Annotated in this window: 43 protein-coding genes; 17 read left to right on the top strand and 26 right to left on the bottom strand. The window is 70.7% G+C overall.

All coding sequences use genetic code 11. The features are described from left to right. Together BM314_RS04685 and groES are read right to left on the bottom strand one after the other, a co-directional pair. A partial coding sequence (locus BM314_RS04685; RefSeq protein WP_280142533.1) for a TCP-1/cpn60 chaperonin family protein occupies nt 1-573 on the bottom strand: 573 nt, incomplete at its 3' end. Nucleotides 574-644: 71 nt separating this feature from the next. Beyond that, nucleotides 645-935 (bottom strand): co-chaperone GroES, encoded by a 291-nt coding sequence (gene groES, locus BM314_RS04680; RefSeq protein ID WP_020093567.1) that lies wholly within the window; start codon nt 933-935, stop codon nt 645-647. 211 nt (nt 936-1,146) lie between these two features. Here groES and BM314_RS04675 point away from each other — a divergent pair, with 211 nt between their 5' ends. Next, nucleotides 1,147-2,133, top strand: a complete 987-nt coding sequence (locus tag BM314_RS04675) for a CorA family divalent cation transporter (RefSeq protein ID WP_091977134.1) — start codon at nt 1,147-1,149, stop codon at nt 2,131-2,133. A gap of 208 nt (nt 2,134-2,341) precedes the next feature. Next, a complete protein-coding gene (locus BM314_RS04670) occupies nt 2,342-3,802 on the top strand; it encodes a methyl-accepting chemotaxis protein (RefSeq protein ID WP_091977133.1) in 1,461 nt (486 codons plus the stop codon). A gap of 9 nt (nt 3,803-3,811) precedes the next feature. Here the strand turns inward: BM314_RS04670 and pdeM are convergent, their stop codons facing one another. The 3 genes from pdeM to BM314_RS04655 are packed head-to-tail and all read right to left on the bottom strand — an operon-like array spanning nt 3,812 to nt 8,117. Further along, nucleotides 3,812-4,525 carry a ligase-associated DNA damage response endonuclease PdeM gene (gene pdeM / locus BM314_RS04665; RefSeq protein WP_091680165.1) on the bottom strand — a complete coding sequence of 238 codons (714 nt, stop codon included), beginning with the start codon at nt 4,523-4,525 and terminating at the stop codon, nt 3,812-3,814. A 41-nt stretch (nt 4,526-4,566) separates the two neighbouring features. Beyond that, the gene (locus BM314_RS04660; protein WP_091977152.1) at nt 4,567-7,164 is read right to left on the bottom strand and encodes a ligase-associated DNA damage response DEXH box helicase; all 2,598 of its coding nucleotides are present in this window, start codon (nt 7,162-7,164) and stop codon (nt 4,567-4,569) included. Continuing rightward, on the bottom strand, nt 7,161-8,117 hold the full coding sequence (locus BM314_RS04655; RefSeq protein ID WP_091680189.1) for an alpha/beta hydrolase: 957 nt from the start codon (nt 8,115-8,117) through the stop codon (nt 7,161-7,163). Before BM314_RS04655 ends, BM314_RS04660 begins: the two co-directional genes overlap by 4 nt. Before the next feature lie 276 nt (nt 8,118-8,393). On the opposite strand from BM314_RS04655, the gene BM314_RS04650 reads away from it, so the two are divergent. Beyond that, nucleotides 8,394-8,747, top strand: a complete 354-nt coding sequence (locus tag BM314_RS04650) for a DUF6460 domain-containing protein (RefSeq protein ID WP_020093561.1) — start codon at nt 8,394-8,396, stop codon at nt 8,745-8,747. A gap of 142 nt (nt 8,748-8,889) precedes the next feature. Further along, a complete protein-coding gene (locus tag BM314_RS04645) occupies nt 8,890-10,254 on the top strand; it encodes an MATE family efflux transporter (RefSeq protein ID WP_091977131.1) in 1,365 nt (454 codons plus the stop codon). Nucleotides 10,255-10,283: 29 nt separating this feature from the next. Here the strand turns inward: BM314_RS04645 and BM314_RS04640 are convergent, their stop codons facing one another. Further along, nucleotides 10,284-10,625, bottom strand: a complete 342-nt coding sequence (locus tag BM314_RS04640) for a YMGG-like glycine zipper-containing protein (RefSeq protein WP_091680162.1) — start codon at nt 10,623-10,625, stop codon at nt 10,284-10,286. Nucleotides 10,626-10,840: 215 nt separating this feature from the next. Here BM314_RS04640 and BM314_RS04635 point away from each other — a divergent pair, with 215 nt between their 5' ends. Beyond that, the gene (locus tag BM314_RS04635) at nt 10,841-11,734 is read left to right on the top strand and encodes an HpcH/HpaI aldolase/citrate lyase family protein (RefSeq protein ID WP_091977129.1); all 894 of its coding nucleotides are present in this window, start codon (nt 10,841-10,843) and stop codon (nt 11,732-11,734) included. 78 nt (nt 11,735-11,812) lie between these two features. Here BM314_RS04635 and BM314_RS04630 read toward each other — a convergent pair whose 3' ends face one another. The 4 genes from BM314_RS04630 to BM314_RS04615 form a co-directional block, all read right to left on the bottom strand. Continuing rightward, a complete protein-coding gene (locus BM314_RS04630) occupies nt 11,813-12,109 on the bottom strand; it encodes a hypothetical protein (protein WP_056522370.1) in 297 nt (98 codons plus the stop codon). Continuing rightward, nucleotides 12,106-14,403: an FdhF/YdeP family oxidoreductase gene (locus tag BM314_RS04625; protein WP_091977128.1), complete on the bottom strand. Its 2,298-nt coding sequence runs from the start codon at nt 14,401-14,403 to the stop codon at nt 12,106-12,108. Before BM314_RS04625 ends, BM314_RS04630 begins: the two co-directional genes overlap by 4 nt. A gap of 199 nt (nt 14,404-14,602) precedes the next feature. Further along, the gene (locus tag BM314_RS04620) at nt 14,603-15,679 is read right to left on the bottom strand and encodes a quinone-dependent dihydroorotate dehydrogenase (protein ID WP_091977126.1); all 1,077 of its coding nucleotides are present in this window, start codon (nt 15,677-15,679) and stop codon (nt 14,603-14,605) included. Beyond that, complete coding sequence (locus tag BM314_RS04615) at nt 15,676-16,026, bottom strand: DUF952 domain-containing protein (protein ID WP_020093554.1); 351 nt, start codon at nt 16,024-16,026, stop codon at nt 15,676-15,678. The genes BM314_RS04620 and BM314_RS04615 overlap by 4 nt, the downstream gene beginning before the upstream one ends. 316 nt (nt 16,027-16,342) lie before the next feature. Here BM314_RS04615 and BM314_RS04610 point away from each other — a divergent pair, with 316 nt between their 5' ends. From BM314_RS04610 to BM314_RS04600, 3 genes are all read left to right on the top strand, one after another. Further along, a complete protein-coding gene (locus BM314_RS04610) occupies nt 16,343-16,975 on the top strand; it encodes a S24 family peptidase (protein ID WP_012317556.1) in 633 nt (210 codons plus the stop codon). Nucleotides 16,976-17,107: 132 nt separating this feature from the next. Then, the gene (locus BM314_RS04605) at nt 17,108-18,205 is read left to right on the top strand and encodes a two-component system sensor histidine kinase NtrB (RefSeq protein ID WP_091977124.1); all 1,098 of its coding nucleotides are present in this window, start codon (nt 17,108-17,110) and stop codon (nt 18,203-18,205) included. A gap of 172 nt (nt 18,206-18,377) precedes the next feature. Next, entirely contained in the window at nt 18,378-19,352 is a 975-nt protein-coding gene (locus BM314_RS04600; protein ID WP_091977123.1) for a TIM44-like domain-containing protein, read from the top strand. Nucleotides 19,353-19,395: 43 nt separating this feature from the next. On the opposite strand, the gene rsmA is transcribed toward BM314_RS04600, so the two are convergent. The 5 genes from rsmA to lptF form a co-directional block, all read right to left on the bottom strand. Continuing rightward, entirely contained in the window at nt 19,396-20,274 is an 879-nt protein-coding gene (gene rsmA, locus BM314_RS04595; protein ID WP_056522390.1) for a 16S rRNA (adenine(1518)-N(6)/adenine(1519)-N(6))-dimethyltransferase RsmA, read from the bottom strand. Nucleotides 20,275-20,284: 10 nt separating this feature from the next. Then, nucleotides 20,285-21,400, bottom strand: a complete 1,116-nt coding sequence (gene pdxA, locus BM314_RS04590; protein WP_091977121.1) for a 4-hydroxythreonine-4-phosphate dehydrogenase PdxA — start codon at nt 21,398-21,400, stop codon at nt 20,285-20,287. A gap of 110 nt (nt 21,401-21,510) precedes the next feature. Further along, nucleotides 21,511-24,090: an LPS-assembly protein LptD gene (locus BM314_RS04585; RefSeq protein WP_091680147.1), complete on the bottom strand. Its 2,580-nt coding sequence runs from the start codon at nt 24,088-24,090 to the stop codon at nt 21,511-21,513. A 77-nt stretch (nt 24,091-24,167) separates the two neighbouring features. Continuing rightward, nucleotides 24,168-25,256, bottom strand: coding sequence for an LPS export ABC transporter permease LptG (lptG, locus tag BM314_RS04580; protein ID WP_091977151.1), 1,089 nt, complete (start codon nt 25,254-25,256; stop codon nt 24,168-24,170). An 8-nt stretch (nt 25,257-25,264) separates the two neighbouring features. Continuing rightward, nucleotides 25,265-26,425 (bottom strand): LPS export ABC transporter permease LptF, encoded by a 1,161-nt coding sequence (gene lptF, locus BM314_RS04575; RefSeq protein ID WP_020093547.1) that lies wholly within the window; start codon nt 26,423-26,425, stop codon nt 25,265-25,267. Nucleotides 26,426-26,609: 184 nt separating this feature from the next. Here lptF and BM314_RS04570 point away from each other — a divergent pair, with 184 nt between their 5' ends. From BM314_RS04570 to msrP, 4 genes are all read left to right on the top strand, one after another. Next, nucleotides 26,610-28,121 carry a leucyl aminopeptidase gene (locus BM314_RS04570; protein WP_091977119.1) on the top strand — a complete coding sequence of 504 codons (1,512 nt, stop codon included), beginning with the start codon at nt 26,610-26,612 and terminating at the stop codon, nt 28,119-28,121. A 49-nt stretch (nt 28,122-28,170) separates the two neighbouring features. After that, nucleotides 28,171-28,905: a hypothetical protein gene (locus BM314_RS04565; RefSeq protein WP_091977118.1), complete on the top strand. Its 735-nt coding sequence runs from the start codon at nt 28,171-28,173 to the stop codon at nt 28,903-28,905. A gap of 99 nt (nt 28,906-29,004) precedes the next feature. Next, a complete protein-coding gene (locus tag BM314_RS04560) occupies nt 29,005-30,750 on the top strand; it encodes an AMP-binding protein (protein ID WP_244539840.1) in 1,746 nt (581 codons plus the stop codon). A gap of 161 nt (nt 30,751-30,911) precedes the next feature. After that, entirely contained in the window at nt 30,912-31,865 is a 954-nt protein-coding gene (gene msrP / locus BM314_RS04555; RefSeq protein ID WP_091977115.1) for a protein-methionine-sulfoxide reductase catalytic subunit MsrP, read from the top strand. Nucleotides 31,866-31,962: 97 nt separating this feature from the next. Here msrP and BM314_RS04550 read toward each other — a convergent pair whose 3' ends face one another. The 7 genes from BM314_RS04550 to carB all read right to left on the bottom strand — a co-directional run bounded on the left by BM314_RS04550 (nt 31,963) and on the right by carB (nt 40,066). Further along, a complete protein-coding gene (locus BM314_RS04550) occupies nt 31,963-32,223 on the bottom strand; it encodes a YARHG domain-containing protein (protein ID WP_056522408.1) in 261 nt (86 codons plus the stop codon). Between the two features lie 41 nt (nt 32,224-32,264). Next, nucleotides 32,265-33,155, bottom strand: a complete 891-nt coding sequence (locus BM314_RS04545) for a LysR family transcriptional regulator (RefSeq protein ID WP_012317569.1) — start codon at nt 33,153-33,155, stop codon at nt 32,265-32,267. A 269-nt stretch (nt 33,156-33,424) separates the two neighbouring features. Beyond that, nucleotides 33,425-34,405 carry a thioredoxin-disulfide reductase gene (trxB, locus tag BM314_RS04540; protein WP_091977113.1) on the bottom strand — a complete coding sequence of 327 codons (981 nt, stop codon included), beginning with the start codon at nt 34,403-34,405 and terminating at the stop codon, nt 33,425-33,427. A gap of 14 nt (nt 34,406-34,419) precedes the next feature. Then, entirely contained in the window at nt 34,420-35,469 is a 1,050-nt protein-coding gene (locus tag BM314_RS04535) for a mitochondrial fission ELM1 family protein (RefSeq protein ID WP_020093540.1), read from the bottom strand. A 51-nt stretch (nt 35,470-35,520) separates the two neighbouring features. Beyond that, on the bottom strand, nt 35,521-36,021 hold the full coding sequence (locus BM314_RS04530) for a hypothetical protein (RefSeq protein ID WP_091977111.1): 501 nt from the start codon (nt 36,019-36,021) through the stop codon (nt 35,521-35,523). Nucleotides 36,022-36,025: 4 nt separating this feature from the next. Then, entirely contained in the window at nt 36,026-36,502 is a 477-nt protein-coding gene (greA, locus tag BM314_RS04525; protein ID WP_170855149.1) for a transcription elongation factor GreA, read from the bottom strand. Between the two features lie 90 nt (nt 36,503-36,592). Beyond that, nucleotides 36,593-40,066 (bottom strand): carbamoyl-phosphate synthase large subunit, encoded by a 3,474-nt coding sequence (carB, locus tag BM314_RS04520; protein WP_091977110.1) that lies wholly within the window; start codon nt 40,064-40,066, stop codon nt 36,593-36,595. A gap of 353 nt (nt 40,067-40,419) precedes the next feature. Between carB and BM314_RS04515 the strand changes: the two genes are divergently transcribed. Then, nucleotides 40,420-40,809, top strand: a complete 390-nt coding sequence (locus BM314_RS04515) for a pseudoazurin (protein ID WP_091977108.1) — start codon at nt 40,420-40,422, stop codon at nt 40,807-40,809. Nucleotides 40,810-40,842: 33 nt separating this feature from the next. Here the strand turns inward: BM314_RS04515 and BM314_RS04510 are convergent, their stop codons facing one another. Both BM314_RS04510 and carA read right to left on the bottom strand, forming a co-directional pair. Continuing rightward, entirely contained in the window at nt 40,843-41,220 is a 378-nt protein-coding gene (locus tag BM314_RS04510) for a hypothetical protein (RefSeq protein ID WP_020093535.1), read from the bottom strand. 187 nt (nt 41,221-41,407) lie between these two features. Further along, the gene (carA, locus tag BM314_RS04505) at nt 41,408-42,631 is read right to left on the bottom strand and encodes a glutamine-hydrolyzing carbamoyl-phosphate synthase small subunit (protein WP_091977106.1); all 1,224 of its coding nucleotides are present in this window, start codon (nt 42,629-42,631) and stop codon (nt 41,408-41,410) included. A gap of 192 nt (nt 42,632-42,823) precedes the next feature. Here carA and BM314_RS04500 point away from each other — a divergent pair, with 192 nt between their 5' ends. The 4 genes from BM314_RS04500 to BM314_RS04485 all read left to right on the top strand — a co-directional run bounded on the left by BM314_RS04500 (nt 42,824) and on the right by BM314_RS04485 (nt 48,792). After that, on the top strand, nt 42,824-43,285 hold the full coding sequence (locus BM314_RS04500; protein WP_020093533.1) for a GatB/YqeY domain-containing protein: 462 nt from the start codon (nt 42,824-42,826) through the stop codon (nt 43,283-43,285). A gap of 100 nt (nt 43,286-43,385) precedes the next feature. Further along, nucleotides 43,386-45,275: a DNA primase gene (dnaG, locus tag BM314_RS04495; protein ID WP_091977105.1), complete on the top strand. Its 1,890-nt coding sequence runs from the start codon at nt 43,386-43,388 to the stop codon at nt 45,273-45,275. A gap of 198 nt (nt 45,276-45,473) precedes the next feature. Then, complete coding sequence (gene rpoD / locus BM314_RS04490) at nt 45,474-47,456, top strand: RNA polymerase sigma factor RpoD (protein ID WP_020093531.1); 1,983 nt, start codon at nt 45,474-45,476, stop codon at nt 47,454-47,456. Between the two features lie 76 nt (nt 47,457-47,532). After that, on the top strand, nt 47,533-48,792 hold the full coding sequence (locus BM314_RS04485) for an adenylate/guanylate cyclase domain-containing protein (protein WP_020093530.1): 1,260 nt from the start codon (nt 47,533-47,535) through the stop codon (nt 48,790-48,792). 89 nt (nt 48,793-48,881) lie between these two features. On the opposite strand, the gene BM314_RS04480 is transcribed toward BM314_RS04485, so the two are convergent. Together BM314_RS04480 and BM314_RS04475 are read right to left on the bottom strand one after the other, a co-directional pair. After that, nucleotides 48,882-50,003 carry a glycosyltransferase gene (locus BM314_RS04480; protein WP_244539839.1) on the bottom strand — a complete coding sequence of 374 codons (1,122 nt, stop codon included), beginning with the start codon at nt 50,001-50,003 and terminating at the stop codon, nt 48,882-48,884. Nucleotides 50,004-50,400: 397 nt separating this feature from the next. After that, nucleotides 50,401-50,853 carry a retropepsin-like aspartic protease family protein gene (locus BM314_RS04475; protein WP_244539838.1) on the bottom strand — a complete coding sequence of 151 codons (453 nt, stop codon included), beginning with the start codon at nt 50,851-50,853 and terminating at the stop codon, nt 50,401-50,403. Nucleotides 50,854-51,088 lie beyond the last annotated feature (235 nt).

The following is a 51,088-nucleotide window of genomic DNA, read 5'->3' as shown; positions in this document are numbered from 1 at the left end:
CTCGACGACGTCGAGCTCGGTCTCGGCCGTCTTGGCCTCCTCGACCGTGATCACGCCCTCGTTGCCCACCTTCTGCATGGCGTGGGCGATCATCTCGCCGATCTCCTTGTCGCCGTTGGCGGAGATCGTGCCGACCTGGGCGACCTCGTCGGAGGTCGAGACCTTCTTGGCGCGCGCGATGATGTCCTTGACGGCCGCCTGGGTGGCGAGGTCGATGCCGCGCTTCAGGTCCATCGGGTTGATGCCGGCGGCGACGTACTTGGCGCCCTCGCGGACGATGGCCTGGGCCAGCACGGTCGCGGTGGTGGTGCCGTCACCGGCGATGTCGTTGGTCTTCGAGGCCACTTCGCGCACCATCTGGGCGCCCATGTTCTCGAACTTGTCGGCGAGCTCGATCTCCTTTGCGACCGTCACACCGTCCTTGGTGATGCGCGGGGCGCCGAAGCTCTTCTCGATCACGACGTTGCGGCCCTTCGGGCCGAGCGTCACCTTCACCGCGTCGGCGAGGATGTCGACGCCGCGCAGCATCTTATCGCGGGCGTCGGCGGAGAAACGAACGTCTTTCGCTGCCATTGTGTGCCTCTTCGCTGGTTGTTGAACCCCAAGGCCGGGACGGCCTCAAAGGGCGATGGTGGGTGACCCGATCAGGCGGCGACGACGCCCATGATGTCGGATTCCTTCATGATCAGGAGGTCCTGACCGTCGATCTTGACCTCGGTGCCGGACCACTTGCCGAACAGGACGCGGTCGCCAGCCTTCACGTCGAGCGCGTTGACGCGGCCGGCCTCGTCGCGGGCGCCGGGACCGACGGCGACGACCTCGCCCTCCTGCGGCTTCTCCTTGGCGGTGTCCGGGATGATGATGCCGCCCTTGGTCTTCTCTTCGCCTTCGATGCGACGGACGACCACGCGGTCGTGCAGCGGACGGAACTTCATGAGCTGCCCTCTTGCTTCAGGTCTTGAGTTGGCGTTGATGCGGCCGGCGGGACCGCTCGCAAACTCGACTGTTAGCACTCTGTCTCGGCGAGTGCCAAAGACGGCCGCGAGATAGGCGCGGGCGGGTTCCGAGTCAAGGCTGTCGCACCCCCGCGCGACGGTGCGATGACGCGCCGGCGGCCCCGTTCCCCCTCATGGATAACGCGCTCTCATGCTGAGCCTGCACGGACCCGAAGGCCCGGTGGCGCTGCGACCCAGCGGCCCGATCGCGCGCGACACCGTGTGGCTCGACCTGAACGACCCCACGCCGGAAGAGGCTGCGGCGGTCGAGGCCGCGACCGGCCTGCGGGTGCCGTCGCGGGCGGCGCTCTCGGAGGTCGAGACGTCGAGCCGCCTGCGCCGGGTGAAGGGCGGCCTCTCGCTCTCGACCCCGATGATCACGTTCGAGCAGAGCGCGTCACAGCTGAAGCCGCTGGGCTTCCTGCTGACCAAGGATCACCTCGTCACGATCCGCTTCCACGACCTGCGCGCCTTCGAGGCGTCCGCGAAGCGTATCGCCGACGGCGACGGCAGCACGACGCCGAGCGAGATCTTCCTCGTCGTGCTGGAGGAACTGGTCGACAGCCTCGCCGACGCCCTCGAGGACATGGGCTCCGAGCTCGACACGCTCTCGACCCGCATCTTCGACTTCGACGTCCGCGGTGCCGAGCGGCGGCGCCTGGAGAGCCCGCCGCCCCGGCGCCGCGACCTCGCCCTGCGCCGGATCCTGCGCGGCATCAGCAACCGCGGGAAGGTTCTGGGCAAGATCCGGTCGAGCCTGCTCGGGCTCGAACGGATCATCCCGTTCGTCGCCGCGGCCTGCGACAGCCTCGGCCTGCCGGAGGATGCGCGCTTCGAGACGATCAAGCGGGACATCGAATCCCTCGACGAGTTCGAGACGCGGCTCGCCGAGAACGTGCAGTTCCTGCTCGACGCGGCCCTCGGCCTGATCACCATCGAGCAGAACAACGTCTTCCGCGTCCTCACCGTCGTCTCGGTGGTCGGCGTCCCACCGACGCTGATCGCGTCGATCTACGGCATGAATTTCAAGCACATGCCCGAGCTGGATTGGGCGCTCGGATATCCCTACGCGCTCGGCCTGATCCTCATCAGCGCGGTCGCGCCGATCGTATACTTTCGCATGCGCGGCTGGTTCTGATATTCTTAAGTATGCTTCGGCCCTGACTGAGTTTATATTTGAATGCAATCTCGACGATGGCGTCGGTCGGGTTACGGACGCACAGAGGGCGCGGCGCTCCAAGCATTCGATTTCCGTCAGGCAACTCTTAAACTGGACGAATGCCAGAATAAGGGATTCATTAACGCTGTGAAGCTACACCCCACGCCGGGGGAACGCGAGCCGTACCATGTTCAATCGCACTGTTTTCAATGAAGCCCAGGCCAAGATCGACGCGCTCGACCGCTCGCTGGCGATCATCGAGTTCTCGATGGACGGAACGGTCCTTCACGCGAACGAGAACTTCCTGCGATTGATGAAATACGGCCTCAGCGACGTCCGGAACCGCCATCACCGCATCTTCGTGGACAAGAGCTACGCCGAGTCCGCCGATTACGCGGCGTTCTGGAGCAAGCTGAAGGACGGCCAGTACGTCACGGGCGAGTTCCTGCGCCTCGACAAGGAGGGCGACTCGGTCTGGCTCGAGGCGACGTACAATCCTGTCCTCGACGCGCGCGGCAAGCCGATCAAGGTCGTCAAGTTCGCCGCGGACATCTCGGCGAAGAAGAAGGAGATCAACCGGCTCCTAACGATGATCGACAACGTTCCGGTGGCGGTCATGACGGCCGATCTGAAGGACAACTTCAAGATCGACTACATGAACGCCACGTCGCGCAAGACCCTCGGCACGATCGACCAGCACCTGCCGGTGAAGGTCGACGACATGCTCGGCCGCTCGTTCGACATCTTCCACAAGAACCCCAGCCACCAGCGCACGATGCTGGCCGACGCGAGCCGGCTGCCGCACAGCACCAAGATCAAGGTCGGGCCCGAGACCCTCAATCTGCGGGTCACGGCCGTGAACGACGAGAAGGGGCAGTACCTCGGCCCGATGCTGACCTGGGCGGTCGTCACCGCGCAGGTGAACATGGAGACCGACGTCAAGCGGGTCGTCGAGGCCGTCGGCTCCGCCATCCAGGAGATGCAGAGCTCGGCCGTGGGTCTGATGCAGTCGGCCGAATCCGCGCGCCACAAGGCGTCGTCGGTCGCGTCGAACTCCGAGCAGATGAACGGCGCGATCCAGGAGATCTCCGGCCAGGTCGGGCGGGTCTCGGAGCGCGCGCAGCAGATCGCCGCCCAGGCGGGGACCACCGACGCGACCATGCGCCAGCTCGCCGAGAACGCCCGCAAGGTCGACGCGGTGGTGGGCATGATCAAGTCGATCGCCGACCAGACCAACCTGCTCGCCCTGAACGCCACCATCGAGGCGGCCCGCGCGGGCGCCGCCGGGCGCGGCTTCGCCGTGGTGGCCTCCGAGGTGAAGGCGCTCGCCGAGCAGACCGCCAAGGCGACCGGCGAGATCACGCAGCAGGTCTCGGCGATCCAGAGCGCGACCGGCGACGCGGTCGGCGCCATCGAGATGATCACGGCCGCGGTGGACGAACTGTCCAAGCTCACCCTGGCGATGGCGAGCGCCGTCGAGGAGCAGGCGGTCTCGACCCACGAGATGGCGGGCAATATCGGCGGCGTCTCCGAGGCCGCCAACGCCACCGGTCAGCTCGCCCAGACGGTCCAGGGCATCGCCGAGAGCCTCGCCGGCCACTCGACGAGCCTGTCGGAGAGCGTGATCCGGTTCATGAAGACGGCCTGATCGGGCGACTCAGTCCCGGGCGAGCTGCGCCCGGCCGATGGCGAAGACCCGCCCGTCCCCGAGGAGATGGGCGGTGAAGCCGTCGGGGAACAGGCTCTCGATCGCCCGGTCGCGGACGTTCAGGCCGCCGGCGTAGGCGCCGAAGGCCGGCATGACGAGGCGGGTGCCGTCCGTGACGAAGCAGCGGCGGCGCACCGCCCGCCCGCGCATCGCCACCTTCCCGCAGGGATGGAGATGGCCGGCGATCTCGCCGGGCACGGGCTCCGGGCTCGGCTCGTGGCGCAGGACGAGGCCGCCGAGCGTCAGCGCGTCCGCGTAGCGGCCGCCGACGCCCTCGTTCACGGCCGCGTCGTGGTTGCCGGCGATCCAGACCCAGTCCCGCCCCTCCTGCAGGGCCGCCACCAGGGCGCGGTCGCCCGGCTCCATGCGCTCGGGACCGCGGGCGTCGTGGAAGGAATCGCCCAGCGCCACCACCCGGGCCGGATCGTGCCGCACCACCGCCTCGTGCAGGCAGGCGAGCGTCTCCCGGGTGTCGTAGGGCGGCAGGAACTGGCCGGAGCGGGCCGCGTAGGACGAGCCCTTCTCCAAGTGGAGATCGGACACGATCAGCGTCCGGTGCTCCGGCAGCCAGAGGCCGCCGCAGAGGTCGAGCACCAGCGTCTCGCCCGCGAGCTGCAGGGTGGGGTGCTTGGGAGTCTTCTCGAGTCTCAGGCCGGCCGCCAAGATCGCATCCTCGGTGTCGTCGGGGGAGGGCGGATCGACGGTCAGGACAGAGCCTCTTGGAGAAGCTCCGCCTCGGCCTCGGCCAGGATCTCGTCGGCGCCCTCGCCGTAGACCCGCTCGCGCCCGATCTCGAGCATCACGGACACGGAGAGCGGCGAGACCCGGTCGAGAGACCTGTGGATGATTCGCCCCTGGATGCGCTCTAGCATCATGCCGAGGCGCCTCACGTCGAGGAGTCCGGTTGCCGCATCCTGCCGCGCGGCCCGCAGCAGCAGGTGGTCGGGCTGGTGCTTGCGCAGCACGTCGTAGATCAGGTCGGTCGAGATCGTGACCTGCCGGCCGGACTTCTTCTGTCCCGGGTGATGGCGCTCGATCAGGCCGGCGATCACCGCGCATTGCCGGAAGGTGCGCTTCATCATGGCCGATTCGTCGAGCCACGCCTCCAGATCGTCGCCCAGCATGTCGACGGCGAAGAGGTCGCCGATGAAGTCCGGATCGATCGCGGCGCGCTCCGAGACGTCGCGGGTCGACCAGATGGCGATGCCGTAATCGTTGGCCGCGAAGCCGAGCGGGCGCAGGCCGGAACGCTCCAGCCGCCGGGTCAGCAGCATGCCGAGGGTCTGGTGGGCGAGGCGGCCCTCGAACGGGAAGGCCGTCAGGTAGTAGCGCTTGCCCCGCGGGAAGGTCTCCACCAGCAGGTCGCGCTCGCCCGGCAGGACCGAGCGGCGGCGCTGCTGCAGCAGGTAGGCGCCGATCTGCTCGGGCAGGCGGTCCCACTCGAACGGGTCGGCGATCAGCGCCCGGACCCGGGCGGCCAGGAAGGTCGAGAGCGGGAACTTCGCGCCCGCGTAGGACGGGATCGCCGGGTCGGTGCCGGCCGGCGCGCGGGTGACGAGGCACTCGTCCTCGGCGAGCCCCTCGAAGCGCAGGGTCTCGCCCGCGAACAGGAAGGTGTCGCCCACCGTCAGCGTCTCGGCGAACTCGTCCTCGATCTCGCCGAGCACCCGCCCGGTCTTCGGCAGCACCGTGCCGGGCTTGCCGCGCAGGGTCCGGCCGAGGCGGACCTTCACCCGGGCCGCCTCCACGATGGTGCCGACATTCATCCGGTAGGCCTGGGCGGTGCGGGCGTCGCGCACGCGCCAGAGCCCGTCCGGCCCGCGCAGGATCTTGGCGAAGCGCTCGTAGGCGCGCAGCGCGTAGCCGCCGGTGGCGACGTAGTCGACGACCTGCTCGAACGATTCCCAGGTCAGCCCGGCGTAGGGCGCGGCCGAGACGATCTCGTCGTAGAGGTGGAGCGGATCGAAGGCGTCGGCGCAGGCCATGCCGAGGACGTGCTGGGCGAGGACGTCGAGGGCGCCCTGGCGGGCGTCCGGCGTGTCCTGGGCGGCCTCCTCCACGGCGTCGAGGGCCGCCTGGCACTCCAGCATCTCGAAGCGGTTGCCCGGGACGAGGTAGGCCTTCGAGGGCTCGTCCATCCGGTGGTTGGCCCGGCCGATCCGCTGCATGATCCGGCTCGCCCCCTTCGGCGCGCCGACATTGACCACGAGATCGACGTCGCCCCAGTCGATGCCGAGATCGAGGGTCGCGGTGCAGACGATCGCCCGGAGCTGGCCCGCCGCCATGGCGGCCTCGACCCGGCGGCGCTGCTGGGCATCGAGCGAGCCGTGGTGGATCGCGATCGGCAAGGCGTCGTCGTTGAGCCGCCACAGCTCCTGGAACGTGTACTCGGCCTGGAGGCGGGTGTTCACGAAGACCAGCGTGGTCCGGTGCTCGCGGATGAGGTCGTAGATCGCCGGCATCGAGTGCCACGCGGTGTGGCCGGAGATCGGCAGCGCCCGGCCGAGATCGAGCATGCGCAGGTCCGCCTTCGCGCCGCCGGCGACGGTGACGAGATCGGCCATGGGCGGCGCGACGCGCTCCCCGTCCCGTCCGGGAGAGGGTCGGGGTGGGGGAGGAGACGCGTCAGGACTGGACGCGCCGTCCCCGCGCGCGGCGGGAGGAGGGGGAAGCGGCCCCTGCGGCACCAGGTACTTCCGCAGCTCGTCCGGTTCCCGCACCGTGGCGGAGAGCCCGATCGCCGCGAGGCCGGGGCTCAGCCGGTGCAGCCGCGCCAGTGCCAGGGACAGCAGGTCGCCGCGCTTCGAGGTCACCAGCGCGTGCAGCTCGTCGAGCACCACGCAGCGCAATCCGGAGAAGAATTCCGCCGCCTCGCGATGGGCGATCAGCAGCGCCAGCTGCTCGGGCGTGGTCAGCAGGATGTCCGGCGGCCGGCTGATCTGGCGGGTGCGCTTGTGGGCCGGGGTGTCGCCGGTGCGGGTCTCGACGCGCATTGGCAGCGCCATCTCGGCGATCGGCGCGTCGAGGTTGCGGGCGATGTCGACCGCGAGCGCCTTCAGGGGCGAGACGTAGAGGGTGTGGAGGCCCGCCGCCTTCCGCTGGGGGCCACGCTCGGCGAGGGCCACGAGGCTCGGCAGGAAGCCGGCCAGCGTCTTGCCGGCCCCGGTCGGCGCCACCAGCAGCGCCGAGCGGCCGGCGCCGGCGATCCGCAGGAGATCGAGCTGGTGCGATCGGGGCGCCCAGCCGCGCCCGGCGAACCAGGCGCGGAACCGCTCCGGCAGGATCTCGGACGGGTCGCTCAGGCGAGCGCCATCAGGAAGCGGTCGATCAGCTCCAGCGCCCGCTCGCTCATCGGGCTCGGGTAGCGGGCGAAGACGTGGCAGCCGCCGGGATAGATCGCCGTGTGGCCGCCATTGCCCGCCGCCGCCCAGCGCGCCGACATGTACAGCGTGTCGTCGAGGAGTGGGTCGGCGGTGCCGATGGTGAACAGGGCCGGCGGCAGACCCTTCAGGTCGGCGTAGATCGGCGACACGTCCGGCCGGCGCCGGTCGATGCCCTCGCGGACGTAGCCGTCGGCGAACTTGGTCAGATCGCGGGTGTTCACGACCAGCCGCTCCTCGCCCCAGTTCCGCACCGACGGTGTGAGACCGAGATCGAAGAAGCCGGCGTTGAGGTTGGCGCCCCGGAAGGCCCGCGGCAGGTTGTGCTTGTCGCGCAGCCGCAGCAGCACCATCACGGCGAGGTGCGCCCCCACCGACTCGCCGCCGATGGTCAGCGCGTGGATGCCGAACTCGGTCTTGCCAGGACCGGCCAGCCACAGGGCCGCCGCTTCGCAGTCGAGCAGCGCCGCCGGATACGGGTGCTCGGGGGCGAGGCGGTACTCGACCGACAGGGCGACGAAGCCGCAGGTGTCGGCGATGCGCTCCAGCCAGGGATCCTGCTCATCGGCGGAGCCCCAGACCCAGCCGCCGCGGTGGATGTGCAGGTAGGCGCCGCGCAGCTTCGTGCCGGGCTTGGGCCGGACGACGCGGAGCTTGAGCGGGCCGCCGGGCCCGTCGATCGTCAGCCACTCCGCCCGGGCGCTGTGCGGCATGGCGGGCGCCGCCTTGGTGCCGAGACGGCGCCGCTCGCGCACCTCGGCGATCGGCAGCGACCAGGGATCGGGCAGCGCGGCGTGCGCCGCGACGATCTCGGCATTGAGCCGGAGCGTCTCGGGATCGATCGTCGCCGGGTCGAACAGGGCGTGGTCGATCATCGTGCGTATGGTCCCGTCGGCACTCAGAGCCTCTCACACCAATTCCCGATTCCCGGGAGTTCTCCCTTTGGCCGAGGCCGCGCCGCGAGAGTCCCGCGGCGTAGTCCACCCCGTCCGGCATCTTGGCGCGCGCGACGCCGCTTGCCATCTGCACGGCGCGCGAGAAACCCGCCAACGCCTGATCCGCGCTCGGGTTTCGACGCGGTGTGGTGTGCCGGCCACGGTTCCGCCCGCTTCGTCGCCGATCCGAGGGCCCTGAGGCTTCACGAGGACGCAATGCTCGTCGATCACGACCGGCGCCGGCAAGGCTATCAGCAGGGCGCCCCGCCGAACGCCCCCTACGGCGCGGACAGCTACCGGTCGCGCCCCTCGGCGCTGCGGCGGTTCCTCGGCGGCTCGCCGGCCGGCGTGTTCCTGCGGCTCCTGTTCCTGTCGGTGCTGGTCGGCGCCTTCATGTCGATGCTCGGCCTGACGCCGGGGCGGCTGTTCTGGCACGTCTACGATTCGGCGCGGGCGCTGGTGGAGGTCGGGCTGGCGTCGCTCCACGATTTCGGCGGCTGGATCGTCGCCGGGGCGATCGTGGTCGTGCCGCTCTGGCTGATCGCGCGCCTGTTCGCCGTCTCCCGCTGAGAGGGTTTGGGGCCGATCCGGTCCGGTCGCGCCCCGACGGCCCGGCGCGCCGGCGGTTCGGGCAGTTCGGCCGCCCGCCATCGCAACCCGCCGATGCGATCACCCCGCTTTGCGCGGACGGCGCGGCTTCTTAGCGTGCGGCATGATTCACACCGTCGCCAGCTCGGGCCGTCCGACGAACCGCCGCGTCCTGGCCCTGGCGCTGCCCATGACGATCGCCAACGTGACGACGCCGATGCTCGGCTTCGTCGGGGCAGCGGTGATCGGGCGGCTCGGCGACGCGGCGCTGCTCGGGGCCATCGCCCTCGGCGCGGTGATCTTCGACGCGATCTTCTGGTCGTTCGGGGCGCTCCGCATGGCGACCGCCGGCCTGACCGCGCAGGCGGTCGGAGGGCGCGACGACGCCGAGGTCGACCGCATCCTGGCGCGGGCGCTGGCAGCGGGCGCCCTGATCGGGCTCGTCCTGGTGGCCCTGCAGGGGCCCCTCGCGCAGCTCGCCTTCGCGATCAGCGGGGCGAGCGCGGCGGTGATCGCCGGTCTCGCGACCTACTTCCACATCCGCATCCTGTCCGCGCCCTTCGTGCTGGCGAGCTACGGCGTGCTCGGCTCGGTCCTGGGGCGCGGGCGCACCGATCTCGGCCTGCTGCTGCAGGTCGCCATCAACCTGACCAACGTCGCGCTGACGCTCATTCTGGTCCTGGGCTTCGGCCTGGGCCTCGCCGGCGCGGCGCTGGCGACCCTCGGCGCCGAGGCACTCGGGCTCGGCCTCGGGCTGATTCTCCTGGCGCGGCTCGGCTCCCGACCGTTCCGGGTGCCGCTGCGCGACCTCCGCGACGCCGCGGCGCTCCGCCGGACGCTCAGCGTCAACGGCGACGTCATCCTGCGGACGCTCGCGCTGATCACCGGCATCGTGCTGTTCTCGGCGCTCGGCGCCCGGCAGGGCGACGTGGTCCTGGCTGCGAACTCGGTCCTGTGGAATCTCTTCCTGATCGGCGGTTTCTTCCTCGACGGCTTCGCCACGGCGGCCGAGACCCTGTGCGGCCAGGCCGTCGGCGCCCGGGACCGGGAGGCGTTCGACGCGGCCGCCGCCCTGAGCCTGCGCTGGTGCCTCGGCTTCGGCCTCGCGGTCAGTCTTGTGTCGCTGGCGGGCGGCCCGGCCTTCATCGATGCCGTGACCACGAACGGGCCGGTGCGCGAGGCGGCCCGGTCCTACCTCGTCCTCGCCGCCCTGGCGCCGCTCGCCGCCGCGGCGCCCTTCGCGTATGACGGGATCTATATCGGCGCGACCTGGACGCGGGCGATGCGCAACCTGATGGTGTGCGCGCTCGCCGCCTACTGCGCGATCCTCGCGCTCGTCGAGAGCCTGGGCTTCGGCAATACCGGGCTGTGGCTGGCCTTCGTGAGCTTCCTGGGCGCCCGGGGCCTCGGACAGGCGATCGCGTTCCCGCGCCTCGCCCGGGACACGTTCCGGATGCCGGCCGCGGCCGCCCTCGGAACCGCGGCCTAGGCGGCAGCCGCGCGCAACCTCGAGGCGTGCTAGCGCGGGTCTTTCCAGGTGGTGGGCTGGGCCGCTGGCGCGGCGCGGGCCACGGAGCCGGTGGTGCGCGGCACGGCCGCCTCCGCCCGCCGCGGGTAGGACCGGCGCGGGGCCGCGTAGCCGTAGCGGCGTCCCCGGCGGACGTGCCGGCGCCCGCGCTCCGACGAGTTCCCCACGAAGCCGCCGACCACGGCCCCCGCGACGGCGCCGATCGGGCCGCCGACCAGCGCCCCCGCGACCGCGCCGGAGCCGACGCCGAGGGTGGTCCGGCTCTGGGCCCGGGCCGCCTCAGGTGCCGCCAATGTTCCGAGCAAGGCGAGGGTGACCAAGACTTTGCGCATCGTAGAGATTCCGGACTTCGAGAATTGGTTTCGTCCGGCCTTTAAGCGGCGGAACATGACCAAACCGCGGCTTCGATCTGCGGAGAGACGGCGCGGTATCAAACCGCGCGGGGACTCACCCGCCCCGACCTTTAGGGTGTGGCGCGGCCGGGTTCGTGCTTTAGGGTGCAGCGCAACGACGGGAGGCCGCGCGACGGCCCAGGAGGGAGAAGCCGATGGCCACGACCACCGATCTGCGCCTGCGCCGCAGCGTGCTCTACATGCCCGGCTCGAACCAGCGGGCGCTCGACAAGGCCAAGTCCCTGCCGGTGGACAGCATCATCCTCGACCTCGAGGACGCCGTCGGCCCGGAGGAGAAGGAGCTCGCCCGCGATCAGGTCTGCGCCGCGGTGAAGAGCGGCGCCTACGGCAGCCGCGAGCTGGTCATCCGGGTCAACGCCCCGCAGACCCCGTGGGGCGAGGCGGATCTCCACGCCGCCATCGAGGCCAAGCCCGACGCGATCCTGATGCCGAAGGTCTCGTCCCCCGCCGTGCTGGAGAGCATCGCTGACCGGCTCGAATCCCTCGACGCGCCGGACGGCATCGCGATCTGGGCGATGATCGAGACCCCGGCCTCGATCCTCAACATCCAGGAGATCGCCCGGGCGAAGCGCGACCCGCGCAACCGGCTGACCTGCCTCGTGCTCGGCACCAACGACCTCGCCAAGGACACCTGGGCCAAGATCGTCCCCGGCCGCGTGCCGATGCTGCCCTGGATGATGATGGCGCTGGCCGCCGCGCGGGCGGAGGGGCTCGCGATCCTCGACGGCGTCTACAACGACATCGCCGACACAGAGGGCTGCCGCGACGAGTGCCGGCAGGCCCGGGACCTGGGCTTCGACGGCAAGACCCTGATCCACCCGACGCAGTTGGAGCCGGCCAACACGTCTTTCGCTCCGACCGAGGAGGAGGTGCGCCGCGCCAAGCTGGTGATCGAGGCGTTCGAGCGCCCGGAATACGCCAAGCGCGGCGCGATCAAGCTGGAGGGCCGGCTCTACGAGCGGCAGCATCTCGGCGTGAACCGGCGGGCGGTCACCTGGGCCGAGGCGATCAAGGCGAAGGGGTTCTGAGCGCGTCCGTCCCCGCCGGAGCGAAGCGATCCAGGGCAGCGCCGCGCCCGAGTCTGTCGCGCGCCCTGGGTCACTTCGCTACGCGCGTGATGACGGCACCGACGGCCCTGAATCGGCGGTGGTGTAGCGCGTCCGCTGGGTGCGCCCGTCGCGGGCCGTGACGGCGACGAGGCCCGCCTCGTCCAGGCCCGAGAGGGCGCGCAGCACGAGGGCGTGCTCCACCCCGAAGGTGCGGGCGAAGGCGCGGCTGTCGCCCGGCAGGCCGAGATCCAGCGCCGCCAGGAGGCCCGCCGCCAGCGGGTCGAGATCCGGGCGGGCGGCCGAAACCCGGTCGAGGGCGGCGACGAACGCCGCCTCGTCGGGCTCCGCGCTCACGCGGCCGCGCGCGCCTGCAGGGTGACCAGCACCGACTTGGAGGTCGGCGTGTCGCTCTTCTCGCCGTAGGTCGAGAGCGGCACGAGCACGTTCAGCTCCGGATAGTAGCCGGCCAGCGCCCCCCGCGGCATGTCGAAGGGCACGAGGCGGAAATCCTCCGCGCGGCGGGTGATGCCGTCGTCGTGCGTGCCGACGACGTCGACCCGGTCGCCGAGCCGGTCGCGGATCTCCGCGAGGTCGTCCGGGTGGGCGAAGATCACGCGGCGCTCGCCGTAGACGCCGCGGTAGCGGTCATCCAGGCCGTAGATCGTCGTGTTGTACTGGTCGTGGCTGCGGAAGGTCTGCAGCACGTAGGTGTCGCGGGTCTTTCGCGCGGCCTGGTGCTCGGTCTCGGCCGGCAGGGCGTCGGCCGAGAAGGTCGCCCGGCCGGTGGCGGTCTCGAATACCCGCTCGGCGGCGAGGTTGCGCAGCATGAAGCCGCGCGGCTTGCGCACCCGGGTGTTGTAGCCGGTGAAGCCCGGGATCGTGGCGGCGATCGCCTCGCGGATCCGGTCGTAATCGGCGGCGAACCCGGCCCAGTCGATGGCGGCGGAGCCGACAGTCGCCTGCGCCATGCCGGCGATGATGGCGATCTCGGAGCGCAGCTCCTTGGAGGCCGGCTTGTTGATGCCGCCCGACCCGTGGACCATGCTCATCGAATCCTCGACGGTCACGATCTGGATCTTGCCCTCGGCGCCTCGGTCGATCTCGGTTCGGCCCAGGCAGGGCAGCAGGTAGCCGACCGCGCCCGGCACGAGGTGGGCGTGGTTGAGCTTGGTGGCAATGTGCACGGTGAGCCGGCACGAGGCCAGCGCCTGCGCCACGACGGGCGTGTCGGGCGTCGCCCGCAGGAAGTTGCCGCCGAGCCCGATGAAGGCCTTCGCCGTGCCGTCGCGCATGGCCCGGATCGCCGCCAGGACGTTGTGGCCGTGCCGGCGCGGCATGGCGAGGCCGAAATGCTGCTCCAGCGAATCCAGGAAGGCGGCGGACGGGCGCTCGTTGATGCCGACCGTGCGGTCGCCCTGCACGTTCGAGTGGCCGCGGACCGGGCAGAGGCCCGCGCCGGCCCGGCCGATATGGCCGCGCAGGAACAGCAGGTTGGCGATCTCCCGGATCGTCGCCACCGAGTGGCGGTGCTGGGTCACGCCCATGGCCCAGGTCGCGATGACCCGCTGGGCGCCCAGATAGACGTCCGCCATCGCGGCTATCTCGTCCATGGTCAGGCCCGACTGGTCGAGGATCGCGTCCCAGGACGTCGCCTCGACGGCGGCGCGGTAGGCCTCGAGCCCGGCGGTGTGGTGCTCGAGGAAGGCGCGGTCGAGGAGCGAGGGCCGGCCGGCCGCCAGCGCCTCGGCGTCGCGGGCGAACACGACCTTGGCGATGCCCCGGAAGGCCGCCATGTCGCCGCCCGAGCGCGGCTGCAGGTAGTGGCTGGCGATGGGGCGGCTGGCGCCGCGCAGCATCTCGACGGTGTTCTGGGGGTCGGCGAAGCGCTCCAGGCCGCGCTCCCGGACCGGGTTCAGCACCACGACCTTGGCGCCGCGCTCGGCCGCCCGGCGCAGGTCGCCGAGCATCCGCGGGTGGTTGGTGCCGGGATTCTGGCCGACGCAGAAGATCGCGTCCGCCTTCTCGAAATCCTCCAGCAGGACCGTGCCCTTGCCGATGCCGATGGCGTCGATCAGCGCGACGCCGCTCGCCTCGTGGCACATGTTCGAGCAGTCGGGGAAGTTGTTGGTCCCGTAGGCGCGGGCGAAGAGCTGGTACAGGTACGCCGCCTCGTTGGAGGCGCGGCCCGAGGTGTAGAATTCGGCCTGGTCCGGATGGTCGAGCCCGCGCAGGGTCGCGCCGATCTCCGCGAAGGCCTCGTCCCAGCTCACCGGCAGGTAGCGGTCGCTCGCCGCGTCGTAGCGCATCGGGTGCGTCAGGCGGCCCTGGCCCTCCAGGGCGTAGTCGCTCCAGGTGCGCAGCTCGGTCAGGGTGTGCTTGGCGAAGAAGGACGGCTTCGTGCGCTTGTCGGTCGCCTCCCAGGAAACCGCCTTCACGCCGTTCTCGCAGAACTCGAAGGACGAGCCGTGCTCCGGGTCGCCCCAGGCGCAGCCGGGGCAGTCGAACCCGTCGGGCTGGTTCGCCTTCAGCAGCGCGCGGGCGCCGGTGAGGGGTGCGCGGCTGCCGAGCAGGTGCTTGCCGCAGCTCTTCAGAGCACCCCAGCCGCCGGCGGCGGAGGAGCGCTTGGTGGACCCTTCAGACTGGGCCATGAACCGTCCTGGATTGGCTGACGCGATGTGTCTCGCAACCGCGAGATAAGCGCCTCTCCGACCCCCTCACAATGGCGTGTCGGCGCAGGCCCCTCATGCACGGGGCACAGGCTAAGCTCCCGCTGTGCAAAGCCTTTCTAAACTGCGGCCCCAAAAAAACTGTCCGGCGCGGCGCCGCGACCGGCTCGCCCGCGCCGGCTCAGTCCCCGCGGGCGAGGTCGGCGGCGTCGCGCCCGACGACCTGCCGGAGCGAGGCGATGCCGGCCTCGCTCATGCGCCGAAGGAGCCCGTCCTTGATGCGCCCGACGAGGCCCGGCCCCTCGTAGACCAGCGCCGAGTAGAGCTGCACGAGGCTCGCCCCGGCCCGGATCTTGGTCCAGGCCGCCTCGGCCGAATCCACGCCGCCGACCCCGATGAGCGGCAGCGCGTCCCCGACGCGCAGGCGCGTCTGGGCGAGCATCCGCGTCGCCGGGCCGAAGAGCGGCCGCCCCGAGAGGCCGCCCGTCTCCCGCGCGAGACCCTGCTCGCGCAGGCTCGCCGGGCGGGCCACCGTGGTGTTGGACACCACGAGGGCCTGGACCCCGCGCCGCTGCGCCGTCGCGCAGACCGCGTCGAGGGCGTCCAGCGCCATGTCGGGGGCGATCTTGAGGAGGATCGCCGCGCCGGCGCCTGCCGCGTCCCGGGCCTCGACCGTGCGGGCGAGCAGCTCGTCGAGGAAGGCCTCACCCTGGAGGTCGCGCAGGCCCGGCGTGTTGGGCGAGGAGACGTTGACCGTGACGAAGTCGACGAGCGGCGCGAGGGCTGCGGTGCAGGCGGCGTAGTCGGCGAGGCGGTCGGCGGATTCCTTGTTCGCGCCGATGTTGACGCCGACGATACCGGCTCGCCCCCTCCGGGCGCGCAGACGGTCGGCTACCACCTCCAGCCCCTCGCTGTTGAGGCCGAAGCGGTTGATCACGGCGCGGTCGTCGGGGAGGCGGAAGACCCGCGGCCGCGGGTTGCCGGGCTGGGGCCGCGGCACGACCCCGCCGACCTCGACGAAGCCGAAGCCGAGGCCCAGCAGCGCGTCGGGAACGCGCGCGCCCTTGTCGAAGCCGGCCGCGAGGCCGACCGGGTTGGGAAAGCGGCGGCCGAGCAGGTCGACGGCGAGGCGCGGGTCGTCCGCCGGCCGCGGCCCCGCGGGCAGGAGCGCCAGGGCGGCGAGGGTCAGGTCGTGCGCGCGCTCCGCGTCGAGACGGTGCAGCAGCGGTCGGACGAGGGGGAAGGCGGCCGCGATCATGCCGGCAGGATCCCGGCGGGGAAGGCGTGCCGGCCGTCGGCGCCCAGCGGCATATCGTCCACCGCGACCACGGCGGACAGCGGCAGCGGGCCGTAGAGATGCGGGAACAGGTCGCCGCCGCGAGAGGGCTCGTAGCGCAGGCCGTCGCCGAGGGCGTCGGCCTCGACCGCGACGAGGAGCAGGTCGTCCTGCCCGGCGAAGTGCCGGGCCGCCGTCTCGGCGACCTGTGCGGCCGTCGAGAAGTGGATGAAGCCGTCCTGATGATCGATCGGGGCGCCCGTGAACCGGCCCGCGGCCTCGGCCTCGCGCCACAGAGGGCGCGGACAGATCTTGTAGATGAGCGGCATCGAAGCTCCTCGGAGACGACGCTGCGATAGAGGCGCCGGGCCGCGGCGGCAACCGCGCCGCGCCCCGCCCGATTCGAGGAGCGATTGCAATCTGCCGCCCGTAGTTCTACTTTCCTACGACTAGGCTGGACGTCACACAGCCCCGTCCGGACCGGCAGAGCGGATCCGGAAAGCAGATTGTCAAGTATCTCCGCGCGTACCCGGCGGGTGTCGAACGGACCCGGCGGGCGAACCGTCTCCGTGCCTCCGAGGCAGCCGGATCCCGGCTGGTGAGACGGGGGTGCCGGCCCGCTCAGGCTGAGCTTCCGAGCCCGCTATGCTGTCGCACGAGCAGATCTGGAACGCCATCGACCGGCTCGCCGAGCGCCACGGCTACTCGGCCTCGGGCCTCGCCCGCCGCGCCGGCCTCGACGCGACCAGCTTCAACCGGTCGAAGCGCGTGGGCGCCGACGGCCGCAAGCGCTGGCCGTCCACCGAATCCGTGTCGAAGGTCCTGGCCGCCACCGGCTCGAGCCTCGACGAGTTCCTGCGGCTCATCGAGGCCCGCGAGATTCCCGCCCGCACGATGGTGCCGCTGATCGGCCTGACCCAGGCCGGGGCCGGCCGCCTGTTCACCGACGAGGGCATGCCCACCGGGGGCGCCGGCTGGGAGGAGATCGAGTTTCCGGATCTCGGCGAGGAGCGGGCCTTCGCGCTGGAGATCCAGGGCGATTCCATGCTGCCGCTGTTCCGGGACGGCGACGTCCTGATCGTGTCGCCGACGGCCAGCGTGCGCAAGGGCGACCGCGTCGTGGTCCGCCTGCACGGCGGCGAGGTCCTGGCCAAGGAGCTGCGGCGGCGTACCGCCCGGACCGTGGAACTGGCCTCCCTGAACCCCGAGCACGAGGACCGGGTCCTCAATCTCGGCGAGGTGGCCTGGATGGCCCGGGTGATGTGGGTGCGCCAGTAGGCGGTGCCCGGACGGGTCGGCACGCCGGTCGACGCGCGGATCCTCCCGCGGATCCACGCTTGGCCGTGAGGCCGTTCATCGCTATCGCTGGCCCGTCGCGGACCTTCCGCATCCGCTGAGCGCGAACGCAGCATGGCGCAGCCCGGGACGGATCACAGCGCGGCCGAAGGCGGGTCGCTGGCGGACGAGGCCCGCAGGCTCCTCGACGCGCTGCCGACGCCCAGCCTGGTGCTCGATCCGCAGGGCCGTGTCCGCCACGCCAATCCCGCCCTGGAGCGGATCGCCGGCTACGCGGCGGAGCGGCTCGTCGCGCAGGGACTCGATCTGATCCTGGCGCAGCGCACGGGCCCCCTCGATCCCGCCGGCGCCGAGCCTCAGGAATTCCTGGCCACGCGCGCGGACGGGACGAGCTTCTGGGCCCGCCTGGAGACGGCGGCCCTGCCCGGAACCCCGTTCCGCATCGGCCAGATCCGCGACGAGACGGCCCGGCGCGAGGCCGAGGGCGCGCTCGCGCTCTCCCGCCAGCGCGAGGCGCTGGGGCTCCTGACCAACAGCGTCGCCCACGAGTTCAACAATTTCCTGCAGATCCTGATCGGCTACATCGACGGGCTCAAGCGGCGGCTCGGGGACCGGCAGGAGCCGTTCGTCCAGCGGGCGATCGCCCGCTCGGCCGACGCCACCGAGCGCGCGGCGATCCTGACCCGGCACCTGCTCGCCTATTCGCGCCGCATCGCGCCGGACGTCCGGTCGGTCGACCTCGACGCCATCGTGGCCGACCTCGCTGCCCGCCTCGAGCCCGACCTGCCGCCTGGGATCCGCCTCACCGTGGCGGCGACGCCGGGCCTGCCGCGGGCGATCAGCAATCCCACGCAGATCGAGTTCGCCCTGCGGCATCTCGTCGCCAATGCCTGCGAGGCGATGCCGTCGGGCGGGACGCTGACCCTGTCGACCTTCCGGGTGGATCCCGGCGACCGCTCCCTGCAGCAGCCGGGCCAGGGGAGCGTCGGGATCGCGGTCGGCGACACCGGGCAGGGCATGTCGCCCGAGATGCTCGCCCGTGCCCTGGCGCCGTTCCAGACCAGCCACGAGGCCGGGCGCGGCGCGGGCCTCGCGATCGTCCACGGTCTCATGAAGCGGCAGAACGGGACCATCACCCTCGACAGCCGCAGCGGGGAGGGGACGCAGGTGCGCCTCTCCTTCCCGGCCGCCCCGGAGCGCACGCTCCACTAGAGCCGTGCCATTCACGCGATGGGCGCGACGGGCGGGCTCGGAATGCGCAGCACCGATCCGGTGGAAAACGTCGCCCGGGCGACGGCGGCCAGGACTAAAACCGCTGCCCGACCGTTCCCATATCGTCACTGGCGCTCCGCGCCACCCGGTTCTCGTCCTCTGAGGCGTGTACATGTTTACTGAGATTTCGCGCCGCCGGCGTGTGGCCGCCCTCCTGGCGCTGGCCGCTGCGCTGACCGTCGCGGCACCCGTCGTGGAAGCCCGTCCGGGCGGCGGCGGGTCCGTCGGGTCCCGCGGCTCGCGCACCTACACGGCGCCCTCCGCCACGCCGACCGCCCCCGGCGGCGGCACGACGATGCAGCGCTCGCAGACCGCGCCTTCGCCCGGCATGGGCAGCCCCGGCATGCAGGCCCCGGCCGCGCCCGGTCGCCGCTTCGGCGGCGGCTTCTTCGCGGGCCTGCTCGGCGCCGGCCTGATCGGCGCGCTGCTCGGCGGCGGCTTCTTCGGCGGTCTCGGTGGCCTCGCCTCGATGATCGGCCTCCTGTTCCAGGTCGGTCTCGTCGTGCTCGTGGTGATGCTGGCCCTGCGGTTCTTCCGCCGCCGGAACGAGCCGGCCGGCGCCGGCGCGCCCTACGCCCGCTCGTCGCTCGACGATCAGCCGGGCGCCCGCGGCCCGATGGGCGGCGCTCCGGGCGGCCCGGCTCCCGGCGGCATGTTCGGCGGTGGGCAGCGCCCGCCGCAGACGCGCCCGGTGCAGATCGGCCCGGCCGATTACCAGGCCTTCGAGCGCCTGCTCGGCGACATCCAGGACGCCTACTCGCGCGAGGATCGGGTGACCCTGGGCAACCTGTCGACGCCCGAGATGGTCAGCTACTTCGACGAGGAGCTGCGCGGCAACGCCTCCCGCGGCGTGGTGAACAAGATCTCGGACGTGAAGCTGCTGCAGGGCGACCTCGCGGAGGCCTGGGGCGAGGACCGCACCGACTACGCGACCGTGGCCATGCGCTACGCCCTCAAGGACGTGATGATCGAGCGGGCGAGCGGCCGCGTCGTCTCCACGGACTCGTCCGAGGCGACGGAGCTCTGGACCTTCCTGCGCCAGCCCGGCCGCGGCTGGGTGCTCTCGGCGATCCAGCAGACCCGCTGACCCGGCAACGCTCCGGGCTCCGGGCCGGAGCCACGGCTCTCCGTCAGGCCGGCGTCCCCACCGGGGCGCCGGCTTTTCTATGCGCGTCCCACCGATTGGCGAGATCGACGAACCCGGACACCGGGATCTCCTCGGCGCGCGCGGTCTCGGACAGGCCGGCGGCGGCCAGCAGAGCGCCGGCCTCGGGCGTCAAGGCCTTGAGGCTCTGGCGCAGCATCTTCCGCCGCTGGCCGAAGGCCGCCCGGGTGACGGCTTCGAGCGCGCCGGCGCGGCAGGGCAGGGGCTGGGCGCGCGGAACCAGCCGGACCACGCTCGAGGTCACCTTGGGCGGCGGCACGAAGGCCGAGGGGCTGACGTCGAACAGGATCTCGGCCTCCGTGCGCCAGCCGCACAGGACGCCGAGCCGGCCGTAATCGGCCCGCTCCTCCGGGCCGGCGACGATCCGCTCGGCGACCTCCCGCTGGAACATCAGCACGGCCTGGTCCCACCAGGGCGGCCAGACCTCCCCGTCGAGCCAGCCGGTGAGCAGGGCGGTCCCGACATTGTAGGGCAGGTTGGCGACGATCCGCGCCGGCGCCTCGCCCACCAGCGGCCGCGGGTCGAAGGCGAGGGCGTCGGCGTCGACCACCTCGAGCCGGCCGGGATAGTGGGCGGCGATCTCGGCGAGGGCCGGCAGGGCGCGCGGGTCGCGCTCGATCGCCACGACGCGGGCGGCGCCCTCGGCGAGGAGCGCGCGGGTCAGCCCCCCCGGGCCCGGCCCGACCTCCACCACGGTCACCCCCGCGAGCGGACCGGCCGCCCGGGCGATCCGGCCGGTCAGGTTGAGGTCGTAGAGGAAGTTCTGGCCGAGCGCCTTCTTCGGCTCCAGGCCGTGGCGGGCGACGACCTCGCGCAGCGGGGGAAGACCGTCCCCGGCGCTCATGCTGGCTGCCTCACAGCTCGTCCTCGGGATCGAAGTGGCGGGCGCCGACGGGCCGGGGACGGCCGGCATAGACGCTGAACGGGATGATCTCGGCCCCGGCGGGGGCCTCGCTCCGCGCCGCCGCGTTGGCGGCCAGCCGGTCGGCGAGGCGCAGGGCCGCCATGAGGCTGTCCGGCCGGGCGACGCCCTGGCCGGCGATGTCGAAGGCCGTCCCGTGGTCCGGCGAGGTGCGCACGAAGGGCAGGCCGAGGGTGACGTTCACGCCGTCGTCGAACGCGATCGTCTTGATCGGGATCAGGGCCTGATCGTGCGTGGGCGCGAGGGCGACGTCGTAGGTCTCCCGGGCGCGGGCGTGGAACAGGGTGTCGGCGGGGAGCGGCCCGCGGATGTCGATGCCCCGCGCCCGCAGGCGCGCCACGGCGGGGGCGAGGACGTCGCGGTCCTCCCGGCCGATCGTCCCGGCCTCGCCCGCGTGCGGGTTCAGGCCGGCGAGGACGAGACGGGGCTCGGGCAGGCCGAAGCGCTCCCGCAGGTCCCGGGCGACGATCGCGGCTGTCTCCTCGACGAGCTCCTGGGTGAGCAGGTCCGGCACGTCCCTCAGCGGCACGTGGATCGTCACCGGCACGACCGAGAGGCCGGCGCTCCAGATCATCATCACCGGCCGGGGCGGCGTCACGCCGGGCGGCACCGCGAGGGCGGCCAGGAACTCGGTGTGCCCGGGATGGGCGAAGCCCGTCCGGGTCAGCACGAACTTGGCGATCGGGTTGGTCACCACCGCGCTCGCGCGCCCGGTCTTCACGAACTCCACCGCCGCGGTGATCGACTCGATGGTCGCGCCGGCGTTGCCGGAATCGGGGATGCCGGGATCGGCCGCGACGCGGGCGCCGCTCGGCAAGGGCACCACGGGGAGCGCGCGCGGGAACACCTCGGCGGCCGTCTCGGGATCGACCTCCGCCACCGGGACGGGGCGGTCGAGGCGGTGGGCGAGGCGCTCGACGAAGTCGGGATCGGCCACCAGGAAGAACGGCGGCAACGGATCCGCCCCGCCGCGCCCGAGCCACGCGCTGAGCGCCAGCTCCGGGCCGATGCCGGCGGGATCTCCGAGGGTGAGGGCGAGGGGCGGCATGGGCGCTTTATAGCGCCCGCGCGGCGCGGGCGCATCCTCGGCGGCTCAGACCGAGCGGCGGGATCGCGGCGGGCGACGCGCCGGACCGGCGCGCCGCCGGTCCCGGTTCCTCAGCGGATCGAGGCGATGCCGTCGGCGGTGGTGGCGGTCCCGACGTTCTGGCGCAGGTCGGCCTCGCCCAGGGTCTTCAGCTCGACCCGCAGCAGCACCGTCTGGTTGCGCTCGCGGACGCCCGTCGCGGTCGCGATCGGCGAGTTGATGTAGTTCAGCGAGACGGTGGTGCACTCGTCCTGGTAGCCGCCGCCGAAGCTCGCGCCCGACAGGTAGAAGCGGCCCGGGTTCTGGTAGATCGGCACGGTCCCGATCGGGTTCGCCAGGTACGAGCTCAGCGCGTCCGTGTAGGTGTTGCGCACGTCGAGGTAGTGGGTCAGGTCGACGAGCAGCGAGCCCGACACGAACCAGTTCGGCGTGATGTTGTAGGTCGCGGTGGCGGTGATGCCCTCGCGGTAGTGGCTGTAGCCCAGCAGCGGCTGCGCCTCGTAGTACGAGTAGAAGGCCGAGACGGTGAGCGGCAGGAACGGCGCGAACCGCGCCGTCGCGCCGGTCTCGAACCGCGCCACGTGGAAGTCGGACTGGTTGAACCGGGCCCGGCTGATGAACGTGATGTTCTGGTTCGGCGAGACCTGGAAACGCCCGACGAAGTCCGAGCGCTGCGTCTCGAGCCCCGAATCGAGGCCGGTGTTGGCGATGTCGCCGCGGCGGAACGAGTTGACGCCCGCGAGCTGGATGGACTCGCCGAACAGGACGTTCGCGTACCAGCCGGACGGGGTCACGACCGAGTACTGGCCGCCGAGATTGGTGCGCACGCCGCCCTCGACCCGGTCGTAGCCCGAGAATTTGTCCCACTCGAACAGCGAGGTGTCGTCGAAGACGAGGCTCTGCGCGTCCTCGTTCGGCAGGCGGCCGATCCGGGTCTCCGACGGGCGCGCGATGATCTGGCCGATCGGCTCCAGGGTGTGGACGCCGAGGGCGCCGAAATTGGCGACGAACGGGTAGCGGTAGTCGAGGCCGATCGCCGGCATGACCCGCCCGGCAAAGCCCTGATCGACGTGCGCGACCTGCGGGACGAGGTCATTCTGGTAGCCCGAGAAGCTCGTGCTGTTGAAGAACGCGTCCGTGCGCAGGTACGCGAAGGGCGTGAATTTCTGGCCCAGATCGTCGATGAAGCTGCGGCGCCAGGACAGCTCCGCGGAGGCGCGGGTGTTCGTGCCGGCGAGCCCGTCGATGGCGCACAGGCCGCGCTGGAAGACCGTGCAGGTCTGGTAGAGCGGGAAGCTGACGCCGTTGACGCTCGGCGAGAACAGGTAGCTCGAGGTCCTCGGCAGGCCCTGGTACTGCGTGGTCTCGCGGGTCAGGCTGGTGATGTTCGCCTGGAAGCGCACCTCGCCGCCGATCTCCGATGGGCCATTGATCCGCTTGTCGTAGTCGATCACCGGCGCCACGATCGGCTGCTGCTTCTGCCAGTCGAAGCTCGACAGGCCCTTGAAGTAGTAGCCCCGCGCCTCGAACCACGAGCGGTCGCCCTGGCCGATCAGGAAGGCCGTCGAGGTGGCCTCACGGAAATAGTCCGTGGTGATGTTCTGGTTGCGGATCCGGTAATTGTCGAGGAACCACTTGTCGGTCACGCCGACGAGGTCCCAGCCCGTGCGCCAGCGCGGGTTGATGTAGAACCGGCCCTGCGATTCGACGGAGCCGCGGAAGTCGCGCTCGCCGGCGCCGAGGGGGCTCGGCAGGAACGCCGAGGGCGTCGTCTGCGAGATGCCCGACAGGCGGATGTTGTAGAAGCCGTTGTCGATCCGCTGGCGGAACTCGCCCTGCGCGAGCAGGCCCTGGCGGCTGAGCAGGGTCGGCGTCAGCGTCAGGTCGTAGTTCGGCGCGAGGTTGATGAAGTACGGGAGCGACACGCCGTTGCCGAGCGCCGTCGTCGTGACGAAGCGCGGCGTCAGGAAGCCGGTCTTGCGCTTCACCGTCGGGTCCGGCGCCTCGAAATACGGCAGGTAGGCCACCGGGATGCCGGCGATCTCGAGCGTCGAGTCGTCGAAGTAGACCGTGTGGGTCTCGTTGTCGTGGATGATCTTCTTCGCCTTGATCTGCCACAGCGGCGGCGTCTCAGGGTTGTCCTTGCACGGCTCGCAGGCCGTGTAGCTGCCGGACTCGAAGCTCGTCTGCTCGCCGTTCAGGCGCTCGGCCCGCGGCGCGGAGAAGCGGGTGCGCACCGTCTCGAACTTCCGCTGCACGGTCTGCTGGCCGCGGAAGGCGTCGACGAAGCCGGTCTTGAAGTCGTCGGTGAGCTCCATGCGCGCGCCGGTCACGACGCCGCCGTCTGCCTCGGTGAGGCGGACGTTGCCCTCGGCGAAGACCCGGCCGGAATTCCGGTCGTAGCGCACGCGGTCGGCCTGCAGGGTCCGGGGGCCGTAATGCAGCTCGGCGTTGCCCCGGGCCGTCACGGTGCCGCGGTCGTTGTCGTAGATCAGCTCGTCGGCCTCGACGAGCAGCTTGTCGCCGGGCTTGCCGGCCGCGACGGCGGGCAGGCCCTGGGCATGGGCGGACAGGCCCCCGGCCAGCGGCGCGGCGAGCGCCAGCGCGGCCCGAAAACCAGCCTTCCGCAGGATGTCGGCGACCTTACGCAACGCGCGTCCCAACCCCTGTGACGTCTGCCGCCACCAACCTCAACACCCGTCTCCCGTCCCGCGAAGGATCGCGGAAGTCAGCCGTCTTCCTGGTACAGAAGCGTGAGCGTACCGAGAAGACTGCCTACCACGGCCGGGAACCAGGCCGCCACCGGTGCGGCGACGAGTCCGGATGCTCCGAGCCCCTCCATGACCTGTCGGACCACGTAGAGGGCGAAGCCGGCCGCGACGCCACCGAGGACGAGTTTACCGACACCACCAAAGCGGAAGAACCGTAAGGAAACGGTTGCGGCGACGATGACCATGGCCACGAACAGCACCGGCCGTGCCCACAGGACATCGTACTGGAGACGGTAGCGGGTGGCGTCCAAACCGGCCCGCTCGGTCCGCGCGATCGTTGTGGGAAGTTGCCAGAAAGGCACAGATTCCGGGGGGGTGAACCCCTGACGCACCTGTCCGGGGTCGAGGTTCGAGGCGATCAGGTAGGTGTCGAACGACTCAGGCGGTGTGCCCGGTGTGAGAACGCGCACATCGGAGAGCTCCCAGTAGCCGTCGTGGAGCGTGGCGCGGGCCGCGACGAGCTGCTCGGCGAACTTGCCGGCGCCGTCGAAGGTGAAGACCGACACGCCCGCCAGGGTGGTCGTGCCCTCGATGGCGGTCTCGGCGCGCAGGATCGCCTCGCCGTCGAGGCCCTTCTGGCGGATCCAGAGGTCCTTGCCCGAACTCGCCTTGGTGGATTTGGCGAAGATCTTGGCCTCGATCTCGGTGGAGCGCTGCTTCAGCATCGCGGAGACCGGGTTGTAGACCCCGACCGCCAGCGCGCCGAGGGCGAGGGCCACGAAGAAGCCGGGCTGCAGGAACTGCCAGGCCGAGATCCCGGCCGCGCGGGCGACCACCAGTTCCAGCTTGCGCGAGAGCTGGAGCAGGGCCGCCATGGAGCCGAACAGGACAGCGAAGGGCAGGACGCCCTCCGCCACCGCGGGGGTGCGGTAGAGCGAGAGCTGCGCCATCAGGCCGGCGGACGCGCCCTGAGCCTCGCCGGCGCGGCGGAGCAGCTCGACGAAGTCGAGCGTGTAGACCAGCGCGAACACGGTGATGAAGACGCCGAGCACCGTGCGGAGGAACCGGGCGGCGAAGTACCGCCCGAGAGTGGGACCGATCAGCATCATCGGATCTAGGCCGCCGGCGCGAGGCGCGGGCCGCGGAACCGGCCGCGGACGGCGCGGGCCAGGGCGGCGTTGAAGGCGCGCACCCGGGGCCCGTAGAAGATGAGGAGGCTCGACAGGAGGATCGCCAGCAGCGGCACGCCGTAGACCGCCAGGACCGCGGCGGGGCTGCGCGCGGCGGCGCTGACCGCCGCGAAGCCGCCGATGCGCAGCGCCACGACGGCGACGATCGCGCCGGCGATCGCGACGCCGCGCCCCTGCCGGGTCGTGCGGGGATCGCCCAGAGCCGCGAAGGCGATGAAGACCAGGGCCAGCGGGTAGAGGCAGGCGGAGAGCCGGTCGTGCAGCTCGGCCCGGAACCGGCCCTTCTGCAGCTTGTAGTAGCCCTCCGTCGTGTCGGGGAACAGGAGCTGCGCCGTCGAGCGCTCGCGCGGCTTGTAGATCGTGTCGGAATCCGGGGGCGCGAAGGCCGCGAGGTCGATCGTGTAGCGCTCGAAGGTCAGGATCGAGGAATCGCGGGAGTCCTTCTGCTGCTGGTGGACGCTGCCGTTCTCCAGGATCAGGTAGCTCTGGCCGTCGACGTCCACCGCGTTGCCGCGCTCGGCGAGGTAGACCTTGGTCTTTCCGGCCTCGCGCCGGTCCTGGATGAACAGCCCCTTGAGGGTGCCGCCCGGCCCGCGCTCGCGGAAGTGGAAGGTGATGCCGTTGTCGAGCTGGGTGAACTGCCCTTCCTTGACGACGTTCGCGATGAAGTCGCCGCGCACCCGGGTGATCACGTCGCGCAGTTCCTGGAAGCTCGCGGGCATGACCACCACGACCAGGAATCCCACCAGGAAGCTGACGAACAGCGCCAGGGTGAGGAAGGGCCGCAGCAGCGAGCGCGGCGGCATCCCGGCCGCCGACATGACGATCAGCTCGGAATCGCCGTTCAGCTTGTTGAGCGCGTAGATCGTGCCGATGAACAGCGCCACGGGGGCTATGACGACGACGAGGGTCGGCAGCGACAGGCCGGTTACGAAGAGGAAGACCAGCAGCGTCTGGCCCTTGGCGGTCACGAGATCGAGCTCGCGCAGGGCCTGCGTCAGCCAGATGGTGCCCGTCAGCCCGATCAGGCAGGCGAGGGTGGCGCCCAGGGCGATCCGAAAGATGTAGCGCTCGATCTGCCTCATCGGCCCGGCAGTCCCGCTCGTCCTCTCGCGCCCTCGAGGCGGCAGGGACCCGACAAAAGGGGCGATTCCAGGGCTGTCACGCCGCGTTGCGTTCTCCGTCTCAGCGGCTACACAGGGCGGATCGCCCGCGCCTCGGCGCGCGGGTGCGTAGTACGGCTCCGGAATAACGGGCAGGGCGACGGGTATGGCGGACGGTATCGAGGTCGGTTTCGGTCCCCTGGAGCAGAGCGGCCAGGGCCCCGGCGGATCCGGCGATCTCGTGGTCTTCGTCGGCGACGACCTGTCGCTCGGGTCGGCCGCCCGCGAGGCGCTGGGCGCCTCCGGGGCGGATCTCGTGGCGCGCGCCGCGGCCTCCGAGAAGTTCAAGGGCCGCTCGCTCAGCGCCCTGTCCCTGCCGGCCCCGGCGGGCGTCGGTGCCGACCGCCTCGTGGTCGTGGGCCTGGGCTCGGAGAAGGACCGGGCCAAGACCGACTGGCCGGCGCTCGGCGGCTTCACCGCCGGCAAGGTGGCGGGACGGACCGCCCGGGTCGTGCTCGACTGGCCGGGCGCGACGGTCACGGCGGCGCAGGCCGGCGAGTTCGCTCTCGGCGCGCGCCTGCGGACCTACGCGTTCGACCGCTACAAGACCAAGAAGAAGCCCGACGCCGACGACAAGACCGTCACCGCGCTGACCCTGCTGCTCGCCGATCACGGCGCGGCCGCCCGCGAGGGCGAGGGCGCCAAGAGCCTGTCCGACGGCGTGGTCCTGGCCCGCGACCTCGTGAACGAGCCGCCGAACGTGCTCTTCCCGGCTGAGTTCGCCCGCCGCGCCTCGGAACTCGCCAAGCTCGGCGTCGAGATCGAGGTGCTGGAGCCGGCCCGGATGCAGGAACTCGGCATGGGCGCGCTGCTCGCGGTGGCGCAGGGCTCGGCCCGCGAGCCGCGGATCGTGATCATGCGCTGGAACGGCGGCCCCGCGGCCGAGGCGCCCGTGGCCCTCATCGGCAAGGGCGTCGTGTTCGATTCCGGCGGCGTCTCGATCAAGCCGGGCGGCGGCATGGAGGACATGAAGGGCGACATGGGCGGCGCCGCCGCCGTCGTCGGCGCGCTCCACGCGCTCGCCGCCCGCAAGGCGCGCTGCAACGTGGTCGGCGCCATCGGCATCGTGGAGAACATGCCGGACGGCGGCTCGTACCGCCCGTCCGACATCCTGACCTCCATGTCGGGCCAGACCATCGAGGTGATCAACACCGACGCCGAGGGCCGGCTGGTGCTGGCCGACGTGATCACCCACGTCATCCGCAGCACCAAGCCCAAGGCGATCGTCGACCTCGCGACGCTGACCGGCGCGATCATCGTGGCGCTGGGCCAGGACATCGCCGGCATGTTCTCGAACGACGACACGCTGGCGGGCAACATCCACGCCGCCGGCGAGGCGACCGGCGAGAAGGTGTGGCGGATGCCGCTGATCCCCGCCTACGACAAGGCGATCGATTCCAAGTTCGCCGACATGAAGAACACCGGCGGCCGCCACGGCGGCGCCGCCACCGCAGCCTCGTTCATCAAGCGCTACGTCGAGGACGTGCCGTGGGCGCATCTCGACATCGCCGGCGTCGCGATGTCGTCGAATGCCAGCGAGATCAACCGCAGCTGGGGCGCGGGCTGGGGCGTGCGCCTCCTCGACCGGCTGATCCGCGACCATTACGAGGCCCGCTGAGGCTGCCGCGGCGGTCCCGACCCCGCGCGCCTCTCCGGGTGATCCCAACATGGCCGCACACGCCAACGCGGCGCTCGACCGGGTCGGCCCCCCGGGCGCCGGGACGTCCGGAGGCCGGTCCGGCGGTCTTCTGGCAGCGGCGGGGCCGATCCTCGCCATGCTGGCCGCCCTGGCTCTCGTCGCGGCGACCGGCCTGAGCCAGCGCGACGCCGTGCCGGAGGCCCTCGAGCCCTGGATCTTCGGCTACTTCATCGCCCGCTACCCGCTCTTCGCCTTCGCGCTGGTCTACGGGCTCGGCCACCTCGCGCGGGTGGTGACGGGCCCGGGCCCGGGCTCCGCGCCGCGCCGGATCGTGTTCGGACTGGCGGGCGCGGCCGCGCTCCTCGCCGCCGGGCTCTACCCGACCTTCGGCGGGCTCGTCCTGCGCGGCGCCTTCGCCACCGGGGGCATGGCCTTCCTCACCCACCAGCCCCTGTGGCTGGCCTACGGGCTCGGCGCCGCCGTGGGCGCGCTGACGTTCGGCGGCGTCCTCGGCCTGTTCGCGATCGCGGCCAACCGGCCCCTGCGGCCGCGGCTGCGCCGGGTCGGCTACGGCGCGCTCGCCTTCCTGACCCTGTGGCTCGGCGCGATCCTGATCGGCCTCGCCGGCGACCTGGGCGTCGGCCCCTGGCCGCGGCGTGCGATGCGGCCGGAGGAGGCCGCGCTCGCCGCCGGCCTGCTGATCGCGGCGGCCCTGCCCCACACCGTGCTGGCGACATTGCGCCGGCATCGTCCAGCCCTCTGACCCCCCTGCCTTGCGGGCCGGCCTCCGTTCCCGCAGAGTCCGCGCGACAGGCGTTGCGGGACTCGGCCCCCGAGAGTCGGGCCCGCGGGAGGCATCGCGATGCATGAGGCGAACGTGATGGAGCACGGCGCTCGAGCCGCCACGGCCGGAGCGATGCCGGGCCACGGGGCCTCCGACCGGCCCTGGCTGCCCTTCTATCCGCCCGGTGTCCCGGCGGAGATCGACGTCGCGGGCCTCGGGACCTTGGTCGACCTGTTCGAGACCAGCGTGACCGCCTTCGCAAGCCGGCCGGCGATGCTGTGCTTCGGCTCGACCATGACCTACGCGACCCTCGGCCAGCAGGCGCGCGACCTCGCGGCCTGGCTGCGCGGACAGGGTCTGGCGAAGGGCGACCGCGTGGCGATCATGCTGCCGAACGTCCCCGCCTACGCCGTGGCGATCTTCGGCGTCCTCCTGGCGGGGGGAACGGTGGTCAACACCAACCCGCTCTACACGCCCCGGGAATGCGTGCAGCAGATCAACGATTCCGGCGCGCGGATCCTGATCGTTCTAGAGAATTTCGGCGCCACCATCGCGGCGGCGCTGCCGGACGTGGCCCTGGAGCGGGTCGTCCTCGTGGGTCCGGGCGACGGGCTGGGGCTGAAGGGGCGGGTGATCAACCTCGCGAGCCGGCACGTCCGCAAGGCGGTGCCGCCGTTCCGCCTGCCGGAAGGGCTGGCAATCCCGTTCGCCACCGTGCTCCGCCAGGGCCGGACGATGCCGCGCGCGTCCGCCGCGGTCGACCCGGAGGACCTCGCCTTCCTGCAATATACCGGGGGCACCACCGGCATCGCCAAGGCGGCGATGCTGAGCCACCGCAACATCATGGCGAACGTCGAGCAGTCGCAACGCTGGTTCAACTCGAAGGATCCGAGCGTCGCGCGCTGCGTGGTCACGGCGCTGCCGCTCTACCACATCTTCGCGCTCACCGCGTGCTTCTTCCAGTTCATGCGCAGCGGCGGCTCCTGCCTGCTGATCCCCAATCCGCGCGACTGCGACGGCATGGTCAAGACCCTGAGCCGCACGCGCTTCACCCACCTGATGGGCGTGAACACGCTGTTCAACGTCCTGATCAACCATCCGAAGATCGGCACGGTGGATTTCGCCCACCTCGACTTCGTGGTCGGCGGCGGCACGGCCGTCCAGCGGGCGGTGGCCGAGCGCTGGAAGGCCCTGACCGGCAACACGATCATCGAGGGCTACGGCCTGTCGGAGACCTCGCCGGTCGTGTGCGTCAACCCGCGGGGCATGCGCGACTTCTCCGGCACGATCGGCTACCCGCTGCCCTCCACGGAGGTCTCGATCCGCGCCGTCTCCGGCGAGCCCCTCCCGGCCGGGCAGCCAGGCGAGATCTGCGTGCGCGGCCCGCAGGTGATGCGCGGCTACTGGAATCGGCCGGAGGAGACCGCGCGGGCGATGACCGCGGACGGGTTCTTCCGGACGGGCGACGTCGCGATCCTGCAGGCGGACGGCCAGGTCCGGATCGTCGACCGGATGAAGGACATGATCCTCGTCTCCGGCTTCAACGTCTATCCGAACGAGGTCGAGGACGTGCTGGCGGCCCACCCGGCCGTGCTCGAATGCGCGGTGGTCGGCGCGCCGAGCGAGGAGACGGGCGAGATGGTGGTGGCCCACGTGGTCCTGAAGGACCCGTCGGTCTCCACCGATATCCTGCGGGCGCATGCCCGCACACAGCTCACCGGCTACAAGGTTCCCCGCCGCGTGGTGCTCCACGAGACCCTGCCGAAGACCAATGTCGGCAAGGTGCTGCGGCGGATGCTGCGCGACGAGACGCCGCCAGCCTGAGCGTCGTCCGCGCGTCGGAAGACGGCCTGCGTCCCGGTGCCGCTCACGGGCGGCGTAACTCCTGCGCGCCGTTCGCCGAAAGGTGAGGCTGCGGCGCTTGCGCCCCTGTCGGCCGCGGCCGATCTGTGGGTTGTGTAGGCAGGAGATCCGAGGAGACGGCCATGTTGATCAAGCGCAGGCGCAGTTGGGAGATTCCGGAGCATCTGGCGACGCCGGAGGCCGTCTTCCTCAATCGGCGGGCCCTGATCGGCGGCGCGGCCGGGCTCGCGGCCGGCTCGCTCCTGGGTGGGCGCGCGGCCCTCGCGGCGGCGGGCGACCAGCCGCTCTACCCGGCGCCGCAGAACCCCGCCTACACGCTCGACCGCCCCCTGACCCCGGAGCGCTTCAGCGCCGACTACAACAATTTCTACGAGTTCGGCACGTCGAAGACGGTGCTGCCGGCGGCCAACGCCCTCAAGACGCAGCCCTGGACCCTGAAGATCGACGGGCTCGTCGAGAAGCCGTTCGAGATCGGCGTCGACGACCTGATCCGGAAGGTCGGCCTGGAGGAGCGTCTCTACCGTCACCGCTGCGTCGAGGCGTGGTCGATGGCGGTGCCCTGGACCGGATTCCCGCTGGCGAAGCTCGTGGCGCTGGCCAAGCCCGCCTCCGGCGCGAAGTACATCCGCTTCGAGACTTTCATGGACAAGGCGATGGCGCCCGGCCAGCGGGCGTTCTTCTATCCCTGGCCCTACACGGAGGGCCTGACCCTGGCTGAGGCCGGGAACGACCTCGCCTTCATGGTCACGGGGATCTACGGCAAGCCGCTGCCCAACCAGTTCGGGGCGCCGATCCGCGTCGCGGTGCCGTGGAAGTACGGGTTCAAGTCGGCCAAGTCGCTGGTGAAGATCTCGTTCACGGCCGACCGGCCGAAGACCTTCTGGGAGGGTCTGCAGGCCTCGGAGTACGGCTTCTGGGCCAACGTGAACCCGGCCGTGCCGCACCCGCGCTGGAGCCAGGCGACCGAGCGCGTCCTCGGCACCGATCAGCGCGTACCGACGCTGATCTACAACGGCTACGGCGAGCAGGTCGCCGGCCTCTACAAGGGGCTCGAGGGCGAGCGCCTGTTCGTGTGAGCACGGGCCTGCCGGAGCCGCGCTGATGCTGACGCGGCTTCCGCAGCGACGACGCGGCTCCTACGCTGCCCGGCCGACGCGGTCGACGGTCCGCGGCCTAGCGCGGGCAGGCATGGGCCCGCTCGAAGGCCTGCAGATCCGCCACCGTCGCCTGCTCCTGACGCGAGAGCGGCACGCGATCCATGGCGTCGTACCGGCAATCGGCGTTGCCGAAGGTCCGGATCGCCCGCGGCGTGCTGAAGCAGTAGCCCGCCTGCTTGTAGATCAGGTTGCGTTGGTACCAAGCTTCCGCGCAGTCATCCGCCATCGCGCCGGTGGAGCCCGCGACGAGGATCAGAGCGTAGAGAGCAGCGCGCATCGAATCGTCTCCGTGAGGAGCCGGATCCAACCATCGGATGCTCAGTAGGTCCAGCGCTGCGCCTTCGAGACGAGGAAGTCGCGGAACGCCTGCACCCGGGCGACCGAGCGCATCTCCTCGGCGTAGACGAGGTAGCTCTCCAGGCTCGGCATCTCGGTCTCGCGTAGCACCTGCACGAGCTGCTGGCCGCCATCCACCGCGTAATCGGGCAAGATGCCGATGCCGGCGCCGGCCTCCATGGCGCGCTGCAGGGCGCCGATATTGTTCACCGTCAGGTGGACCTGGCGCCGCTCGCGGCCCTCGCGGCCCGCATCGGCGAGCCAGTGGGCGGCCAGCAGGTACGAGGGCTCGTTGCCGCCGAAGGAGACGAGGCGGTGGTCGTCGAGCTCCTCGATGGTCTTGGGCTCGCCGAACCGCTTCACGTAATCCGGGCTGGCGAAGGCGTGGTAGTGCACGGTGAACAGCCGCCGCTGGATCAGGTCCGGCTGCGCCGGGCGGCGCATGCGGATCGCCACGTCGGCCTCGCGCATGGCCAGATCGAGCTCCTCGTTGGTGAGGATCAGCTCGATGCGCACGTCCGGGTAGAGGTCCAGGAACTCGCCGACCCGCTGCGACAGCCAGGACGTGCCGAGGCCGACCGTGGTGGTGACCTTGAGGTCGCCGGTCGGCCGCTCGGAGGTCTCGACGAGGCGCGCCCGGGTATTCTCCAGGCGCAGCTTCATGTCCCGCGCGGCGCGGAACAGCAGGTCGCCCTGCTCGGTGAGCAGGAGGCCGCGGGCGTGGCGATGGAAGAGCGGCGCCTTGAGCTCGCGCTCCAGGGCGCTGATCTGGCGGCTGACCGCCGATTGGCTGAGCCCGATATCGTCACCCGCCTTGGTGAAGCTCCCCGCCTCCGCGACGTTGAGGAAGATCCGGATCTTGTCCCAGTCCAAGGCGAGAACCCCTACCAGCGCGCGCCCGCGGGTCGCGCCCGGGGTGGAGAAGGGGCGCGAAGCGGCGGGCAGATCACCGGGCGAACTGCGCGGTGCCGCGTGCGGATGGCCGCTCCCGACACCGCGCGGGCATGCAATCGGTGCATCCCGGCGCAGTCAGCACTCCTATGCACACGGTGCATGGTCCTGCGCAAGCATAAGCAGCGCGAACTTGTTGAAATGCGGGGCCTGACGGCTTCGCGCGGGAGGTGCGGAGGCCCGTCCGGCCGTCATTCCGCCGCGGCGGCCTGGACCGGGCTCTCGCCGATCTCGAGATTGGCCAGGAACTTCTCCGCCTCCAGAGCCGCCATGCAGCCCATGCCGGCGGCGGTGATCGCTTGGCGGTAGACGTCGTCAGTGACGTCGCCGGCGGCGAACACGCCCGGGATCTCGGTCTCGGTCGTGCCGGGCTTCACGGTGAGATAGCCGCCGTGGCGCATGGGCAGCTGCCCCTCGAAGATGGCGGTCGCCGGCTGATGGCCGATCGCCACGAACACGCCGTCGGCCTTCACCTCGCTGATCTCGCCCGAGCGCGGATCCTTGAGACGGACGTGCGTCACGTTCGGTGCCGGCTTCTGCACGCCGCAGATCTCGGCGATCTCGCGGTGCCACAGCACCTCGACGTTCGGGTGCTTGAACAGGCGCTCCTGAAGGATCCGCTCGGCGCGGAAGCTGTCGCGGCGGTGGACCACCGTCACCTTGCTGGCGATGTTGGCGAGGTACAGGGCCTCCTCGACCGCGGTGTTGCCGCCGCCGACCACCACGACGTCCTTGCCGCGGAAGAAGAAACCGTCGCAGGTCGCGCAGGCCGAGACGCCGCCGCCCTGGAACGCCGCCTCGGACGGGATGCCGAGCCACTTGGCCTGCGCCCCGGTGGCGATGACCAGGGCGTCGCTCGAGTAGGTCTCGCCGGAATCGGCCTCGAGGCGGAACGGCCGCTGCTTGAGATCGACCTTCGTGATGTATTCCGAGACGATCCGGGTACCGACGTGCTCGGCCTGGAGGCGCATCTGCTCCATCAGCCAGGGGCCCTGGATGGCCTCGGCGAAGCCCGGGTAGTTCTCGACATCGGTGGTGATCATGAGCTGGCCGCCCGGCTGGAAGCCGGAGATCAGCAGCGGCTCGACCATGGCGCGGGCGGCGTAGATCGCCGCCGTGTAGCCGGCGGGTCCCGAGCCGATGATGACGAGCTTGGCGTGGGTGTGGGCCATCTGTCTCGGTCTCCTCAGGCCGGTCCGGCCGCGCGGCGCGCGGCATAGGCGTCGGCGAGCGCCCGGGCGATCACCGGAGTCGCATCGATCGGCTTGTACGTCAGATCTGCCAACTGACCGGTGAACGGTCGCAGCGCCCCGGCGATCGCCAGCCCGGCGAACATGCGCCGATGCCGGATATAGGTACGCGGCAGGTCGAACAGCAGGACCGGCGCGCCGGTGGACACCGCCTCGCTCACCATGTTGGCCGAGTCGGAGGTCACGACGATCGCCTCGGCGAGCGCCAGCATGGCCACGTAGGGGTTGTCGCCGCTCCCGTCCCAGAGGAACCCCCCGGTCTCGGCGGCGAGCACCTTCACGGCGTCGCGGAGCGGGTTCGGCGTCCGGCGGGAGATCGTCACCATCAGCCGGCAGCCCTGCGCGGCCAGCCCGCGCAGATCCTCCACGAGGCGGTTCATGTCGGTCTTGCGGTAGCTCAGGTGACGGCTGTCGCCGCCGACCAGCACCGCCACCCGCGGGCCGTCGAGGCGCGCGAGCCGCGGATCCGGCCGGGCCCGGGCCGCGGCCAGGCGCGCCGCGGTGACGAGGTGCGGCGCCGTGAGCGTGGTGAAGACGTTGGGACCGCGCAGATCGTCGTAATCCGGCACCCAGATGAAGTCGGCGCTGTCGGCGCCGGTCCGCGGATCCTTCAGGAAGGCCGTGAAGGTCCGGCCGCCGGTCGCGCGCCGCACGGTCCGCAGGTACGGGACCGACCGGCGGCCGGAGGCGATCAGGATGTCGGGGTAGGGGCCCGACAGGGCTCCGGCGCGGCGGCGCGGGCCCTCGCGCGGGTCGATCGGCCCCCAGGGCGCCATCCAGCCGAATGGTCCTGAGGCCGGCACCTTCCGGATCTCGAAGTCGAGACCCAGGGTCTCGGCGATGCCGACGCACTGGTTCTCGTCGCCGGCCTTGCCGTCCGTGACGATCCAGGCGCGGGCGCGGGCGAGCTCGGGCAGGCGCTCGCGCCGTGGGTCCGAATTGCTGACCGGCGCGCTCTGCGCCTCCGACACGTCGATGCTTGCCATGCTCCTCACCGGATACGCCCCACGCTGCCGACTGGGGCCGGCGGCCGCCTTCTAATCCCGCGGCAGGTCGCGGGCGAGCCACTGGGCGTAGATGTCGGCGATGGCGGCGAGCCGGCGCTGCTCGAATTGCGGATCGTACCACGCGCCGCCGTAGCTCGACGGCGTCGCGGTCATCTGCGGGTAGCGCCCGAGCACCTGCCCCTTGGGCCCGACGAGCAGCGCCTCGCCCTCCATGTAGTCGGTCTCGAAATTGCCGCCCAGGCCGCGCAGGGAACCGCTGCCGACATAGGGCCGGAGCGACAGGCTCGTCACGACCACGACGAGGCGCGGCCCGCGGCCGCCGATCCGACCGGCGAAGTTCTTCCGCAGCGCCTCGGTCAGGTCGCCGGCCAGCGCCTCGGCCTGCAGCCCGGCGCCCTTGTTCAAAAGCGGCCGCACGTCGACCCGGACGTCGGAGAAGACCGGGGTCGGCGGGAACTCGCTCGCCGTCGCGGACCCCGCGACGGCACCGAGGAGCAGGCCGGCGAGCCGGCCCCACGAACGCGGGCGCATCGGCTCAGCCGCCGTACTGGACGGCGACGACCTCGTAGGACTTGCCGCCGCCCGGCGTGGTGACCTCCACCGTGTCGCCGACGCCCTTGCCGATCAGCGCGCGGGCGATCGGCGAGGTGATCGAGACTCGGCCCGAGCGCACGTCGGCCTCCGGCTCTCCCACGATCTGGTAGGTCTTCTCCTCCTCCGTGTCCTCGTCGACGAGCTTCACGGTGGCGCCGAACTTGATCCTGTCACCCGAGAGCTTCGTGACGTCGATCACTTCGGCCCGCGCGATCATGCTCTCCAGTTCGAGGACGCGGCCCTCGTTGTGGGACTGCGCCTCCTTGGCGGCGTGGTACTCGGCGTTCTCCGACAGGTCGCCGAGCGCGCGGGCCTCCGCGATCGCCTGGATGATGCGCTGGCGCTCCACCTGCTGGCGGTGCTTCAGCTCCTCTTCGAGGGCTGCCAGCCCGCGCACCGTGATCGGAACCTTGTCTATCGCCATCGTCTCGCGCCACAATGAAGAGGCCCGGCCGAGAGTGCAGCACTCTCCCCGGGCCATGAAATGAAGTCAGCGGAACCCTGAGGTTCAGGCCGCGAAGTATTCCTGCAACGCGCGGACCTTGAGATCGCCTTCTAGATAGGCCTTGATCCCCTCGGCCGCGGCCATCGCGCCGGCTAGAGTGGTGTAATACGGCACCTTATGCAAGAGGGCCGCGCGCCGGAGCGAGCGCGAGTCCGAGAGGGCGCCGGCCCCCTCGGTGGTGTTCAGGACGAGGTGGATCCCGCCGTTCTTGATCGCGTCGACCACGTGCGGCCGGCCCTCCAGAACCTTGTTGATCCGCTCTGCCGGAACGCCGTTCTCCGCGAGGTAGCGCTGCGTGCCGCCGGTCGCCAGGATGGTGAAGCCGAGATCGGACAGGAGCTTCATGGTCGGCAGGATGCGGGCCTTGTCGGCATCCCGCACCGAGACGAAGACGGCGCCCGCCTTCGGCACCTGGGTGCCCGAGCCGAGCTGGCTCTTGGCGAAGGCCACGCCGAAGCTGGCGTCGAGCCCGATCACCTCGCCGGTGGAGCGCATCTCCGGTCCGAGCAGCACGTCGACGCCGGGGAAGCGGGCGAAGGGGAAGACCGCTTCCTTGACGGCGATGTGCGGCAGGGTCTTGGGCTTCAGGCCGAAGGTCGCGAGCGGCTCGCCCGCCATGATCCGGGCCGCGATCTTGGCGATCGGCTCGCCGATGACCTTGGCGACGAACGGCACCGTGCGCGAGGCGCGGGGGTTCACCTCCAGCACGTAGATCGTGCCGTCCTTGATGGCGTACTGCACGTTCATCAAGCCGACGACGTTGAGCGCCAGCGCCATGGCCTTGGTCTGCCGCTCCAGCTCGTCCACGATCTCGGGCGAGAGCGAGCGCGGCGGCAGGGAGCAGGCCGAATCGCCGGAATGGATGCCGGCCTCCTCGATGTGCTCCATGATGCCGGCGATGAACACGTCCTTGCCGTCGCAGACCGCGTCGACATCGACCTCGACCGCGTCCGACAGGTAGCGGTCGAACAGGAGCGGGTTCTTGCCCAGCACCGTGTTGATCTGGCCGGTCTTGTCGTTCGGGTAGCGGGCCTTCACCTCGGAGGGGATCAGGCTCGGCAGCGTGTCGAGCAGGTAGTCGGCGAACTGCGTCTCGTCGCGGATGATCGCCATGGCGCGGCCGCCGAGCACGTAGCTCGGGCGGACCACGAAGGGCAGGCCGAGCGTCTCGGCCACCAGCCGGCTCTGCTCGACCGAGTAGGCGATGCCGTTCTTCGGCTGCTTCATCGCGAGCTTGTCGAGGAGCCGCTTGAACTGGTCCCGGTCCTCGGCGAGGTCGATCGCGTCGGGCGAGGTGCCGAGGATCGGCACGCCGGCGGCCTCGAGGGCGCGGGCGAGCTTCAGCGGGGTCTGGCCGCCGAACTGCACGATCACGCCGTGCAGGGTGCCGGCCTGTCGCTCGGTCTCGATGATCTCCAGCACGTCCTCGGCGGTCAGCGGCTCGAAGTAGAGCCGGTCCGAGGTGTCGTAGTCGGTCGAGACCGTCTCCGGGTTGCAGTTGACCATGATGGTCTCGTAGCCGGCGTCCGACAGCGCGAAGCAGGCGTGGCAGCAGCAATAATCGAACTCGATGCCCTGGCCGATCCGGTTCGGGCCGCCGCCGAGGATCACGACCTTCTTGCGATCCGAGGGCTCCGCCTCGTCCACGACCGCGCCCGCGAACGGCGCCACGTAGGTCGAGTACATGTAGGCGGTGGGCGACTTGAACTCGGCCGCGCAGGTGTCGATCCGCTTGTAGACCGGGCGCACCGCCAGCGCGCGCCGGGCCGCGCTGACGGCGGCCTCGTCGGTCCTGGCCAGCACCGCGAGGCGGGCATCCGAGAAGCCGGCGGCCTTGAGCTGGCGGAAGGCACCGGCCGTCTTCGGCAGGCCGTGGGCCTTCACGCGGTTCTCGAGGTCGATGATCGCCTGTAGCTGCTCGAGGAACCACGGGTCGATCTTGCAGGAGGCGTAGACCTGCTCGTGGCTGACGCCGAGCCGCAGGGCCTGCGCGACCTTGAGCAGCCGGTCCGGGGTCGGGGTGCCGATCGCCGCCTTGATGGCGTTGTGGTCGTCGCCCTTGCCGAGCCCCTCGATCTCGATGTCGTCGAGGCCGGTCAGGCCGGTCTCGAGCGAGCGCAGGGCCTTCTGCAGCGATTCGGCGAAGCAGCGGCCGATCGCCATGGCCTCGCCCACCGACTTCATGGCGGTGGTGAGCGTCGGCTCGGCGCCCGGGAACTTCTCGAAGGCGAAGCGCGGGATCTTGGTGACGACGTAGTCGATCGTCGGCTCGAACGAGGCCGGGGTCGCGCCGCCGGTGATGTCGTTGGCGATCTCGTCCAGCGTGTAGCCGACCGCGAGCTTGGCCGCGACCTTGGCGATCGGGAATCCGGTGGCCTTCGAGGCGAGCGCGGAGGAGCGCGAGACGCGCGGGTTCATCTCGATCACGATCATGCGCCCGTTCTCGGGGTTGATCGCGAACTGCACGTTCGAGCCGCCGGTCTCGACGCCGATCTCGCGGAGCACCGCCAGCGATGCGTCGCGCATCACTTGGTACTCCTTGTCGGTGAGCGTCAGCGCCGGCGCGACGGTGATCGAATCGCCCGTGTGGACCCCCATCGGGTCGATGTTCTCGATGGAGCAGACGATGATGCAGTTGTCGTTCCGGTCCCGGACGACCTCCATCTCGTACTCTTTCCAGCCGAGCACACTCTCCTCGATGAGCACCTCGTTGGTCGGCGACGCGTCGATGCCGCGCTCGACGATGTCGAGGAACTCCTCGCGGTTGTACGCGATGCCGCCGCCGGTGCCGCCCATGGTGAAGGACGGCCGGATGATCGCCGGCAGGCCGACCTCGGCCAGCGCGATCAGCGCCTGCCCGATCGCGTGCTCACCGTAGCGCTTGCGCCGCTCGGTCTCACCCGCGGCCCAGCTCTTCTCGTAGGCCGCCAGCGCGGCCTGGCGCGCCGCCGGATCGCTGTTCGCCGCCTCGATCCTGGCGATCTCGGCCAGATAGGCCTGACGGTCCGCCTTCTTGGCGGCGGACGCGTTGGCGAGCGCCGATTTCGGGGTGTCGAGCCCGATCTTGGTCATGGCGTCGCGGAACAGGCTCCGGTCCTCGGCCTTGTCGATGGCCTCGGCGGTGGCGCCGATCATCTGCACGCCGTACTTCGCGAGCACGCCCATCTTCTGCAGCGACAGGGCGCAGTTGAGCGCCGTCTGGCCGCCCATCGTGGGCAGGATCGCGTCGGGGCGCTCCTTCTCGATGATCTTGGCGACGATCTCCGGGGTGATCGGCTCGACGTAGGTCGCGTCCGCCATGTCCGGGTCGGTCATGATGGTCGCGGGGTTCGAGTTCACCAGGACGATGCGGTAGCCCTCCTCGCGGAGCGCCTTGCAGGCCTGGGTGCCGGAATAATCGAACTCGCAGGCCTGTCCGATGATGATCGGACCCGCACCGATGATCAGGATCGAGGAGATGTCGGTGCGTTTGGGCATCGTGGGCCTTCTCAGGCCAAGCGCGCCCGATCGGGCACGGCTCGAGTGAGCCCTGCTCCCGGACGCGCGTGGCGGGAATGTCGTTGAGCCCCGCGTTTACACGGGCGACGGGCGCATTGGAAGGCCGGGACAACCGCGCAGTCTGGCCGCGCGCCCGGCGCATGGATGCGGCATCGATCCTTCGATTTGGAGGATTTATAAATTCTCACAAGAATTCATCGATTTCTTGCAGGAAATCGACACCGGACCTTAAGCTCCGATGGATCGGCTAGCGCGCCGATCGACATCATCATCGTTCGAGACTGAAAATGCCCAGGCTAGCGACAATCTTCGCGATACTTCTGATCGGCTCGATGACGGGCGCGAACGCTTCGGAGGTCGCCATCAAGACCTTGAACAGCGGTCCGGGCGGGATGATGGTCTTCGACCCGGCCTTCGTGAAAATCCAGCCCGGCGACACGGTGCGGTTCGTGCCGGCCGACAAGGGTCACAATGCCGAGCTGATCAAGGGGATGGCGCCCGAGGGCGCGGCGCCGTTCAAGACGGTGGTCGGCAAGGAGGAGGCCGTGACCTTCGACAAGGCCGGCCTCTACGGCATCAAGTGCTCGCCGCACTACATCATGGGGATGGTCGGCCTCGTCCAGGTCGGCGACAGGCCCGACAATCTGGAGGCGGCCCGGGCGGTGCCGCAGAACAAGCTGGCCGCCAAGCGGTTCGAGCCGCTGTTCGAGAAGGTCCAGTAGGCGCCGGGGCGGCTCTGGCCGCCCCGATCCGTCTCAGAAGCCGGCGTGGAGCGCGGCGACCGCCCGGTCGATCGAGAGGTAGAACACTCCGAAGGCCACCAATGCGGCGGCCGCGAATTCCACGGCGACGTTCGAGAGCGTCTGCGCGCGGCGCAGGGCCTCGCGGCCGAAATAGACCGAGACCCAGGCCAGGGCGAGGACCGCCGGCATGGCGAAGAGGTAGGACACCGTGCTCTCGACGCGGTCGAAGCCGCCGGTCGGATCGATCAGCGCCCGGATGTTGCGCACCCAGGGGGCGTAGACGGCGGCGTAGAGGGCGGTCAGCCAGGACAGGCCCGCGGCGACGCCGAGATGGAAGGTGAAGCTGCGGTGCAGGCGGGAGAAATCGTCGCGCGCCTCGTCGATGGTCATCCGGCAATCCCCTGCGACGGGCCGCCGTCGCCGGGCGCGGATGCGCCGCCGTTCAGGGGCCGTCGTGGGCTCCCTTAAGCCGTCCGATCTGGCGGATTTTATGGCCCCGCCGCGGCCCGATTGGGGTCGGGACGCAGGACTGAAAGGCCGCGCGTCGCGGCTCCGCCGCGCTCGCGAAGACGACGCGTCAGGCGCGCTCGGGCTCACCCGAGCGCATCAGCGTCACGAAGCGCTCGAAGAGGTAGTGGCTGTCGCGCGGGCCGGGGGAGGCCTCCGGGTGGTGCTGCACCGAGAAGGCCGGGCGGTCGGTGAGGGTCAGGCCGCAATTCGAGCCGTCGAACAGCGACACGTGGGTCTCCACGGCCGTCTCCGGCAGGCTGTCCGGGTCCACCGCGAAGCCGTGGTTCATCGACACGATCTCGACCTTGCCGGTGGTCTTGTCCTTCACTGGGTGGTTCGCGCCGTGGTGGCCCTGGCCCATCTTCACGGTCCGGCCGCCGAGGGCCAGACCCATCAGCTGGTGGCCGAGGCAGATGCCGAAGGTCGGCACCTTCTCGTCCAGGAGCTTGCGAATCACCGGGACCGCGTAGGCGCCGGTGGCGGCCGGGTCGCCGGGGCCGTTCGACAGGAACACGCCGTCCGGCTTCAGCGCCAGGATCTCCTCGGCCGTCGTGGTGGCCGGCACGACGGTGACGTCGCAGCCGGCCTGGGCGAGGAGGCGCAGGATGTTGCGCTTCACGCCGTAATCGATGGCCACGACCCTGAGGCCCTCGCCGGGTGCGCGCGTGCCGTAGCCGTTGCCCAGCGCCCAGACGGTCTCGGACCATTCCGACGGCGCGCGGCTCGTCACCGGCGGAACGAGGTCCAGCCCCTCCATCGGCGCGAGGGCCGCCGCGCGGGCCTTGAGGGCCTCGCGGTCGAAATTGCCCTGGGGATCGTTGGCGATCACGGCGTTGGGCATGCCCTGGTCGCGGATGCGGGCCGTGAGCGCCCGGGTGTCGACGCCCGTGATGCCGACGATGCCGCGCGCCCTGAGCCACCCGTCGAGATGCGACGAGGACCGCCAGTTCGACGGGTTCGTTACCGCCGAAGCGATGACGGTGCCGCGGACGCCCGAGGCCGGTGCCGCCTCCAGGCTCTCCAGATCCTCGTCGTTGGTGCCGACGTTGCCGATATGCGGGAAGGTGAAGGTGACGATCTGGCCGGCATAGGACGGGTCCGTCAGGATCTCCTGGTAGCCGGTCATCGCGGTGTTGAAGCAGACCTCGCCGTCGGCCACGCCGGTCTGGCCGATGCCGAATCCCTCCAGGATGGTGCCGTCGGCCAGCACCAGCAGGGCCGTCGCGACGGGCTCGGCCCAGGGCTCGGGAGCCTGAGGCTCGGGGGCATGCGCGGCGGCGTCTTGCAGCATGGGCTGAGTCTCGCTTATGTCCGGCCGAAGGCGGGCGCCGGGTTGCGGCGCTCTCGGCTTGCGGCATGATCGTGTGCGGCGCTCTTAGCGAGCGGCCCGCGATGGGGTCAATGTGGCTCCGCTGCCGGCAGGGCTCAACACCCGCAAATCGCAGGCCAGCCCCCCGCTTCGACCGTTGGAAGGTTCATCGAGATGCTGCGCGCGCGCTTCACCACCGAGATGAAGGAGGCCATGAAGGCCGGCGACAAGGAGCGGCTGGCGACCGTCCGGATGATTCAGGCCGCCCTGAAAGACCGGGACATCGAGGCCCGCGGCAACGGCAAGGAGCCGATCTCCGACGAGGAGATCCTGTCGCTGCTCCAGAAGATGATCAAGCAGCGCACCGAATCGGCCGCGGTCTACGAGCAGGGCGGCCGGCCGGAACTCGCCGCCAACGAGCGCGCCGAGATCGCCATCGTCGAGACGTTCCTGCCGAAGCAGATGGACGAGACCGAGACGAAGGCCGCGGTCGAGGCGGCGATCCTCGAGACCGGCGCGGCCGGCCCGAAGGACATGGGCAAGGTGATCGCCGCCCTGAAGGGCACCTTCGCGGGCCGCATGGATTTCGGCAAGGCGAGCGGCCTGGTGAAGGCCGCGCTGGCGGCGAAGGGCTGAACCTCTCCCCGCAATCCTCCACCGGATTCCGGGCGTGTGAGGGACTCGGTCACGCCTCTCGCGCTATAGGAGCGGGTTCACGCAACCCGTCCCAGGCCCCGTGCGCTATCCGCCCCACATCCTGGAAGAGATCCGTTCCCGGCTGCCGGCCTCGTCGGTGGTCGGCCGCCGCGTGCAGTTGAAGAAGGCCGGCCGCGAGTGGCGCGGCCTGTCGCCGTTCAACGCCGAGAAGACGCCGTCCTTCTACGTGAACGATCAGAAGCAGTTCTACCACTGCTTCTCGTCCTCCAAGCACGGGGACATCTTCACCTTCCTGATGGAGACGGAGGGCCTCAGCTTCCCCGAGGCGGTCGAGCGGCTGGCGGGCGAGGCCGGCGTCAGCCTGCCGGCGCCCACCGAGGACAACCGGGCCAGCGAGCAGAAGCGGTCCGGGGCGATCGAGGTCATGGAGATGGCCGCGCGCTGGTTCGAGGAGCGCCTGCAATCCGGCCAGGGCAGCGAGGCCCGCGCCTATCTCGAGCGGCGCGGGTTGCGGGACGAGACGCAGCGCGCCTTCCGCCTCGGCTACGCGCCGGGCGAGCGCTACGCCCTGCGCGACCACCTCGCCGGTCAAGGCGTCGAGAAGGCGCGGATGGTCGAACTTGGCCTGCTCGCGGCGGGGGAGGGGGTCTCCGTCCCCTACGACTATTTCCGCGACCGGGTGATGTTCCCGATCACCGACACCCGCGGCCGGGTCGTGGCCTTCGGCGGCCGGGCGCTCGCCAAGGAGGTGCGCGCCAAGTACCTCAACTCGCCGGAGACGCCGCTCTTCCACAAGGGCCGGACGCTCTACAACCTGCACGGCGCCCGCAAGGCCGCGCATGATCGCGGCTCGATCATCACGGTGGAGGGCTACGTCGACGTCATCGCCATGACGCTCGCCGGCCATCCCGAGACGGTGGCGCCGCTGGGCACCGCTCTCACCGAGGACCAGCTCGGGCTGCTCTGGCGCCACGCCGACGAGCCGATCCTGTGCTTCGACGGCGACAAGGCCGGCCAGCGGGCGGCCTTCCGGGCCCTCGACATCGCGCTGCCGCTCCTCGAGCCCGGCCGCTCGCTGCGGATCGCGCTGCTGCCGGGCGGCCAGGATCCGGACGACCTGCTGCGCTCGGGCGGCCCGACGGCCATCGACCAGGTGCTCGCGGCCGCGCTTCCCCTCTCGGAGCTGCTGTGGCGGCGCGCCCTCGAGGCGGGACCGGTCGACACGCCGGAGCGCCGCGCCGGCCTGACCCAGACCCTGCGCACCACCGTCGCGACGATCCGCGACGAGACCGTGCGGCGCTACTATCGCGACGATGTCGAGGAGCGCCTGCGCGGCCTGTCGCCCCGCGCCAACCGCGCCGCCGGCGCGGCCCCGCGCGGACGCCAGCGCTTCGCCCGGCCCGGCGAGCCCGTCTCGCCGCGCATCACCGGGAGCCCGAGTCCCTCGGTGACGGCCTCGGCGGGCTTCACGGGCGCTGCCCCGGTGCGCGAGGCGGTGATCGTCGGCACCCTGCTGGCCCATCCCGAGATGATGGCGGAGTTCGGCGAGGAGGCGGCCGAGCTCGACTTCGCCGATCCCGACGCCCGGGCGCTGCTGTCGGTCTTGCTGGCCTGCGCGGCCGAGGACGAGCACGCGGCGCCCGAGGTGTTGCAGAACCGCATCAATCGCGCCGGACTCACAGGGGCGGCCGACCGGATCCTCGCCCTGGCCCGCTCGCGGGACCGCACGACCCTGGCCCCGCACGCCGATCCTGCCCACCGCGCAGACGCGCTCCGACAGGCGATGATCTTGCACCGGCAGGCAGGAGCGCTACATAGCGAACTTCGCGAAGCACGGCAGGCGTTTGAGGACGATCCGACCGATGCCGGGTGGGCATGGCTCTGCGAAGTGAAGGCGAGGCTGGAAACCGTCATCGCCGCCGAGGCGGAGGCCGATGCACCGGTGTCGAGCGACTCGACGGCCGTGTGATGCCTGTGTCATGGCGGTGGCGGGGTGACGTGTCCCGCCATAGTTAACAATCGGTCAAGCCTCGGGCTTGCATACGGAAACCGACGACTCACGGCGACCGGAGCGATCCGGCGCCGATCTCATACAGCGGCGCCGACGGCGTGGACTGGCCTCATCGGGGCCTCCGCTACGCGCCGCGTGCGAAACAATAGGCTGATCATGGCGACGAAGGCAACGGAACGGGACGAGACGGACGCTGCCCCCGAGCAGCAGACCGACGGGCCGCTCCTCGACCTGACGGATGCTTCGGTCAAGCGGATGGTCAAGCTCGCCAAGAAGCGCGGCTACGTGACCTATGAGGAGGTCAACGAGGTGCTGCCCGAGGGGCAGTCCGATCCGGACCAGCTCGAGGACGTGCTCTCGCAGCTCTCCGAGATGGGCATCAACGTCGTCGAGGCCGAGGAGACCGACGAGGCCGCGGGCGAGAAGGCCGCGGACGGCGAGGAGGAGGAGGCCGAAGGCGGCGAGGTCGCCGAGGTCGCGCCGGCGCGCGCCGTCGCGGTCGCCACGACCACCAAGGAGCCGACCGACCGCACCGACGATCCGGTGCGCATGTACCTGCGCGAGATGGGCTCGGTGGAGCTCCTGTCCCGCGAGGGCGAGATCGCCATCGCCAAGCGCATCGAGGCCGGCCGCGAGGCGATGATCGCGGGCCTCTGCGAGAGCCCGCTGACCTTCCAGGCGATCATCATCTGGCGGGACGAGCTCGTGGAGGGCAAGGTCCTCCTGCGCGACATCATCGACCTCGAGGCGACCTACGCGGGCCCGGACGGCAAGAACGCGCCGCAGATCGCCGAGGGCGAGGACGGCGGGGACGACGCGGAGCCGCCCGCGCCGCCGGAGGGTGGCGACGACGAGGACGACCTCGAGAACAACGTCTCGCTCGCCGCCATGGAGGCGGAGATCAAGCCGCGGGTCCTCGAGACCTTCGACGCGATCGCCGCGAACTACCGCAAGCTGCGCAAGTTCCAGATCGAGGGCACCGAGCGCAAGGCCGCCGGCGAGCAGAACACCCCGGCCCAGAACCAGAAGCAGATCGAGCTCAAGGACATCGTCGTCGCCGACGTGAAGTCCCTGTCTCTGAACAACAACCGCATCGAGGCGCTGGTCGGCCAGCTCTACTCGATCAACAAGCAGCTGATCGGCCACGAGGGTCGGCTGATGCGCTTCGCCGAGAGCCACGGCGTGGCCCGCGACGAGTTCCTGCGCCACTACCAGGGCTACGAGCTCGATCCGAACTGGATGGAGCGCGTCGGTACGCTCGGCGGCAAGGGCTGGAAGAACCTGGTCGAGCGCGGCTCGAGGCAGGTGGCGGAGCTGCGCGCGCAGATCCTCGACCTCGCCTCGGAGACGGGCCTGGAGATCGGCGAGTACCGCCGCATCGTCAACATGGTCCAGAAGGGCGAGCGCGAGGCCCGGCAGGCCAAGAAGGAGATGATCGAGGCGAACCTGCGCCTCGTGATCTCGATCGCCAAGAAGTACACGAACCGCGGCCTGCAGTTCCTGGATCTGATCCAGGAGGGCAACATCGGCCTGATGAAGGCGGTCGACAAGTTCGAGTACCGCCGCGGCTACAAGTTCTCGACCTACGCGACGTGGTGGATCCGGCAGGCGATCACCCGCTCGATCGCCGACCAGGCCCGGACCATCCGCATCCCGGTGCACATGATCGAGACGATCAACAAGATCGTCCGCACGTCGCGCCAGATGCTGCACGAGATCGGCCGCGAGCCGACCCCGGAGGAGTTGGCCGAGAAGCTGGCCATGCCGCTGGAGAAGGTCCGCAAGGTCCTGAAGATCGCCAAGGAGCCGATCTCCCTCGAGACGCCTATCGGCGACGAGGAGGACAGCCACCTCGGCGACTTCATCGAGGACAAGAACGTCGTCCTGCCGATCGACGCGGCGATCCAGTCGAACCTGCGCGAGACCACGACGCGCGTGCTCGCCTCGCTCACGCCCCGCGAGGAGCGCGTGCTGCGCATGCGCTTCGGCATCGGCATGAACACCGACCACACCCTGGAGGAAGTCGGCCAGCAGTTCTCGGTGACCCGCGAGCGCATCCGCCAGATCGAGGCGAAGGCGCTGCGGAAGCTGAAGCATCCCTCGCGCAGCCGGAAGCTCAGGAGCTTCCTGGACAACTGAGCCCGCGCCGCGAACCGCGCGGCGCTTCCCCGTCGCCCGCGTTGCCACGGTGCCGCGCGGCATCCAGTCTGGCGCCATGCTCGAACGCCGCCCGCCAACGCCCGGATCCCCGACGGCCTTCGCGGACGGCTCGGAGGCCGACGACGTGCCCTTCGGCGCGCTCCAGCCCTCCGTGGGCATCCGCGACTGGCTTCTCGGCGAGGGCGCGCGGATGCCCAACGCCGAGGAGATGCTGGCCGGGCTCGCCGAGCGCCTGATCGCGATCGGCGTGCCGGTGGACCGGGCCTCCACGGCGATCGACACCCTGCACTCGGAATATGCCGGCGTCGGCCGCATCTGGACGCGGGACGGCGGCACCACCGTGCGGCTGTTCCCCCACGGGGCCCGCTCGACGGACGCGTACCTCAACAGCCCGTTCCACACGGTCCACGAGACCGGCGAGTGGCTGATCCTCGACCTGTCGAAGACCCCGGACGACGCCTACGCGATCGTTCCCGACCTGAAGGCCGGCGGCTACACCCACTACGTCGTGGCGCCCCTGTTCTTCACGAACGGCACGCAGAACGGCATCACCTTCGCCACGCGGGCCCCCGAGGGGTTCCGGGACGACGACATCGCGATCCTCCGCTTCGTCATGCCGGCGCTGGCGGCCGTGATGGAGATGCGCGTCCTCAACAAGCAGCTCGACCACGTGCTCCGGCTCTATGTCGGCGACGAGCCGCACCGGGCGATCCTGGCCGGCGACATTCGCCGCGGGCAGGTGACCCGGATCCGCTCGGCGATCCTGTTCGCCGACATGCGCGACTACACCCGCACCACCGCCGACATGACGCCGGAGGAGGCGGTGGGCCTGCTCAACGTGTTCTTCGACTGCCTCGTGCCGCCGATCGAGCGTGAGGGCGGCGAGGTCCTGAAGTATCTCGGCGACGGCCTGCTGGCGATCTTCCGGGAAACCGGCGACGATCTGGGCGGCGCGGCCAAGGGCGCGCTCACGGCGGCCCAGCACGCCCTGGCGGCCCTCGACGAGGCGAACGCCCTGCACCAGTTCCCGGTGCCGGTGGCCGCCGGCATCGCGCTCCACCACGGCGAGGCCGCCTACGGCAATGTCGGGTCCGGCTCACGCCTCGACTTCACGGTGATCGGCCGCGACGTGAACCTCGCGAGCCGCATCGCGCAGCTGAACCGCGCCCTCGGCGAGCCGCTGCTGATGTCGAAGCCCTTCGTGGACTTCCTCTGGGGAGACCCGATCCCAATGGGAGAGCACCGGCTCAACGGCTTCGACGAGCCCATGGCGGTGTTCCGGCCGAAATTCCTGCGGCCGCGCAAGTCCAGCTGAGCGGCCCTCCGATCGGACCCGACGTCACGCGGCGCTCGCGGAGATCCGCCGCGATCTAAGGCTCGCGGGCGATCCGCGCGCGGTGCGTGTCACCACGTCGGCACGAACGGCAGAGCGTAGGGTGTGTGCCGGCAACCCCAGACCGGATCGATCATCTGCGCCATCACGTCCCGGGCCAGGGCGCCGGCGCGTATTGCGACCTCCCGCGGGACATGCGCTCGCTCGAGGATCTTCAGGCAGGCATGTCCGCAGGCGCTGAACTGGCCGCTGTGGTACGCGTTGAGGGCGAACTCGTCGAGCAAACCATACTCGTAGACCCACGGGTTCAGGGAGATGCCCTCGCTGGGAAGCTCGAGAGCCAAGCCCGCCTCGGCGTAACGATAGCCTTCCGCGAACCGCTTCCTCAGCCTGCAGAATCGGCTGGCCCCGTGGCGCGCCTCCGCCCGTCCCGGACGGATTGCGGTGGCGCGCTCGTAGAGCTGCAGCACCCTGTCCTCCGGCTCGTCGAGGCGCTCCGCGTTCACCGCGGCCATCAGCAAGTTGAAATAGACCTCCTCGTCCCACCCGCCGAGATCGGCCCGCTTCAGGAAGCAGGCGAGCGCTTTCCGGTACTCGCCGGCGGCGTCGTAGGTGGTGCCGAGGTACATCGTGTACCGGGCGATCATGAAGGGGTCCGTCTCGACCGCCAGCGCCTTCTCGAGGACGGCGATATCCCGCGCGTCCGCCGTCGCGTCGCGGTGGCGGGCACCGTCGTCGCCCCGACGCATCGCGAGGGGGAGGATCGGTGTCTCTGTCACGCCGGGGCAGCTGAGGAATTCGTGCAGGACGCCCCGGTAACGCCAGTTCTCCCGGGTGCTGACCAGCTGGTTGCGCCAGTACCGCGTGTGCGCGTCGATGATCTCGAACCGATAGCCGGGCGCACGCAGCTTCGGCATCGTGAAGTCCGCCGGGATGATCAGCTCATCGTCGGCGTCGATGATCAATGCGTACTGCGCGTGACGCCGCGCGAGTTTCAAGGCCTCGTTCCGGTTGAAGGCGAAATCAACCCAGGGGCGCTCGACCAGGGCACCCGGTATGTCCGCGAGCGCGGCACGGACGACATCCTGGGTTCCATCCGTCGAGCCGGTATCGACGACGATCCAATGATCGATGATCGGACGAACAGAATCGAGGCAACGGCGGATAACGTGGGCCTCGTCCTTCACGATCATAGACAAACAGATCGTCGATCCGCGATTCTTCATACCGAAGCCGTCCCGTCGTGCGCTCACGCGTCGGATGCGCAGTCATGAACGCTCCTAGCATTGCCGGAATGCGCTGACAAAACAAACATATCCTTCTGCAAAATTTGGATTAAATATATGAAACGACATATAATCGGCCAGTTATATATAAATACTCCGGCTCACGGTCTTATGACTGCAAATACCCGCGACCGATAGACTGATCGAGCGGATCAGGAGACACCCGCCATCGGGCTGGCACGAGGCCCGAACGCCGTAGGTCATCGGCGCGGGCGTTGGGCCCGCAGCCGATCCCGTGGTGCAGGCCCGGGGCCCGCCACAGGCGCGCCTCGACCAGACAGATCAGCGTCGATCTCCGGCCGCTTCAGCCCCTGAGCGTCATCGTGCTGCCGGAGATGCCGAAATCGCGCAGACGCCTGAGGAACGACATGCCCAGCAGGCTCGTCGACAGGAGCCCGCGCGGGATCACGACCGCATCGACGTCCCGGACCGTGATCGATCCGATCTGCACGATGGCGATCCGGATCGGCGCCACGCGGACCGTGCCGTTCGCGGTGTTCCAGACGCGGGTGAAATCGGTCGGAGTGATCCGGATCCCGATCCGCGCGGCATCCTCCTCGGAGAACGCGCAGGCGCTCGCTCCCGTATCGACCATCATCGGCAGCGAGCGGCCGTCCAGCAGCGCGTTGACGAAGAAGTGGCCGTTGCGCCCGGCCTGGAGAGCCACGCCGGCGGCGTCGACTGCGGGAACGGGCTCCGGCGGCGGCGTGACGGCGAGGGCCACCGGCGCCGGCCTCATGCCGTCGCGCAGCTTCAAGGCGGCCGTGACACCGAGGAAACCGAGCAGGCAGATCAATAGGATTGCGCGCACGCGAGTCCGCCCGTGACGTGGAGTGCCGGCGACCGGAGACGTTCCGGAATCCCGGTGATGAGATGCTAGACCGGTGAAGGGATGATGCGCGATCGCGGTCGCCGCCGCGGCGCGCGCGCCGATTCCGCTCCGCTTGGTGTCCAGATCGTCACCGGGATCGGCGGATTGTCGCGGGAACGAC

Origin of the sequence: Methylobacterium sp. 13MFTsu3.1M2 (assembly GCF_900112625.1) — a bacterium.
Taxonomy (GTDB): domain Bacteria; phylum Pseudomonadota; class Alphaproteobacteria; order Rhizobiales; family Beijerinckiaceae; genus Methylobacterium.
Note: the sequence above shows the minus strand (reverse complement) of the source record. Positions and strands in the feature narration are given on the sequence as shown.

Excerpts from the sequence above, each read along its gene's own strand:
- trxB (WP_091977113.1), bottom strand. The coding sequence starts at position 34,405 with ATGGCCCACACCCACGCCAAGCTCGTCATCATCGGCTCGGGACCCGCC.
- msrP (WP_091977115.1), top strand. The coding sequence starts at position 30,912 with ATGTTGATCAAGCGCAGGCGCAGTTGGGAGATTCCGGAGCATCTGGCG.
- BM314_RS04485 (WP_020093530.1), top strand. The coding sequence starts at position 47,533 with ATGCTCGAACGCCGCCCGCCAACGCCCGGATCCCCGACGGCCTTCGCG.
- BM314_RS04550 (WP_056522408.1), bottom strand. The coding sequence starts at position 32,223 with ATGCGCGCTGCTCTCTACGCTCTGATCCTCGTCGCGGGCTCCACCGGC.
- BM314_RS04615 (WP_020093554.1), bottom strand. The coding sequence starts at position 16,026 with ATGCCGCTCATCTACAAGATCTGTCCGCGCCCTCTGTGGCGCGAGGCC.
- BM314_RS04530 (WP_091977111.1), bottom strand. The coding sequence starts at position 36,021 with ATGCGCCCGCGTTCGTGGGGCCGGCTCGCCGGCCTGCTCCTCGGTGCC.
- BM314_RS04560 (WP_244539840.1), top strand. The coding sequence starts at position 29,005 with ATGCATGAGGCGAACGTGATGGAGCACGGCGCTCGAGCCGCCACGGCC.
- BM314_RS04650 (WP_020093561.1), top strand. The coding sequence starts at position 8,394 with ATGCTCGTCGATCACGACCGGCGCCGGCAAGGCTATCAGCAGGGCGCC.
- BM314_RS04610 (WP_012317556.1), top strand. The coding sequence starts at position 16,343 with ATGCTGTCGCACGAGCAGATCTGGAACGCCATCGACCGGCTCGCCGAG.
- BM314_RS04510 (WP_020093535.1), bottom strand. The coding sequence starts at position 41,220 with ATGACCATCGACGAGGCGCGCGACGATTTCTCCCGCCTGCACCGCAGC.
- BM314_RS04670 (WP_091977133.1), top strand. The coding sequence starts at position 2,342 with ATGTTCAATCGCACTGTTTTCAATGAAGCCCAGGCCAAGATCGACGCG.
- BM314_RS04645 (WP_091977131.1), top strand. The coding sequence starts at position 8,890 with ATGATTCACACCGTCGCCAGCTCGGGCCGTCCGACGAACCGCCGCGTC.
- rsmA (WP_056522390.1), bottom strand. The coding sequence starts at position 20,274 with ATGAGCGCCGGGGACGGTCTTCCCCCGCTGCGCGAGGTCGTCGCCCGC.
- BM314_RS04480 (WP_244539839.1), bottom strand. The coding sequence starts at position 50,003 with ATGATCGTGAAGGACGAGGCCCACGTTATCCGCCGTTGCCTCGATTCT.
- BM314_RS04500 (WP_020093533.1), top strand. The coding sequence starts at position 42,824 with ATGCTGCGCGCGCGCTTCACCACCGAGATGAAGGAGGCCATGAAGGCC.
- groES (WP_020093567.1), bottom strand. The coding sequence starts at position 935 with ATGAAGTTCCGTCCGCTGCACGACCGCGTGGTCGTCCGTCGCATCGAA.
- rpoD (WP_020093531.1), top strand. The coding sequence starts at position 45,474 with ATGGCGACGAAGGCAACGGAACGGGACGAGACGGACGCTGCCCCCGAG.
- BM314_RS04565 (WP_091977118.1), top strand. The coding sequence starts at position 28,171 with ATGGCCGCACACGCCAACGCGGCGCTCGACCGGGTCGGCCCCCCGGGC.
- BM314_RS04620 (WP_091977126.1), bottom strand. The coding sequence starts at position 15,679 with ATGATCGCGGCCGCCTTCCCCCTCGTCCGACCGCTGCTGCACCGTCTC.
- BM314_RS04675 (WP_091977134.1), top strand. The coding sequence starts at position 1,147 with ATGCTGAGCCTGCACGGACCCGAAGGCCCGGTGGCGCTGCGACCCAGC.
- BM314_RS04625 (WP_091977128.1), bottom strand. The coding sequence starts at position 14,403 with ATGGCCCAGTCTGAAGGGTCCACCAAGCGCTCCTCCGCCGCCGGCGGC.
- BM314_RS04535 (WP_020093540.1), bottom strand. The coding sequence starts at position 35,469 with ATGGCAAGCATCGACGTGTCGGAGGCGCAGAGCGCGCCGGTCAGCAAT.
- lptG (WP_091977151.1), bottom strand. The coding sequence starts at position 25,256 with ATGCTGATCGGTCCCACTCTCGGGCGGTACTTCGCCGCCCGGTTCCTC.
- lptF (WP_020093547.1), bottom strand. The coding sequence starts at position 26,425 with ATGAGGCAGATCGAGCGCTACATCTTTCGGATCGCCCTGGGCGCCACC.
- BM314_RS04600 (WP_091977123.1), top strand. The coding sequence starts at position 18,378 with ATGTTTACTGAGATTTCGCGCCGCCGGCGTGTGGCCGCCCTCCTGGCG.
- carB (WP_091977110.1), bottom strand. The coding sequence starts at position 40,066 with ATGCCCAAACGCACCGACATCTCCTCGATCCTGATCATCGGTGCGGGT.
- BM314_RS04515 (WP_091977108.1), top strand. The coding sequence starts at position 40,420 with ATGACGGGCGCGAACGCTTCGGAGGTCGCCATCAAGACCTTGAACAGC.
- BM314_RS04570 (WP_091977119.1), top strand. The coding sequence starts at position 26,610 with ATGGCGGACGGTATCGAGGTCGGTTTCGGTCCCCTGGAGCAGAGCGGC.
- carA (WP_091977106.1), bottom strand. The coding sequence starts at position 42,631 with ATGCTGCAAGACGCCGCCGCGCATGCCCCCGAGCCTCAGGCTCCCGAG.
- BM314_RS04655 (WP_091680189.1), bottom strand. The coding sequence starts at position 8,117 with ATGATCGACCACGCCCTGTTCGACCCGGCGACGATCGATCCCGAGACG.
- pdxA (WP_091977121.1), bottom strand. The coding sequence starts at position 21,400 with ATGCCGCCCCTCGCCCTCACCCTCGGAGATCCCGCCGGCATCGGCCCG.
- BM314_RS04635 (WP_091977129.1), top strand. The coding sequence starts at position 10,841 with ATGGCCACGACCACCGATCTGCGCCTGCGCCGCAGCGTGCTCTACATG.
- BM314_RS04640 (WP_091680162.1), bottom strand. The coding sequence starts at position 10,625 with ATGCGCAAAGTCTTGGTCACCCTCGCCTTGCTCGGAACATTGGCGGCA.
- BM314_RS04605 (WP_091977124.1), top strand. The coding sequence starts at position 17,108 with ATGGCGCAGCCCGGGACGGATCACAGCGCGGCCGAAGGCGGGTCGCTG.